The sequence below is a fragment of the Melioribacter sp. genome (genome assembly GCF_049325435.1).
Classification (GTDB): domain Bacteria; phylum Bacteroidota; class Ignavibacteria; order Ignavibacteriales; family Melioribacteraceae; genus Melioribacter; species Melioribacter roseus.
Genome location: NZ_JBMOLD010000015.1, coordinates 115343 through 172605 on the forward strand (window position 1 = coordinate 115343; position 57263 = coordinate 172605).

Annotated in this window: 57 protein-coding genes (2 of these 57 running past the window's edge); 28 read left to right on the top strand and 29 right to left on the bottom strand. The window is 42.2% G+C overall.

Annotation, left to right across the window (positions count from 1 at the left end; translation table 11 throughout):
* The 4 genes from pepF to ACOYVE_RS12455 all read right to left on the bottom strand — a co-directional run.
* A protein-coding gene (pepF, locus tag ACOYVE_RS12440) for an oligoendopeptidase F (protein WP_014856110.1) crosses the window boundary here: on the bottom strand, positions 1-1632 show its 5' portion. Its footprint begins 249 nt before the window's first position; 1632 of the gene's 1881 nt are visible here — the first part of the coding sequence; its start codon is at positions 1630-1632; its stop codon lies off the left edge, out of view.
* Between the two features lie 28 nt (positions 1633-1660).
* Entirely contained in the window at positions 1661-3634 is a 1974-nt protein-coding gene (locus ACOYVE_RS12445) for an OPT family oligopeptide transporter (RefSeq protein WP_014856111.1), read from the bottom strand.
* Positions 3635-3673: 39 nt separating this feature from the next.
* On the bottom strand, positions 3674-4486 hold the full coding sequence (locus ACOYVE_RS12450) for a hypothetical protein (RefSeq protein ID WP_014856112.1): 813 nt from the start codon (positions 4484-4486) through the stop codon (positions 3674-3676).
* Positions 4487-4559: 73 nt separating this feature from the next.
* Entirely contained in the window at positions 4560-4742 is a 183-nt protein-coding gene (locus tag ACOYVE_RS12455; protein ID WP_041355988.1) for a hypothetical protein, read from the bottom strand.
* Between the two features lie 64 nt (positions 4743-4806).
* Between ACOYVE_RS12455 and ACOYVE_RS12460 the strand changes: the two genes are divergently transcribed.
* Positions 4807-5391 carry a D-sedoheptulose-7-phosphate isomerase gene (locus ACOYVE_RS12460; protein WP_014856113.1) on the top strand — a complete coding sequence of 195 codons (585 nt, stop codon included), beginning with the start codon at positions 4807-4809 and terminating at the stop codon, positions 5389-5391.
* 7 nt (positions 5392-5398) lie between these two features.
* Here ACOYVE_RS12460 and ACOYVE_RS12465 read toward each other — a convergent pair whose 3' ends face one another.
* A complete protein-coding gene (locus ACOYVE_RS12465) occupies positions 5399-6673 on the bottom strand; it encodes a toxin-antitoxin system YwqK family antitoxin (protein ID WP_157867342.1) in 1275 nt (424 codons plus the stop codon).
* Between the two features lie 60 nt (positions 6674-6733).
* Here ACOYVE_RS12465 and ACOYVE_RS12470 point away from each other — a divergent pair, with 60 nt between their 5' ends.
* On the top strand, positions 6734-7132 hold the full coding sequence (locus ACOYVE_RS12470) for an acyl-CoA thioesterase (protein ID WP_014856115.1): 399 nt from the start codon (positions 6734-6736) through the stop codon (positions 7130-7132).
* Here ACOYVE_RS12470 and ACOYVE_RS12475 read toward each other — a convergent pair.
* From ACOYVE_RS12475 to ACOYVE_RS12505, 7 genes are read right to left on the bottom strand one after another with little or no spacing between them, the layout of a single operon-like run.
* Positions 7115-8554 (bottom strand): class I adenylate-forming enzyme family protein, encoded by a 1440-nt coding sequence (locus ACOYVE_RS12475; RefSeq protein ID WP_014856116.1) that lies wholly within the window; start codon positions 8552-8554, stop codon positions 7115-7117. The two genes, ACOYVE_RS12470 and ACOYVE_RS12475, sit on opposite strands and share 18 nt — an antisense overlap.
* Positions 8538-9614 carry an enolase C-terminal domain-like protein gene (locus ACOYVE_RS12480; RefSeq protein WP_422882257.1) on the bottom strand — a complete coding sequence of 359 codons (1077 nt, stop codon included), beginning with the start codon at positions 9612-9614 and terminating at the stop codon, positions 8538-8540. The genes ACOYVE_RS12475 and ACOYVE_RS12480 overlap by 17 nt, the downstream gene beginning before the upstream one ends.
* Positions 9611-10504: a 1,4-dihydroxy-2-naphthoate polyprenyltransferase gene (locus tag ACOYVE_RS12485; protein WP_041355990.1), complete on the bottom strand. Its 894-nt coding sequence runs from the start codon at positions 10502-10504 to the stop codon at positions 9611-9613. Before ACOYVE_RS12485 ends, ACOYVE_RS12480 begins: the two co-directional genes overlap by 4 nt.
* 2 nt (positions 10505-10506) lie before the next feature.
* Entirely contained in the window at positions 10507-11340 is an 834-nt protein-coding gene (gene menB, locus ACOYVE_RS12490) for a 1,4-dihydroxy-2-naphthoyl-CoA synthase (protein WP_422882259.1), read from the bottom strand.
* A complete protein-coding gene (menH, locus tag ACOYVE_RS12495) occupies positions 11337-12170 on the bottom strand; it encodes a 2-succinyl-6-hydroxy-2,4-cyclohexadiene-1-carboxylate synthase (RefSeq protein ID WP_014856120.1) in 834 nt (277 codons plus the stop codon). The genes menB and menH overlap by 4 nt, the downstream gene beginning before the upstream one ends.
* Complete coding sequence (menD, locus tag ACOYVE_RS12500) at positions 12139-13881, bottom strand: 2-succinyl-5-enolpyruvyl-6-hydroxy-3-cyclohexene-1-carboxylic-acid synthase (RefSeq protein ID WP_422882261.1); 1743 nt, start codon at positions 13879-13881, stop codon at positions 12139-12141. Before menD ends, menH begins: the two co-directional genes overlap by 32 nt.
* Before the next feature lie 35 nt (positions 13882-13916).
* On the bottom strand, positions 13917-15251 hold the full coding sequence (locus tag ACOYVE_RS12505; protein ID WP_014856122.1) for an isochorismate synthase: 1335 nt from the start codon (positions 15249-15251) through the stop codon (positions 13917-13919).
* A 196-nt stretch (positions 15252-15447) separates the two neighbouring features.
* Here ACOYVE_RS12505 and ACOYVE_RS12510 point away from each other — a divergent pair, with 196 nt between their 5' ends.
* The gene (locus ACOYVE_RS12510) at positions 15448-15873 is read left to right on the top strand and encodes a MarR family winged helix-turn-helix transcriptional regulator (RefSeq protein WP_014856123.1); all 426 of its coding nucleotides are present in this window, start codon (positions 15448-15450) and stop codon (positions 15871-15873) included.
* On the opposite strand, the gene prmA is transcribed toward ACOYVE_RS12510, so the two are convergent.
* Genes prmA through purM form a run of 4 tightly spaced genes read right to left on the bottom strand, consistent with a single transcriptional unit; the run spans position 15862 to position 20497 of the window.
* Positions 15862-16713, bottom strand: coding sequence for a 50S ribosomal protein L11 methyltransferase (gene prmA, locus ACOYVE_RS12515; protein WP_014856124.1), 852 nt, complete (start codon positions 16711-16713; stop codon positions 15862-15864). The genes ACOYVE_RS12510 and prmA overlap by 12 nt on opposite strands.
* The gene (dacB, locus tag ACOYVE_RS12520; RefSeq protein ID WP_014856125.1) at positions 16710-18119 is read right to left on the bottom strand and encodes a D-alanyl-D-alanine carboxypeptidase/D-alanyl-D-alanine endopeptidase; all 1410 of its coding nucleotides are present in this window, start codon (positions 18117-18119) and stop codon (positions 16710-16712) included. The genes prmA and dacB overlap by 4 nt, the downstream gene beginning before the upstream one ends.
* Before the next feature lie 8 nt (positions 18120-18127).
* Positions 18128-19486 carry a TatD family hydrolase gene (locus ACOYVE_RS12525; RefSeq protein ID WP_014856126.1) on the bottom strand — a complete coding sequence of 453 codons (1359 nt, stop codon included), beginning with the start codon at positions 19484-19486 and terminating at the stop codon, positions 18128-18130.
* Positions 19487-19501: 15 nt separating this feature from the next.
* A complete protein-coding gene (gene purM / locus ACOYVE_RS12530) occupies positions 19502-20497 on the bottom strand; it encodes a phosphoribosylformylglycinamidine cyclo-ligase (RefSeq protein ID WP_014856127.1) in 996 nt (331 codons plus the stop codon).
* Between the two features lie 172 nt (positions 20498-20669).
* Here purM and hrcA point away from each other — a divergent pair, with 172 nt between their 5' ends.
* Genes hrcA through coaD form a run of 8 tightly spaced genes read left to right on the top strand, consistent with a single transcriptional unit; the run spans position 20670 to position 26644 of the window.
* Positions 20670-21719 (top strand): heat-inducible transcriptional repressor HrcA, encoded by a 1050-nt coding sequence (gene hrcA, locus ACOYVE_RS12535; RefSeq protein WP_041356414.1) that lies wholly within the window; start codon positions 20670-20672, stop codon positions 21717-21719.
* Between the two features lie 2 nt (positions 21720-21721).
* On the top strand, positions 21722-22351 hold the full coding sequence (grpE, locus tag ACOYVE_RS12540) for a nucleotide exchange factor GrpE (RefSeq protein WP_157867344.1): 630 nt from the start codon (positions 21722-21724) through the stop codon (positions 22349-22351).
* A gap of 2 nt (positions 22352-22353) precedes the next feature.
* Positions 22354-23472, top strand: coding sequence for a molecular chaperone DnaJ (gene dnaJ / locus ACOYVE_RS12545; RefSeq protein WP_014856130.1), 1119 nt, complete (start codon positions 22354-22356; stop codon positions 23470-23472).
* Between the two features lie 48 nt (positions 23473-23520).
* Positions 23521-24036: a ComEA family DNA-binding protein gene (locus ACOYVE_RS12550; protein WP_014856131.1), complete on the top strand. Its 516-nt coding sequence runs from the start codon at positions 23521-23523 to the stop codon at positions 24034-24036.
* Between the two features lie 20 nt (positions 24037-24056).
* Positions 24057-24614: a hypothetical protein gene (locus ACOYVE_RS12555; protein ID WP_014856132.1), complete on the top strand. Its 558-nt coding sequence runs from the start codon at positions 24057-24059 to the stop codon at positions 24612-24614.
* Positions 24615-24632: 18 nt separating this feature from the next.
* Complete coding sequence (locus ACOYVE_RS12560) at positions 24633-25559, top strand: hypothetical protein (protein WP_014856133.1); 927 nt, start codon at positions 24633-24635, stop codon at positions 25557-25559.
* A gap of 2 nt (positions 25560-25561) precedes the next feature.
* A complete protein-coding gene (gene rsmD, locus ACOYVE_RS12565; RefSeq protein WP_014856134.1) occupies positions 25562-26110 on the top strand; it encodes a 16S rRNA (guanine(966)-N(2))-methyltransferase RsmD in 549 nt (182 codons plus the stop codon).
* A gap of 54 nt (positions 26111-26164) precedes the next feature.
* A complete protein-coding gene (gene coaD, locus ACOYVE_RS12570) occupies positions 26165-26644 on the top strand; it encodes a pantetheine-phosphate adenylyltransferase (protein ID WP_014856135.1) in 480 nt (159 codons plus the stop codon).
* Here coaD and ACOYVE_RS12575 read toward each other — a convergent pair whose 3' ends face one another.
* Together ACOYVE_RS12575 and ACOYVE_RS12580 are read right to left on the bottom strand one after the other, a co-directional pair.
* Positions 26645-28762, bottom strand: coding sequence for a sodium:solute symporter family protein (locus ACOYVE_RS12575; RefSeq protein ID WP_157867348.1), 2118 nt, complete (start codon positions 28760-28762; stop codon positions 26645-26647).
* Between the two features lie 7 nt (positions 28763-28769).
* The gene (locus ACOYVE_RS12580) at positions 28770-28985 is read right to left on the bottom strand and encodes a hypothetical protein (protein ID WP_081489541.1); all 216 of its coding nucleotides are present in this window, start codon (positions 28983-28985) and stop codon (positions 28770-28772) included.
* Between the two features lie 202 nt (positions 28986-29187).
* Between ACOYVE_RS12580 and ACOYVE_RS12585 the strand changes: the two genes are divergently transcribed.
* From ACOYVE_RS12585 to ACOYVE_RS12610, 6 genes are all read left to right on the top strand, one after another.
* Positions 29188-31260, top strand: a complete 2073-nt coding sequence (locus ACOYVE_RS12585) for a peptidylprolyl isomerase (RefSeq protein WP_422882265.1) — start codon at positions 29188-29190, stop codon at positions 31258-31260.
* Positions 31261-31333: 73 nt separating this feature from the next.
* A complete protein-coding gene (locus ACOYVE_RS12590; RefSeq protein WP_157867350.1) occupies positions 31334-32035 on the top strand; it encodes a hypothetical protein in 702 nt (233 codons plus the stop codon).
* A 62-nt stretch (positions 32036-32097) separates the two neighbouring features.
* Positions 32098-32646 (top strand): shikimate kinase, encoded by a 549-nt coding sequence (locus tag ACOYVE_RS12595; protein ID WP_014856140.1) that lies wholly within the window; start codon positions 32098-32100, stop codon positions 32644-32646.
* Positions 32627-33724, top strand: coding sequence for a 3-dehydroquinate synthase (gene aroB, locus ACOYVE_RS12600; protein WP_422882268.1), 1098 nt, complete (start codon positions 32627-32629; stop codon positions 33722-33724). The genes ACOYVE_RS12595 and aroB overlap by 20 nt, the downstream gene beginning before the upstream one ends.
* A 6-nt stretch (positions 33725-33730) precedes the next feature.
* Positions 33731-35389, top strand: coding sequence for a glycoside hydrolase family 10 protein (locus ACOYVE_RS12605; protein WP_422882270.1), 1659 nt, complete (start codon positions 33731-33733; stop codon positions 35387-35389).
* Between the two features lie 12 nt (positions 35390-35401).
* Entirely contained in the window at positions 35402-35962 is a 561-nt protein-coding gene (locus tag ACOYVE_RS12610) for a DUF192 domain-containing protein (RefSeq protein ID WP_014856143.1), read from the top strand.
* 40 nt (positions 35963-36002) lie between these two features.
* Here ACOYVE_RS12610 and ACOYVE_RS12615 read toward each other — a convergent pair whose 3' ends face one another.
* The gene (locus ACOYVE_RS12615; protein WP_422882272.1) at positions 36003-36617 is read right to left on the bottom strand and encodes an L-threonylcarbamoyladenylate synthase; all 615 of its coding nucleotides are present in this window, start codon (positions 36615-36617) and stop codon (positions 36003-36005) included.
* A gap of 154 nt (positions 36618-36771) precedes the next feature.
* Here ACOYVE_RS12615 and ACOYVE_RS12620 point away from each other — a divergent pair, with 154 nt between their 5' ends.
* Entirely contained in the window at positions 36772-37929 is a 1158-nt protein-coding gene (locus tag ACOYVE_RS12620; protein ID WP_014856145.1) for an MFS transporter, read from the top strand.
* Here the strand turns inward: ACOYVE_RS12620 and ACOYVE_RS12625 are convergent.
* From ACOYVE_RS12625 to ACOYVE_RS12665, 9 genes are all read right to left on the bottom strand, one after another.
* Positions 37926-38372: a SoxR reducing system RseC family protein gene (locus tag ACOYVE_RS12625; RefSeq protein ID WP_014856146.1), complete on the bottom strand. Its 447-nt coding sequence runs from the start codon at positions 38370-38372 to the stop codon at positions 37926-37928. The two genes, ACOYVE_RS12620 and ACOYVE_RS12625, sit on opposite strands and share 4 nt — an antisense overlap.
* 1 nt (position 38373) lies before the next feature.
* On the bottom strand, positions 38374-39198 hold the full coding sequence (locus tag ACOYVE_RS12630) for an RnfABCDGE type electron transport complex subunit B (RefSeq protein ID WP_014856147.1): 825 nt from the start codon (positions 39196-39198) through the stop codon (positions 38374-38376).
* Positions 39198-40163 carry an FAD:protein FMN transferase gene (locus tag ACOYVE_RS12635; protein ID WP_422882275.1) on the bottom strand — a complete coding sequence of 322 codons (966 nt, stop codon included), beginning with the start codon at positions 40161-40163 and terminating at the stop codon, positions 39198-39200. Before ACOYVE_RS12635 ends, ACOYVE_RS12630 begins: the two co-directional genes overlap by 1 nt.
* A gap of 1 nt (position 40164) precedes the next feature.
* On the bottom strand, positions 40165-40737 hold the full coding sequence (gene rsxA / locus ACOYVE_RS12640; RefSeq protein ID WP_014856149.1) for an electron transport complex subunit RsxA: 573 nt from the start codon (positions 40735-40737) through the stop codon (positions 40165-40167).
* Positions 40737-41411: an electron transport complex subunit RsxE gene (rsxE, locus tag ACOYVE_RS12645; protein WP_422882277.1), complete on the bottom strand. Its 675-nt coding sequence runs from the start codon at positions 41409-41411 to the stop codon at positions 40737-40739. Before rsxE ends, rsxA begins: the two co-directional genes overlap by 1 nt.
* Positions 41408-41971: an FMN-binding protein gene (locus ACOYVE_RS12650; RefSeq protein WP_014856151.1), complete on the bottom strand. Its 564-nt coding sequence runs from the start codon at positions 41969-41971 to the stop codon at positions 41408-41410. Before ACOYVE_RS12650 ends, rsxE begins: the two co-directional genes overlap by 4 nt.
* Entirely contained in the window at positions 41968-42942 is a 975-nt protein-coding gene (locus ACOYVE_RS12655) for an RnfABCDGE type electron transport complex subunit D (protein WP_014856152.1), read from the bottom strand. Before ACOYVE_RS12655 ends, ACOYVE_RS12650 begins: the two co-directional genes overlap by 4 nt.
* Before the next feature lie 13 nt (positions 42943-42955).
* Complete coding sequence (gene rsxC, locus ACOYVE_RS12660; protein WP_014856153.1) at positions 42956-44275, bottom strand: electron transport complex subunit RsxC; 1320 nt, start codon at positions 44273-44275, stop codon at positions 42956-42958.
* Positions 44276-44460: 185 nt separating this feature from the next.
* Entirely contained in the window at positions 44461-45366 is a 906-nt protein-coding gene (locus tag ACOYVE_RS12665) for a metallophosphoesterase family protein (RefSeq protein WP_014856154.1), read from the bottom strand.
* Between the two features lie 239 nt (positions 45367-45605).
* On the opposite strand from ACOYVE_RS12665, the gene ACOYVE_RS12670 reads away from it, so the two are divergent.
* The 8 genes from ACOYVE_RS12670 to ACOYVE_RS12705 are packed head-to-tail and all read left to right on the top strand — an operon-like array spanning position 45606 to position 53766.
* A complete protein-coding gene (locus ACOYVE_RS12670; protein WP_014856155.1) occupies positions 45606-46613 on the top strand; it encodes a CDP-glycerol glycerophosphotransferase family protein in 1008 nt (335 codons plus the stop codon).
* Positions 46610-47416 (top strand): cytidylyltransferase domain-containing protein, encoded by an 807-nt coding sequence (locus tag ACOYVE_RS12675; protein ID WP_422882280.1) that lies wholly within the window; start codon positions 46610-46612, stop codon positions 47414-47416. Before ACOYVE_RS12670 ends, ACOYVE_RS12675 begins: the two co-directional genes overlap by 4 nt.
* Positions 47417-47419: 3 nt before the next feature.
* Positions 47420-48757, top strand: coding sequence for an aminotransferase class III-fold pyridoxal phosphate-dependent enzyme (locus tag ACOYVE_RS12680; protein WP_422882282.1), 1338 nt, complete (start codon positions 47420-47422; stop codon positions 48755-48757).
* 7 nt (positions 48758-48764) lie between these two features.
* Complete coding sequence (locus tag ACOYVE_RS12685; RefSeq protein ID WP_014856158.1) at positions 48765-49568, top strand: SDR family oxidoreductase; 804 nt, start codon at positions 48765-48767, stop codon at positions 49566-49568.
* 30 nt (positions 49569-49598) lie between these two features.
* Positions 49599-50138, top strand: coding sequence for a KdsC family phosphatase (locus ACOYVE_RS12690; RefSeq protein WP_422882283.1), 540 nt, complete (start codon positions 49599-49601; stop codon positions 50136-50138).
* On the top strand, positions 50135-51004 hold the full coding sequence (locus ACOYVE_RS12695) for an N-acetylneuraminate synthase family protein (RefSeq protein WP_014856160.1): 870 nt from the start codon (positions 50135-50137) through the stop codon (positions 51002-51004). Before ACOYVE_RS12690 ends, ACOYVE_RS12695 begins: the two co-directional genes overlap by 4 nt.
* On the top strand, positions 51004-52947 hold the full coding sequence (locus ACOYVE_RS12700) for a glycoside hydrolase family 97 protein (protein ID WP_014856161.1): 1944 nt from the start codon (positions 51004-51006) through the stop codon (positions 52945-52947). Before ACOYVE_RS12695 ends, ACOYVE_RS12700 begins: the two co-directional genes overlap by 1 nt.
* Positions 52948-52962: 15 nt before the next feature.
* Positions 52963-53766, top strand: coding sequence for a sterol desaturase family protein (locus ACOYVE_RS12705; RefSeq protein ID WP_014856162.1), 804 nt, complete (start codon positions 52963-52965; stop codon positions 53764-53766).
* 26 nt (positions 53767-53792) lie between these two features.
* Here ACOYVE_RS12705 and ACOYVE_RS12710 read toward each other — a convergent pair whose 3' ends face one another.
* Positions 53793-55364 (bottom strand): DUF4139 domain-containing protein, encoded by a 1572-nt coding sequence (locus ACOYVE_RS12710; RefSeq protein ID WP_014856163.1) that lies wholly within the window; start codon positions 55362-55364, stop codon positions 53793-53795.
* A 136-nt stretch (positions 55365-55500) separates the two neighbouring features.
* Here ACOYVE_RS12710 and ACOYVE_RS12715 point away from each other — a divergent pair, with 136 nt between their 5' ends.
* Together ACOYVE_RS12715 and ACOYVE_RS12720 are read left to right on the top strand one after the other, a co-directional pair.
* A complete protein-coding gene (locus tag ACOYVE_RS12715; protein WP_014856164.1) occupies positions 55501-57015 on the top strand; it encodes a two-component system sensor histidine kinase NtrB in 1515 nt (504 codons plus the stop codon).
* A gap of 4 nt (positions 57016-57019) precedes the next feature.
* Positions 57020-57263, top strand: the 5' portion of a protein-coding gene (locus tag ACOYVE_RS12720) for a sigma-54-dependent transcriptional regulator (RefSeq protein ID WP_014856165.1). 1133 nt of this gene lie beyond the right edge of the window; only the first 244 of its 1377 coding nucleotides appear in the window; the start codon lies at positions 57020-57022; its stop codon lies beyond the right edge, outside the window.

Below are 57263 nucleotides of genomic sequence, written 5' to 3' on the forward strand. Positions count from 1 at the left end.
ATAAGTGTAGTGGACAAAATGGGGAATGTATGCCCATTCGTATGCGACGTACGGATCAACTACGCATACTCCTTTGTCGTCGCCGTAATATTTTTTGACTATATCGTAATAAATATTACTCAAATCGTCGCCGGTAAGAGGCTCGCCGTTTTCCACTCGTTTGTGGATTTCCCATTCGAACTCGGCAAATGAAGTCTGTCTGAAAATAGTAGTTCTTAACAAATCGAGATAAGAACCCAGCAGATAGAGTTTCTCTTCGTCGGATTTGACGTTGCTTACCATATAATTATTGAGCAATGTCTCGTTTATTGTCGAAGCAATCTCGGCAACAAATATCGAATATTGAGCGTTTACGAACGGCTGGTGTTTGTTTGAAAAATAGCTGTGCATTGTATGACCCAATTCGTGAGCAAGAGTCGAAACCGATTCGTAATCGTCCGTCCAGTTCATCAGTATGTACGGATGAAAATCGTAAGCCGCTCCGGAAGAATAAGCGCCGCTCCGTTTTCCTTTGTTCGGTATGAAATCGATCCATCTTTCCTCGAATGCTTTTTTGACTGTGTTGACGTATTCCTCGCCGAGCGGTTTGAAAACGTCGAGTAATAATTTTTGACCTTCTTCCACGTCGTATTTGAATTCAACCGATTTAACCAGCGGAGTGTAAAGATCGTAATAATGAAGAGTATCGACTCCGAGCATTCTTCTTTTGAGTTCGAGGAATCGATGAAGCGTCGGAAGATTTTTATGAATCTGTTCGATCAGAGTTTCGTATACGGAGACGGGAATATTGTTGACGTTGAGAGAACTTTCCAGAACGGAATTGTATTTTCTGTTCTTAGCGTAGAAATAATCGGCTTTTAACTTGCCGACCAAATTTGCGCCGATTGTATTTCGGAATTTCTTGTAATTTTCGAATGTCGACTGCATCACCAGTTGACGGTCTGCGCGGTTTTCGACAGTTCTATATTTCGTATAGTTAGCCGAAGTTAATTCGACTTCCTCGCCGGTCGAAAGTATAACTACGGCATTCGGTTTTTCGGCGTTGTCGAATATGCTGTATACTTCGCCGGGAGTCGAAGTCATCAAACCCGCGCTTGCCAAAATTGCTTCCTCGTTTTCGGAAAGCGTATGATCTTCGAGACGTAGTATGTCCATCAAGTAGAATCGGAATTCGTCCAATTCCTTTTTCTCATATAGAAAGCGTTCTATTTTTTCCCGTCCCACTTTCAAAATTTCGGGATTGACAAATGAAGTGACTTCGGAAAATTTGGTGCCGAGCGTAGTGGCTTTTTGATTCAGCGCCTGGTTCGAACTTATTCTGAGGTCTTCATCCGCAACGCGGAATGCATAATCCGAAAGTTTATAATAATCTTTCAGCAGGTCGAAATAAGTTCTAAGAGCGCTGTATAGAACGTCCGCGCTTTTTCCGAGAGCGCCTTTATACTGCGAGAATTTTTCGATTTCAGTTTCTAACCGGTCGTGTTCTTTCTCCCAATCTTCGACGCTTTTATAGAGTATGGAATTATCCCATTTGTATTTATCGGGCGCTTCGTTTCTTTCGAGCGTCTGCGATTTACCGTTTTGGAGCATAGCAAATACCATTATTAGTGTTAGAAAAACTTTGGCTTTCATAATAGTAATCCGTATTTAATTTTCAAAATTATTCGCCTTTTCGAGCTCTGAGCGAATCCCAGATCATATAGACGCTTATTAAAGAAAACATAATGATTGCGAGCAATTCGGCGGCGTGCGATTCCTGCCAATCATGATTAACCCAGTTATATCCGATATATCGGAGTATTGCGCTAAGAACCCCAAAGAGAGCGCCTCCTGCAATAAATCCGGAAGCGATCAGAGTTCCTCTTTCGCGACGGGAGTTGTTTAGTTGTTCGTCTTTACTGCGAGTCGATACAAAATGCGCAATTAAACCTCCCACGAGAAGCGGAGTGTTCAATTCAAGCGGAATATACATGCCGAGCGCAAAAGGAAGAGCGGGAATTTTTATCATTGTAAGAATGAGCGCCAGAAGGGCTCCCGCCAGATAAAGCAGCCACGGCGCAGGTTGATTTGACATCAACGGTTTGATTACAGCAGCCATAGCGTTTGCCTGCGGCGCTACGAGCGCGTTTTCTCCCGTGAATCCGTAAGTTTCGTTCAATACCATTATGATCCATGCTACCGTGGCGGCGGAAAAAATAGTGCCTACGAATTTCCACTTTTCCTGTTTGTACGGCGACGAGCCGAGCCAGTAACCGATTTTAAGGTCAGTTATGAAAGCTCCAGCCTGCGACAGGGCTGTGCATACTACGCCGCCTATTATTAATGCCGAGACCATTCCCGCCGGACCGGTAAGTCCGACCGAAACAAGCACTACGGATGAAAGTATCAAAGTCATTAATGTCATACCCGAAACGGGATTGGTTCCCACGATTGCAATAGCAGTCGCTGCCACGGTTGTGAAAAGAAATGATATGATTAAAACAATTAATAGTCCGATAAGCGCATGGAACAGGTTGTTTACAACTCCGAAAAAGAAGAAAATGAATATTAAAATGGTGGTAATAAAAAGTCCGACGAAAATAATCTTCATCGGTAAATCTCTTTGAGTTCGCTCGCTGTTCTCGTTAACTTTTTTTCCGAAGAGTTCCTGGAATCCGAGAGAGAAAGCTTTTTTAATAATTCCCGATGAGCGAATGATTCCGATAAATCCCGCCATGGCAATACCGCCGATGCCGATATGGCGCACATAATTTCTGAAAATTTGTTCGGCTGACATATCCTTAATCAATAAACTTATATTTGCGCCGACTGGAGTGGTGATATAATCGCCGAAGTATGCTATTACCGGAATTATAACAAACCACGAAAGAAAAGAACCCGCCGTAATTAAAGCCGAATATTTCAATCCGATAATGTATCCGAGTCCGAGGATGGCGGAACTTACGCTTAGTCTGAATTCGAGTTTGATTTTATCTGCAATCGACTGTCCGACGGGAATTACTTTGGTAGTAAACAGTTCGCTCCACCAGCCGAAAGTAGCCACGACGAAATCGTAAATGCCTCCTATTAAACCGGCAACCACCAGCACAATGGCGTGTTTGCCGCCTTTTTCGCCCGCTACCAGAACCTCGGTCGTTGCGGTGGCTTCGGGAAAGGGGAATTTACCGTGCATTTCCGAAACGAAATATTTTCTGAAAGGAATAAGAAACAGAATACCGAGAAAACCGCCCAAGGCTGATGCCAGAAAAATTTTGTAAAATTCGGCTTCCAGTTCAAGTATATAGAGAGCGGGAATAGTAAATATTGCCCCGGCTACAATTGTGCCCGATGTCGCGCCGATCGATTGAATGATCACATTCTGTCCCAGAGCGCCTTTCTTTCTCAATGCCGCTGAAAGACCGACCGCAAGTATAGCAATAGGAATTGCCGCTTCGAAAACCTGTCCGATTTTTAATCCCAGATAAGCCGCCGCTGCGGTAAAAATAATCGCCATTATTATTCCGGTAATGACCGAGTAGGGAGTTACTTCCGGATATTCTTTGTCCGAAAGCATAACCGGAATATATTTTTCGCCGGGTTTTAATTCCCTGTAGGCGTTTGACGGGAGTCCGTTTGTGTTTGGAGTCTCGTTCATACATTACTCCTGTTTTTATTAGGATTGTATTTATGTAAGTTAATAACCGTCGTTCAACTTGCTGTAGTCGAGTTCCGATCCCAGAGCGCTGTGAGGAATAAGATAAACTATGAACATCAGTAACGCTGCCCCGATCACCCATCTTTCCGGTCTCGGAGATTTTTTCAATTTCAGATATGCAATAATCCAGCCGAACATTGCAACGAGAGTCTTATTGTCTGTTAAATCGTATCCGAACGGAAAGCCGGTCCAGAATTCTCCGAAAGCGTAATATTGCATAAGAGGTCCGAGAATAAAACCGCCCGCAAACAAAAGAATTATTGTAGTTAGCGTATAAAATTTCAAATTCCCGTTTTTAACAAAACCTTCCATGCCCGCCCGCGCGCCGAATAACATAGCCGTAAACATGATGATCACGTGAGGAATCAATATGCTTGCAGGCACATCGCCTTTGAAACGAATTACAACCGTTTTGTCCGGGGGGAGATAAATCGATTCATTTTTATTGTGGAGTGCAATATAATATTCGAGTTTGCCCGCCGGAGGCTGCTTGGGCAGATAAGCTGTCAGAATCGAATCGCCTGTCATCTCAACTTTATTGTATTCTTTATCGAACTTATACCTGCGCCAGAAAAGCGCGCCCGTTATCCCGCCTCCTTTTGTATCGATTGAAATTCGATAATCGCTAGACGAGCTGTGGCTTCTGAGCAATTTGTATTCAATTGTTCTGCCGGCAAATTCAATTTTGTTTTTGTAAGGATAGGTGGGGCCGGTCATTCGTTGATAGACCGCCGACGATACCGTTATTAAAAAAGCAATAATCCAGAAAAGTAGTTTTTTCGATTTTGTCATAACGTTTTTGTAATGATAAATTAAACTTATGAAATCCGTCAGATTTAACCAAAGGAACCGACTCGTTTATCAATCATTTCCCGGCCAGACATTTATTGTTTTTATTGTTGTACCTCTTGAAATGTTTGCACCAGACAGCGAGATCTTTTCTGCAAGCTCCTATTGCTTCGGGATTTGTAAAATCGGCAAATTTACACGTGTAATCGCAGAAAAGGGGAAATTCCTTAATGTCGATTTTATTTTTCTTTTTACCCATTGTATCTTCCCGATAATTAAAAGTTTGTTATTTTTGGAAACAATAATAACAGGAAATATACAGAATGTTCAACAGAAATCAATTTTTACGGAATTCCTTGCAGGAAAGCGCCGATACCAAATTAAAAATTGAACAAAAATGCACCGAAGACATTCTTAAAGCCGCCGACATGATAAAAGAAGCTTATAGAAAAGGCAGGAAAGTATTGTTATGCGGAAACGGAGGCAGCGCCGCCGACAGTCAGCATATTGCAACAGAATTGATGGTACGGCTCAGTCATCATATCGAAAGACCGGCTTTGCCCGCAATTGCTTTGACGACAGATTCTTCGAATTTGACGGCGGGCGGAAACGATATCGGATTCGAAAATATATTTGCGCGTAACGTCGAAGGCCTCGGCAGCGAGGGAGATATTCTTATTGCAATTTCAACGAGCGGCAATTCAGTTAATGTTATTAAAGCCGTAGACATGGCAAAGAAAAAAGGAATGAAATCGATCGGTCTGCTCGGAGGAAGCGGCGGCAAATTAAAATCGCTGGTCGATAACGCGATTGTCGTTCCGTCTGAAAACGTTCAGAGGATTCAGGAAGGACATATTACAATCGCACACATAATCTGCGAAATAGTTGAAAACGAATTATTCGGATAAAGCAACGTTATTCGATTAGCTCGCCTTCTTTAAAAGACAGTTCGCCAATAAGATTGCCTTCGGGATCGTAAGTGAAAACTTTGCCGTTAATCAGGTTGTCTTTATAGGTAATGAAGTCTGCAAGCGTACCGTCCGGGTGATAATATTTGGAAATGCCCTGCCGCAATCCGTCCTTGAAATGTTCCTCGGCTTTTATATTTCCGTTTTTGTAGAAAGTTTTTACGTCGCCGGAGAGTTTGTCGTTTTTATAAAACATAACGCTTTTTAATTCCCCGGTGGAATAAAATGTTTTAGCTTCGCCTTCGCGAATTCCGTTAACATAATTAATCTCGGCTGTTTTAACGCCGTCTTCATCGAATAAGATTGCAATGCCGTTTTTCATGCCGAAGATGAAATTAACTACTTCTTTCAGAATACCGTCGTCGTAATAAAACCGCGCTTCGCCTTCCGGCTGGCCGGAGTTATAGTCGATTTCTTCTTTGATGAATCCTGAATCGTAATAGCGTAGAATTTTACCGTCGAGGTTGCCTTCTTTGAAATTGAGAATAGCTCTCAAAGCTCCGTTGTCGTAATATTCCGAAAAACTTTCTTCGACTTTGTCGAACTTGCCGCCTACGTCGTATCTTTCCCGTTTTACAATCTGTCCGCTGTCATAAGTGTCGATTACTTTAATAGAGCCGTCTGGATAATAAAAATACGAATTGCCGTCGAGCCGGTCGTTTTTATAGTTAGCTTCGAGCGCCACTACTCCGAAGTCGTAATAAACGCGGCTGACTCCTTCCAGTTTGTCGTCCACATAATTTCTTTCTACTTCGAGTTGCCCGTTTTCGTAAAATATTTTTGATACGCCGTTCAGCTTACCGTTTTTGTAGCTCCAGATTCCCTGAACCGCGCCGCTTTTGTAATAAGTTTTACTGAATCCTTCCAATTTATCGTTTACATAATTTGGCTCCGCCCACAATTCGCCTGTTTCGTAATACCATCGCGAAACGCCTTCCAGTTTGCCGTTGACGTAATTCCATTCCATGCTCTTCGTACCGTCTTCGAAATACCAGACGGAAATTCCTTCTTCGAGACCGTTTTTGAAATTCCATTCTTTCCAGAGCTGACCGCTCTCATAATATTCACGGTAGACGCCTTCTTTTTTCCCGTCGACGTAATAACCTTCGGCTTTGATCCGTCCGTTTTCGTAGAATTCTTTTCTGAGTTCCGGTTTAGATTGTGCGTATAATATTACCGGAATAAAGAAGAAGAATGTTATTTTTATTAATTTGTACTTCATAATCGGAGTCAAATTTGTCGGGACAAATATAAAGCTAATAAAATTAAATGGGTAATAAGTATGCACACAATTAAACGGACAATACGCTTTTACGATTCGGACCCAGCTGGAGTATTATTCTTCGGGAATTTGTTCAGATATTTGCATGCCGCATACGAGGACTTTTTAATAAAGAACAATTTAAAGAAATATTTTACGAGCGAGAAAATTCTTCTGCCGGTAATTCATTCCGAAGCCGATTTTCATAAACCGTTAAAGCCGTTCGATACGGTAACCATAAACGTAAGAGTATCGGGCGTAAAAGAATCTTCCTACGAAATAAACTATGAAGTATATAATAACAGGGAAGAGCTTGCAGCCAAGGGACGTACGGTTCATGTAGTAGTCGACGCCGATTTTAAGAAGATAAAAATTCCGGACGATCTACGGCGCCTTCTGGAGTTACACTTGATTCAATAATTTCGATAACTTTTCCAAATTTATTTTTCCCATTTCGTTTCTGGGGATTTCGGAAAGGAAGTAAAGTTTCTTGGGAATTTTATATGACGCGAGAAGAGATTTTAAGTCGTTTTTAATTTTTGTTCCGGCGATATCATAATCTTTCTTGACGACCACTGCGGCTGAAATCCGGCTGCCCCATTTTTCATCGCGTTCTGCAAATACATAAGCGTCGGAAATATATTCGAGTTTTGTCAATGCTTTTAATACTTCTCCGGAGCTGACGTTAACTCCTCCGGTTATAATTATATCGTCCCGGCGTCCTTCGACGTAAAGAAAGCCTTCGTTGTCGAAAAATCCAATGTCGCCAGTACGAAAATATTCTTCTGAACGATAAATTCTTTCCGGATGAAAAATTCCGACAAAATTGGATGGGGATTTAACGTAAATTTCGCCGCACTCTCCTGCCGGCAGAAATTTGTCGTTTTGCATTACTGCAATTTGACAGCCGGGCATCGGTTTGCCCGACGAATTGATTTTGTCTCGGCGTTTATACACTTCGAGTGCGGTTACCATTGAGCACGTTTCGGTAGACCCGTATACCTTAACGATATTCCATCCGAGTTCTGTCGCTCTGTTTACCAATCCTGCTTCGGCGGGAGCGCCTCCGAGAAAAACAGTTTTTGCAACCGGATTAAAATTCTCGTCGAGCAATGTTTTCAGTTGAGTAGGAACCAACGATAAAAAATCGAAAGTCTCTTCCTGCAATATTTTTTTTATCCGATCGAAAGTAGGATCGGGGAGGAGCTTTATTTGGTGCCGTAGCAGAAGGGCTCGGCATAGTATCATAAAACCGCCGATGTGATACAATGGAAGGGAAGCTAACCAGCGTGATTGTTCTGAAGGATTGAAAAATTCCGAAAATGAGAATACGCTGTTGTAAATAGTATCGAAAGTATGAACAATCCCTTTCGGTTTGCCGCCGCTGCCCGAAGTCAAAATAATCACGGCATGCCGCGACGAATCGAAGCGCGCCGCCGTATATTCTTTATCCGGATTATTTTGAAACAGAAACTCCGCTTCGACAGAAGGAATATCTTTATCTAATCCGACCGGATTGCTGTCGTAGATCAGTATATCGGGTTTGATATTCTTTAATAATTCCGCCGATTCGTTTTCGGTAAGCCGGTAATTTATTGGAATAACGACCGCGCCGGAGATCCATATAGCGTTTACAAGCAGAAAAAAATTCAATTGATTTTTTGCCAACACCGCCGCTTTCGAACCTTCTTTTATGTCAAGGGTCTTCAACGACCGGGCGATGTTTGCAACCGTTTCGTAAATTTCCGCGTAGGTATAATAATGTCCGTCGTATTCTACTGCTGCTGAGTCCGGCGAATTTTGAACCGCGGATAAAAGCCAATGATTATCGTTGCCGATCAATTTTATCCTGTTTACGGGTTTCTATAGAATTAAATACTTTTTCGAAATTTTTAACAAATGCGGAATAATCGAATTTAATTTTTCCGTTTTTAGGCGGCAGGGGATCGTAGAACGAAGCTTCGAGCATGTCATACACATCGAGACCGTGAGCGGTATACTCGGGAGCAAAAGAGGAAATAAATGTCAAAACGGATTTGCCAATTGTCGTTTCAAAGGCGGACGAGATAACGATTTGTTTATTTTGCCCGCGGGCATAATCGATTAAATCGATAGTATTAAAAATACCGAAACGAATAGAAGGCTTTACAACGATATGTTTTATGTCGTAATTTTCAAGGATATCCAAGGCGTAGTTAAAACCTGGCAAAGTTTGGTCGAGCGCGACAGGTAAGCCCTGCTCTTTTGCCAATCTCAAGTTGTCATCGAGATTGTCCGCCGGGTCTTCGATGTATTCGATGTTGAAATTTTTTAATAAAGAAAGTCTTTCCACAGCGGTATGGTAATTCCATTTGCCGTTAACGTCGAGGCGAAGAACAATACTGTCGCCGTAGAGAGAATCGACTCTTTTTAATAGTTTCAAATCTTCATCAAAATCTTCTCTTCCCGCTTTAATTTTAATAACGCGGTATCCTTCTATTACTTTTTTCTCAATCCTTTTTAATGCCTCGTCAATGTCTTCCAAATCGATGATGACATTTACATTAATATTGCGCGGGTCCGGAATTATATTAAAAAAATCTTTCCTTTCCTTAAGCAGATAATAAAGGAGCGGTTGTTCCAATCCGTAACGTAGCGAATCGTCAATTTCAATTTTTTTTAAGTATTCCGCTGCGTCGTGTGTCTGCTCGGGAATATTCGGAAGAATTGAGTTCAGAATCTTTATAATATCTTCCGGATCGGCGTCCGGAGATAAACAGACTTCGCCGAAGGAATAATAGCGATCGTCGATATTGAACTTAATTATTAAAAATTCTTTCTTGTTGAAAGAAACGGCGGCGTTTGAAAATTTTTTTTTGAATTTGAGTGCGTATTTAAAGTATTTATCGATACCTATTTTCATAAGAGTATGCCCGCCGCAAATAAAACTCCGTAGAGCGCAGAAAGTTTTGCGGTAAGTTCGAGAGTGCGGTTTAGATCTTTCCCTTTTAACGTGAAAATCATCCGGATTAATTTTATCGACAGCGGCAAACTCAACAGAGGTAAAAACACCGCGATAGTATTTTTATAGGTAAAGTAAACGACAAACAAAACCGCATAAGAGAGAATCATAAAAAAGACGTATTGATATCGAGTGAATTTTTCGCCCATTAATACGGCCAGAGTATTCTTGCCGTTCATTCTGTCTTCTTCTCTGTCGCGATAATTATTAACCACGAGTATATTCGTTATCAATGCTCCTACCGGTACGGAAGCCCAGAATGCAAGCGGAGAAATGCGAGCTGCCTGCACATAGTATGTACCGGTTGTGCCGACGAGTCCGAAAAACAGAAATACTGCAATATCTCCCAAACCGTTATAAGCCAATGGGAGAGGTCCGGCGGTATATGCAATTCCCGCTAAGATCGAAACAATGCCGATAACCAATATCAGCCAGCCGCCCAGATAAACCAGATAAAGACCCATCAAGAAACTGAGTCCGAATGTAAGCGTAACTGCGAGCTTCATTTCGTTAACAGATATTAGTCCTGACGCTACCGCCCGTTGCGGTCCTGTCCTTTCTTTTTTGTCGGCGCCGTGTAAATAATCGTAAAGGTCGTTTGCAAAGTTTGTTCCTATTTGAATCAAGATGGAGCATAAAAGCGCGAAAAGCGCCGCCGCTGGATTAAACATTCCGTCGTATACGGCAATTGAAGTGCCTACAAGAACCGGCACTACCGCGGCAGGCAATGTCTTCGGTCGACTGGCAAGTATCCACGCGTCAAGTTTTGATACGGTTGCAGAATTGCTCATAACTATGGCACCCGTGGGAATTTTGAAAAATCGGGTTTCCTTTTTTCGTTATATGCATTCTTGCCTTCCTGGGCTTCGTCGGTCATATAATAGAGTAGAGTGGCGTTGCCTGCCAATTCCTGAATTCCTGCTTGACCGTCGAGCTCTGCGTTGAATGCCGATTTAAGAAGTCTTATCGCTAGCGGACTTTTCTCTAGTATTTCTTTAGCCCATTGAACTCCTTCCTCTTCGAGCTGTTCGACCGGAACCACTTTGTTTACCAATCCCATCTCGTAAGCTTCGCGGGCGTTATACTGACGGCAAAGGTACCAAATTTCGCGCGCTTTTTTCTGTCCAACTATTCTTGCTAAATAACTGGCTCCGAATCCTCCGTCGAAACTTCCGACTTTCGGCCCGGTCTGTCCGAAGATTGCGTTGTCTGCCGCAATTGTAAGATCGCAAACAACGTGAAGAACATGACCTCCTCCGATTGCATAACCTGCCACCAGCGCGATTACCGGTTTGGGAATACTTCGTATTTGTTTTTGAACGTCGAGTATATTCAAGCGCGGAACGCCGTCGCTTCCGACGTAACCTTTATCTCCGCGAACCGATTGGTCGCCGCCCGAGCAGAAAGCGTATTTCCCGTCTTTGGCGGGTCCTTTTCCTGTAAGTAAAATTACGCCTATCGACGAATCTTCGCGGGCGTCGTTGAAAGCGTCGTATAACTCTTTTGTGGTTTCTGGTCTGAATGCGTTTCTTTTTTCGGGACGATTGATGGTGATCTTGGCAATGCCGTCCATCTTTTCGTAGATGATGTCCTGATAATCTTTGGCTTTTATCCAGTTGAATTTCATGATATTTTTCCGTCGATAATTTTTGATAAAAATGAATTGAGCAAATTTACGAATTCTTCCGGCTTTTCTAAATGTACGTTGTGTCCTGCGCCTTCGACAATTTCGTGTTTCGAGGTTCGTATCATTTTATTCATCCTGCCGGATATTTCTGAGTATTTCCGGTCGCCGCTCCCGCTGATAAGAAGAACGGGGAATTCGATGCTATTAAGTTTAGACCAGTGACTCGGCATTAAACCCGTACTAAATCCCAAAAGGGAATTGGATAAACCGATAGCATTATTTTGCTTTCTTTTGTTCTTTATTTGTTCGAAGTTATCAAGTTTTTTCAGACTTTCAAAGAGGGGCAGACCGAACCAGTAATCCACGAAATTATCGAGTCCGTTGCTTTTGATCTTTTCCGCTAAAAGAAAATCGTATTCAACCCTCTCTTTCTTCTCGTTATAGTCTTCCAGACCTGCCGTCGTACTTTCCAGAATAAGCGAAATCACATTGCCGGGATATTTTAACGAATATGAAAGAGCCGCTCTGCCGCCCATCGAATAGCCGCAGAGTATAAAATTATTATAACCCAGTTCTTTCATTAAAACATCGATATGCCTTACAAGCGCGCTGCATGTATATATGTTCGGGTCGTCGGGAGAATCGGACATTCCGTGTCCTATCAGATCGATGGCTACGGGATAAAATGAAGAATGCAGTCCGTCCATCAGAAATTCCCAGTCGCTCGAGTTGCCCGAAAACCCGTGTATGAAGAGTACGGGGATTCCCGACGAGTTTTTTCTTTTGCCCGTAATATAATTAATATGGACGTTGTCTATTTTCAGCCTCATCAATTAAGAAGTCGATTTTTTTCGCTATCCTTTGCCAGAGTATCGTCCTCATTCTTTTTGATTCGCCGGCATTGGTTTTAATTTCGATTACCGTAAGACGGCGGCGTGAGCCCGAGGCTTTCAAATGTTGGATAAACTTCGATTTGGAATTTGCCGTAAGAAATTTACCGCCGTATGCTTCGACAAATTTACGAAAGTTTAAATTAAGAGGCGTAATAAAATTTTCCATGCAGATTTTTTTATAGCGCGAAATCGGGAGCGATTCGAAAATTCCCCCTCCGTTGTTATTGATCAAAATGACGGTCAAAGGAATTCCGAATTTCATTGAGTTGTGGAGACCGTTTAGGTCGTGAAAGAATGCCAGGTCGCCCGTTATTAATAAAGTCGGCGATTTCGAAACAGCGGATATGCCGAGCGCGGTCGAAGTAATTCCGTCAATGCCGCTTGCTCCTCTGTTGCAATGCAATGTTATCTTGTTGTCGTGTTTCGAAGCAAAAAAATCGCTGTCCCGAATCGGCAGACTGTTCGAAATCATTACGTCGAATTCGCCTTTGAGATTTCCGAATACCGTGTCGGGTATTAATCCCTCGAAAGTTAACTTGCTCTTTTTGAAAAACGATTCTTTTATTTCGCCTGCGGCATTGTTGAATTCGACAATTTTATTGAGCCAGCGATCATCCGGTTTGACTCTCAAAATGTCCAGGGCTTTGACGCAAAAATCGTACGGCTTCATCTTCAGAATTGTTTCGGCGGTCAAAGAAGGGTCGAACCTGTCGCCGTAGAGATTGATCAAAATTTTTTTTGCGGAAGAATCCCTGTAGAAATGAAGAATAATATTCGACGTAGGAGTTCCGCCGAATTGTAAGATGATTTCGGGTTGAAAGAACTCTATGAATTTTTTTGAATGAAGCAGGGAAGTCAGGTTTTCAATTATTATCTCTTTTTTGTGGACTCCGAAACGATACCCGGAGGCGGCGTCGGCAAAAATCGGATAGCCGAGTTTTTTCGACAACCGTGTTACTGCTTTTATAAATTTTGCGTCGTAATTGTTATAACCGAGAATTATCAAACCGCGTTTTAGATTTTTCAGGCTTTTGACAACGTAGTCGAATGTAGTCCTGTTGTATTTTAACGGTTTTGCAACGGGAAGCTTCGTCCCGTATAATTTATCTAATAATGAACCGTCGATTTCGTCCGTGTATGAATCGGGCTCGAAAGGTTTGGCAAACGGGAAATTGATGTGAACTGGACCTCTGTCCTTGTTATATGATATTTCAAACAACTCGTCTGCGGCTTTTATTATAGATAATAATCTTGAGTACTTTACGTCGGGAAGTCCCAAGTCCCTGAATAATCTAATATGATTTCGAAAAATATTGTCCTGATTGATAGTTTGATTTGCTCCGGTATTTCTGAGTTCGGGCGGTCGGTCGGCTGTGCACACAATCAATGGAACGCGCTGATAGTAAGCTTCGATTATCGCCGGATAAATTTCAGCCACCGCCGTGCCGGAAGTTACGACAATAGCGGTCGGATAGCCCGTTTTTTTAGACATACCGAGCGCAAAGAAAGCGGCGGAGCGCTCGTCTACAATCTGAAATGTTTTTATTTTTTTTGAATTTGTAAATGCTAACGTCAGAGGAGTGCTGCGTGAACCCGGCGAAATTGTGGCATGCCGTACGCCTAATTTTTCAAGCCTCTTTACGAACAAATCACTCCAAAGAGTGTTCCGGTTTACAGATATCTTCATGAATAGAATAAATTAAGTATTGGTTTTAGTTTTAGCTCTGTCTCTTTGAATTCTTCTTTGCTGTCCGAGCCGTCGACGATCCCGCATCCTGCAAACAGATATACGAAGTTGTTTCTTAACAGTCCGGAGCGAATCGATACCGTCAGCTCTGCATTCCCTTCCGCATCCTTCCAGCCCAATATACCCGAATAAAGCCCGCGGTCGAAAGTCTCTAATTTTTTAATTAACCCGAGAGCTCGCTCTTTGGGCAAACCGCATACGGCGGGAGTGGGAAAGAGTCTCTTTGTTAAATCGCCGGCTGGAACTTCTTTATTTATAACGGCGGTGACGGGAGTCCATAAATGTTGGATGTTTCTCAATTTCTTTATCCTCGGACGTTCGGGATGTTTAATATCGGAAGCGTAATCTTTTATTCTATCTAATATATAAGAAAGCACTGCATTATGCTCGAATAAATTTTTAGAGTCATTCAATAAAGCTTCGGCAATTTCTTCGTCTTCGTTCTTGTCCTTTCCGCGCTTGGCGGATCCAGCCAGAGCGTCGATCGATAATTTACTCTCTCTTATCGAGATAAATTTTTCGGGCGAAGCTCCGAAAAAAAGAGATCCTTTCCTACGCCATAAATATATATAACAGTCTGGATATCTTTCTTCCAAATTTAATATTATTTGAGAAACTTCCGCTTCTTTTTTTAGGGTCTTTACGAGATATCTTGCCAGAACCACTTTGTCAACGTAACCGCTTTTTATTTGATCGAGCGCCGCGTCTATTTGCATGCGCCAGGTATTATAGTCGACTTGTCCGGAGTTAAGCTCCGTATGTTTTTCATTTCGCTCGACAGCTTCCGTCAGTTCCTTCAATCGACGAGAAAGACGATTTGAAACATCGGGGATATTCAGAAGGCTGTCATTTAAATTTGTCGTCAAAAAGTATTTACTTTCATATTTCATCAGTATAAATTCGGGCACAAACCATTCTTCTGTTTTGAAGTCGCTCCACAAATCCGTTTTCCTGGGAATCGGAAACATTGCTCCTCCAAAGAAGGTGGGTATTCGTATGTCGGCGCTGAATTCGTGTCTTGAAATTTTTTCTGTTTCATTTTCAAATAAATTACCGAATGCAAGGTAGGATTTATTTTCGAAAGGAGTATTAAAGTAAAACCAAGAGCCGGTATCTTTTATTTCTTGAAATAAAGATTTGTAACTGTTACTGTCTATTTCTTCTATGTAAGAATAGACTGTATTATTATACGATCTTATAATGTTTGAAGAATTAATAAATTCTAAAAAATTTTTATTGTTATATATCAAAGTTATGTTTAATTTTCTCATTGAAAAATACTAAAAAAATACTAATTTGGTACTAAAGATATATAAAAAAGGAAAATGAGGTACGAAAAATTAATTTCCTTTTATCAATTAAATTTCATAAGTTATTACTCAGATGAAAAAAGTTCATACTAAAAACTGTTCAGAGGGATGGGGACCTGATTTTATCGTTAGTAATAATTAAACGAAGGAGTAAGTAATGGCATCAGAAAAAACAGAAGCAGCAATGAAGCTGATTGAAAAACTGAACCGTACAGCCGATAAAATAAGAAAGGTCCAGGCAAAATACGTCTTCGAAAAAAAATTAACCGCTCCGCAGTTTGCGGTTCTTGAAATATTGAGCCGTACGGGTCCGGTGCCGTTGAAAAGAATCAGCGACGAAATGATGGTAACCGGCGCCAATATAACCTGCGTTGTCGACAATCTTGAAAAAGAAGGATTCGTGCGACGCGTTCACTCGAAAGAAGACAGAAGGGTTATACTGGGCGAGCTTACGCCCGAAGGTAGGAAAAAAGTCGAAGGTATTTTGCCCGAGTATATGGAAAAACTGGCTTCCCTTACTTCGGGGCTTACCGAAAGCGAACAAAAGCAATTAATCGCTCTTCTGGATAAATTAACGGTCTGAGCGATATACGATCGAAAGCCATTCGCCCATCGATTTTTTATCGACTGGACGAAAACCGACGTTTACATAACGATTGTCTATATCATTCTCATCAGCATTAAGGAGACCGGAAAGAATTGCCAATCCGGTCTTCTTAACTTTCTTTTTGATCTCGTCTGCAATTTCTATCAAAATGTTTTTGTTTATGTTCGCCAGAACAATGTCGAATTGTTCGTCTTCGATATCCGTTATTTCTCCGTGTATTATTTTTACTCTCTCTTCGACGTTGTTGAGAACAATGTTTTCATTCCCGTTCAAATAGCACCATTCGTCGTTGTCGATTCCGAGCGCTCTTTCGGCGCCTAATTTTACGGCGGCAATGGCAAGCACTCCGGTGCCTGTCCCGACGTCGAGCGCCGCCGCGCCGGGTGAAACGTATTTTTCTATCATTTCGATCATCAATCTGGTCGTCTGGTGCTCGCCTGTTCCGAAAGACATTTTCGGATCGATTGTAATAACAATTTGATCGCCTCGAGAATTATACTCTTTGAACGAAGGTTTAATCACTATTTTGTCCGTAACTTCAATTACCCTCACGTTCTTTTCGTATTCTTCGTTCCAGTTTTTGTTTTCTACCTCCGATTCCGATATCTCGTAACTTTCTATTAAATTGTTTCTGACCGCTTCGTCCAAAACTTTTTTGAACTCCTCGATTGAAATTCGATTGGATGCGTCGTAATAAATAATAAGAGAGGTGTCGGTTTCGTTTATCCCTTCGATCGGAAGATCCCACAATAAACCGCTTAGCAATTCGTAATTACGCGGTATAGAAGTTATATTAACCTGTTTATATGTTTTCATTTTGTCCCTTCTTTTATTGACAAAATTTCAATTATCTTTTCCTGATAATTATACGCTTCTTTTCTGCCGTTTATAAAATTTTGAAAAAAAACTGTCACAGCAAGCAAATGATTATTACCGTCGCGTACGAATCCCGATATATTTCCTACTCCGCTTAAGGTTCCGGTCTTGCCGCGGAAGCGCCTTTTTAATTTCGTCCTGTGCTTCAACGTGCCGTCGTAACCGGCAAGGGGAAGCATGTTATAGATTTTTACGAAAATGTCGGGTTCGTTATAAAATAAATATCTCCACAGTTTGGAGACCGTTTCGGTATTTATCAAATTGTAAAACGATAAACCCGATCCGTCCACTATTCTGTAGAGTCGATCGTCTGCACCGATTAACGACATCAAACTGTCAATTAATTCGATTCCTTTTTCGGTGGTGTAAGGAGGTTCGTAGCAGCACGAAGAAATTACTTTTAATACCGCTTCAGCGCAGAGGTTATCGCTTTCCTTGAGCATTCGGGTAAGAACTGTGTCGATGTTTCTTCTGACTTCGTAAAATATATCATCGCACTTCTCGTGCCTTTTGAACCCGGTATTGCCTTCGAAATTTATTCCCTCGTGAGTGAGAAGTTCTGTAAAACGATTTAAAGAAAATTTATTCGGATTGCCGACGCTTACGTTTATGGTATCCGCTGTGAATCGGGAATCAATTTCTCCGTTCAATTTAATAATTAGTGTGTCGTTATTTATAATTCTTTTCGGTTCGATTATGTTTTTCCCGGATTCAACAAAGTTGATATCGTCGACAATTCTGATCAGTCTGCTTTCCGGAATCGTACGGAAAGTAATCTTGCCGTTAGAATTTTCGAGAATTATTGATATTGTATTGCCGTTCAAATTGAAAGCGGAAACATAAGGAGCGAAAGAATAAGGATCGTCGTCCCACATCCATCCTTTTCCCCACTTGCTTGTATCGACCGCCGTTATATCCGCGTAGATATTTCCTTCGATTGAAGTAACGCCTCTGTTTTTGAGTTCGACAATAAATTTCGATAATTCATTTTCCGAAAGAAGAGGATCGGCGGAGCATTTAATGAAAAGATCGCCTTTAAGGACAGAGTCTTCGAAAACGCCGTGAGCGTGGAATTCTGTTGAGAATTCAAAGTCGTCGTTGAAAATCGACGCCGCCGCTGCTGTAAACAATTTGGTAATTGATGCGGGTCTTAAGAGAAGTTTGTTGTTTTTGGCGTATAAGCAATTGTCGTCTGTAAGGTCGTAAATATCGACAGCTGGAATTGTGGAAGTGAAGAAAGGCTCTGCCAATAAGGAATCGAGCTTAAGCCGGATGTCGTTTTCTAATTTCTGAGGATGGAGCGTGGAACAGAATAGAGTTATAAATAAAATTAATTTTATTTTCACTTTGGCTTCTAAAAATATTCTCTTTCTCTGAATTCAACTCCGAGTTCTTCGGCGACGAATTTTTTTGCTCTTTCCGCGTCGACGCCGTTGATGCCCACAATAGACATTACGACTTTAGAATATTTTTTTGCCTTCCGCGCAAAATCGAGCATCTCTGCGTGCATCGAAGGATCGACTCTCATTAATTTGGCATATTGTTCGGGGTCGACGGAATTCAAACTTATCGATACTACGTCTATTAATCCCTCGAGTTCCGGAGTAATATCGCGTTTGTTAATATAATTTCCGTGTCCGTCGGTATTGAGTCGAGTCTTTCCGCCGTTTTCTTTGACATAACAGGCAACTTCCTTTACAACGTCCCATCTGATTGTAGGTTCTCCGTAGCCGCAAAATACAACTTCTTTGTATTGCTTCGGATCGCCGATTTCTTTAATATAAACGCGAGCCTCCGGTTCTTCCGATTTTTTCATCTTCAGATTATAGCCGTTAATTACAGCGTCGCCTTTTCTGTCGCAGAAAATACAGTCGGCATTGCACCTGTTCGTAACGTTGACGTAGAGCGAATTGCCGATTTTATAAGTATAACTAAGCTCCGGTTTTTTTCCGATGCCGAAAAGTTTGTACGCATTATAATTGGTCGTCCTTGCTACGTCTTCAACGGTTATATCGTGGAGTTCGGCAATCTTCTCCGCGATTAATCTGATATAAGAAGGTTCGTTTCTTTTGCCTCTGTGAGGCGCCGGAGTCATAAACGGCGAGTCGGTTTCGAGAAGCATGTTTTCAACGGAAATCTTTTTGACGATATTTCTGAGTGTGTTTGCCTTGCTGAAAGTAATGTTGCCGGTAAACGAAACGAAATGTCTCAGTTCAATTAACTTTCGAGCTTCTTCCAGGCTTCCCGAAAAACAATGGAACTGGGCTTTCAAAGGAGTGTCTTTATATTTTTCGATTATCTCCATTATGTCGTCCGAAGCTTCGCGGTTGTGTACGATAATGGGAAGCTTCAATTCGAGCGCGAGTTCTATTTGCGCTTCGAAAGCTTTAATTTGTTTCTCCCGGGGAGAAAAATCGTAATAATAATCGAGTCCGATTTCGCCTATAGCCACAATTTTTTCGTGTTTCGATAGGTCTCTCAGCTTGTCGATCAACGAATCTTCCCATTCGTTTGTATCGTGCGGATGAATTCCGACGGATGCATAAATGAAGTCGTATTTATCGGCAAGTTCAATTGCCTGTGCTGCGGAAGCCAGATCGGTTGCCGGAACGAGTATGTAATCTACGCCCGCCTGACGCGCATTTCGGATAACTTCTTCGAGGTCGTCGTTAAAATTAGGATAGAATAAATGAGCGTGAGTATCTATAAACATTTTGATTTCCGATTATTAAACAATTTCTCCGATAATTCGTCCGTGTTCGCCCGCAGTTTTGAGCAAATCGAGAGCTTTGTCGACGTCGTTTTTGTCCAGAATGGCAATGAGCCCTATACCCAGATTGAAAACGTGTCTCATCTCTTCGTCGTCAATTTCGCCGGTTTTTTGAATAAGTTTGAATATCGGCGGAACTTCCCACGAGTTCCAATCGATTTTGATCGTCAACCCTTCGGGAACCACTCTTTTCGTATTGCCGATTATTCCGCCGCCTGTAATGTGCGAAAACGCCGCAACGTTTAAATTTTCTTTCAGAATATTAATCGATTTCAGATACGACTTATGGATTTTAAGAAGTTCGTCGCCGAGGGAGCCTTCGAATTCGTCGAATTTGTCTTCCGGTTTGAACTTATCGAAAAGCGCTTTTCGGGCAAGCGAATATCCGTTTGTGTGCAACCCGGTCGAAGGTAGTCCGATGAGCGCGTCTCCTTTTTTAACGCGGGAACCGTCTATGATTTTTTCCTTTTCTACAATGCCGACGATCGTACCGGATATGTCATATTCGTCCGGCGCGTAGAGGCCGGGCATCTCGGCGGTTTCGCCCCCGATAAGAGCCACTCCGTTTTCTTTGCATGCAATCGAAAATCCTTTGAAGATTTGTTCGGCTTTTTCGGGCTCGAGTTTTCCGAATGCCAGATAATCCATAAAATATTGCGGTTCGGCGCCGCAAACGGCAATGTCGTTTACGCAATGATTTACGAGATCCTGTCCGATTGTATCGTGACGGTTCATTTTGAAAGCGATTTTAATTTTTGTGCCTACGCCGTCGACGCTCGAAACGAGAACGGGATTTTTCCAGCGTTTAAGGTCAATTTGATAAAAAGCGCCGAAATGTCCGATACCGCTTAATACGTTTTCGTTAAACGTCGACTTGGCATATCCTTTTATTTTGTCGACGGTTTTTTCGCCGGCTTCTATATTAACCCCGGCGTCCTTGTAGTTAACTGCCACGTTAAAATCCCCGATAAATTTTATCTGCAAATATAAGCATTAAAAATGGAAACTTTCCTGTGTCTCAGTTTGTAACACGCAACGCTTGATTAAAGTTTTCATCTAATCCTGTATAATTCTGTTAATTTTTGGTATTTTTGCAGGTGCGATTTCAGATTATATGGTAAAAGTTATGTCAGATTATCAGTTAAAGGACAGGGAAAAGGCAATACTAAGGTTTGTGATTCATCAGTTCATATTGACCGCAAATCCGGTCGGCTCGAGGAATATTTCAAAAAAATATAATATCGGGCTGTCGCCGGCTACGATACGAAATATTATGGCTGACCTCGAAGAATTGGGATACCTGGACCATCCGCATACGTCTGCCGGACGGGTTCCGACAGACAAAGGGTATCGCGTTTACGTCGATTCGCTGATGGAACCGCCGTATCTCGACAGGAAAACGAAAGAGGTTATCGACGCCAATCTGAACGCGCATCCTTCTTATGAAACGGACGACCTGCTTAAAATTACGACCAGCATTTTGAGTAATCTTACCGATCAGCTGGCAATGGTAACCTATCCTAAAATTGAACAGGCAAAACTCGAAAGAATTCAGATTGTCCGTTTGTCGTCAACAAGAATTTTAGTGGTTGTTACCATTCAATCCGGTTTGATAAGAACCATAACCCTGGAGCTCGACGCCGAAATTGAAGAGGAAAATATTGAAACCGTTCAACTCTTTCTGAACGAAAGACTCTCCGGATTAAAGTTTTCCGAGATACGTTCTACTATTGCCGAAAGAATTAAAGATATCGACGAAACAAAATATAAGCCGATTGTCCGTGTTTTTCTCGATTCGGTTGATCGAATTTTTACTGACATCAGCAGCGACAAAGTAGTTGTAAAAGGCGCTAAGAATATACTTAAGCAGCCGGAGTTTGCCGATCACGAACAGTTTCAAAGCGTAATCGAGCTGATTGAAAACAAAGACATCATTATACATGTTCTCGATAAGAAGCGGCAAACCCAAAAAGACGACCTGGTTATTTCGATCGGAAAAGAAAACCAGGACGAAAAACTGAGCGAATACAGCATGATAACGAAAGAATATAAAATAGGAGACCTTGAGGGCACCGTTGGAATTATGGGTCCCAAAAGGATGAATTATTCTAAAATAATCGCAGCCGTGGTTTATATTGCAAATCAATTAACCGAGGAGTTAACAAAACAGAGATGACTATGAAAAAGAAAGCTCAAAAAAAGAGTAAGGAAGAGGTTAAAATAAATCAGGAACAGGAACTCAATAAAGCCGATCAAAATCAGAGTCCGGAAGAATCCGAAAATAAAGAAAGCGAAAAGGAGAAGGATATTATTAAAGAATTAAATGAGAAATTAGAGAAACTGGAAAAAGAAAATTCTGAATTAAAGGATACTCTTTTAAGAAAAGTAGCGGAATTCGAAAATTATAAAAGACGCACCGAACAAGACCAGCTCAATATTATTAAATACGCCGCCGAACCTTTCATAAAGAATATTTTGGCGGTCTACGACGATCTGGAACGTTCTTTGGGTCACATGAACGAAAACAATAATTACGAAGCGATGAAAAAAGGTTTGGAGCTGGTTTTCGATAAATTCACCAAAACACTCGAGGCTCAGGGAGTTAAAAAAATAGAAGCCAAAGGCCAACCTTTCGATTTCGAAATGCACGAAGCTTTAATGCAGCAGCCTGTCGAAGGCTTGCCCCCTCACACTGTAGTGGACGTAGTTGAACCGGGCTATATGTATAAAGACAAAGTGATTCGTCATGCCAAGGTGATTGTAAGCGCCGAAACTCCCGAAAATCAAAATAACGAGGAAGGACAATAAATATGGCTAAGAGAGATTATTACGAAGTCCTGGGTGTGAGCAGGGACGCTTCGCAGGATGAAATTAAGAAGGCGTACCGGAAATTGGCGATGCAATATCATCCCGACCGTAATCCGGGAAATAAGGAAGCCGAAGAAAAATTCAAAGAAGCCGCCGAAGCTTACGAAGTTTTGAGCAATGCCGAAAAAAGAGCCAAATACGACCGTTTCGGACACGGCGGATTGAAAGGCGGACAGGACTTTCACGGATTTGACAACGTCAACGATATCTTCAGTCATTTTTCCGATATTTTCGGCGGCGCTTTCGGCGGTTCTTCTATCTTCGATGATTTCTTCGGCGGTACGTCTTCAAGAAGGTCGCAAAGACGCAGTACGGGAACTCCAGGATCCGACATAAAAATAAATTTAAAATTGACGCTCGAAGAAATTGCAAGAGGCACAACCAAAAAAATCAAACTGAAGAAATATATCAAATGCGATGCATGCGGCGGTTCCGGCGCAAAAGCCGGCACGGGACATAAGACCTGTACTGTATGCAACGGAAGCGGAGAAATTCGCCAGGTTTCCAAATCGATCTTCGGACAGTTCGTAAACATAACCACCTGTAATAATTGCGGCGGCTCAGGTAAAATTGTAGCCGAACCGTGCGTCAAATGCTCCGGCGACGGTCGTGTTTACGGCGAAACTACTATAAAAGTTAATGTTCCGGCGGGAGTGCACGAAGGCAGCTATATGACTCTGCGCGGAGAAGGAAACGCCGGCAAAAACGGCGGTCCGGCAGGCGATATAATAGTTGTTTTTCAGGAACAACCGCACGAATATTTTACGCGCGAAGGCGACGATGTTATTTACGAACTTACAATCAGTTTTCCGGAAGCTGTGCTCGGAACCGAAGTGGAAGTTCCAACCTTGACGGGTAGAGCCAAACTTAAAATTGAACCGGGAATACAACCGGGAAAATTTCTGCGTATGAGAGAAAAAGGAATTCAGCACCTCAACAGCCATGGAGCAGGCGATCAATTAGTACGCATTAACATACACGTACCTAAAAAAGTAAATGCAAAAGAAAAAGAACTCCTGAAAGAACTGTTGAATATGCCGAATATTAAAGTGGATAATTAATATTTGTATATTATTAGATTATAACTTAAATTTAAACGCAACAGTTAGTTGAGGTGCGACATCGGACTAATCTACAATTTTACGCGTAAACTCGGATTTACACAGTCGGAAATCCGGGTTATTTTCTACCTGATTTTTTTTCTTATCGTCGGGGGCGTATTCAATTATTTTCTCAGAACTCACGGCAGTAAGGTCTTTCTTTACAATTACAAGCAAGACGACAGCTTATTTTTAAGCAGCGTTGAATTGGACGACCTGGTTCACGAATCAAAAATAATCGAAAATAATGTTGATATTAAACCGGAACTTTTAGATTTTAGGGAGACAAAAATTCGGGTTAATAACAATAATACGGCAGAATCCGAGATTATACCCGTTAACGTTAATAATGCGGGAATTGACGAACTTATAAAACTGCCGGGCATCGGAATCAAGACGGCCGAAGCCATTATCCAATACCGGAGTAAATACGGCAAATTTAATAAGATTGAAGATTTGCTGAATGTAAAAGGTATTGGCAGTTCAAAACTCGAGACGATAAAAGACAAAATTATTGTAAAATAAGAAGATTTATCGGAGGAATAATGTCTTACAAGTCTGAACCATGGTACATCCATGCAATTCTCTACGCGATTATAGCTGTGCTGGTCTTTGTATTAATAAAAGTAGCATATCTCGATCCGAAGGCAGTTCTCGAACAGGAGCAATTCTATAAAAAAGAATCGCGACTTAGAATGTCGAATCTGAGATCCGCTGAAAGACTGTGGCACGAAAAGTACAACCGTTACACCGATTCGATTGACAGCCTTATGGCATTTCTGAAAAACGACCCTTCGGTTAAAGAAGCAATTGAAGGCGTCGATTCGATTACGGGCAGACCCACAAATCCGTTCCTCAATTTAAGCGACGGAAATCTTGTATGGGATTCAATAACTCATTCGCCGAAATCGGGCAAACCTTATTTGCTGCAGGTCGATACTTCCGTATCAATCGATACTATTATTGACCGCAGAGGAAGAATTATTAATATCGATACCATAAGAATTATCGGTCAAAGATATTATATCGAATGCCCCGACGGTTACGGCACAATCGGAGATCTCAGAAGCGACGCTCTGCAAAATACCGCTTCATGGGAATAATTTAAGTATTGAGTCGTTGTGTTTCAAAATCATGTAGGCATAAATTTAACTGAATCAAAGCTGCAGTTAGTTGAAATAAGCTATAAAAACAATTCGTTCTTTCTGGAGAATATCGATCAGACGGCGCTCGGTCGACCATTTAGAGTTTCTTCCGACGACGATGAAAACTGGCAAAAAAAAACTCTCGATATTCTCCAGGATGCTTTTAATAAACTTCCCGTAAAAACAAATCTTACTTCCAGGTTTTCTTCTTTTACCCTTTCGAACTCCTTTTTTACGGTCTTCGAGATTCCGTACGAACATTCGCTTACCAGAAGAGATCTGATGGAGCATATCAAATGGGAAGTTTCGGTTCTGTTTCCGGAAACGAAGCCCGAGGACTTTCTTGTTCAGTATATTGAAGTCGATAAATCGGATATCCGCAAGGAAAACAGGTTGATTGTTTTTTTATTGAAGAGGAAATTGGCAAACCTGATCAAACAATTTTGTCTCCGCAACGGACTTACTTTGAAATATATCGACAACGCCCACCTGTCGTCGCTTGCGTTTTTTTATCTTTCGAAAAATAAATTTATTGATAAAATTACATTCAGCTTTTATATCGAACAGGATTATTCTTCGTTTATGGCGCTCGAAGGCGTCACTCCCTTTTATTTCAAAAAATATGACAATCAAAGCGACTTGATTACATCGGTCGAAAATACAATCGGTAAACTTTCGGAATACGGGGTCGACTACGGCAAAGTCGACAATTTTGTCATCAGCGGACAAAGCCTCACGGACGAGTTCATCAATAAATTCGGCGAAAAATTTCCCAAGAAAATTATTAAGGTCAATCCCTTCGAGTATTTCAAAACCACCGAACAGGTAACGAAGAATCCGCTCTACCTTTCGCAGCGCAATTCATTTACCGCAGCCACGGGAATTGCAATAAGGATTGTTTGAATATGAGAATTATATCCGGAAAATTCAAAGGCAGAACGATTAAATTTCCCAAATCGAAATTGGTAAGACCGACTACGGACAAAGTTAAGGAATCGATTTTTAATTACCTGAACAACATAATCGACTTCGAAGATATAAAAGTGTGCGATATATATGCAGGATCCGGCTCGCTGGGGCTCGAAGCTCTGAGCCGGGGCGCGGGATTGACGCACTTCGTTGAAAAAGATTTTTTTGTTTCGAAAACGCTCAGGGAAAACATAGAAGCTTTGGGAGTGGAAGATAATACGCGAATCTATCGTATGGAAGCTCTCAGATTTTCTAGTCAAACCGTTCACGAAGTTTACGATTTGATATTAGCCGACCCTCCATTTTTCAAGGACGACATCCATAAAGTTGTTAAAAAAATAATCGCGAACGGATTTTTGTCGGAAGCCGGCATTATGATCATAGAGCGTTCGATTCAGACATACGAAAAAGACAAAACGGAATTCGAACGCGAACCGATAAAAAAACTGGGCGACAGTTTGATTTATCAGTTTGATTTTCGATGACTGGCATTTTTTTATTATTATTGAATTATCGATTTTAGATTGGATGGAATCAAAATGGCAAAAGTAATTTATCCCGGAACTTTCGACCCCGTTACAAACGGACATATCGATATAGTGGAAAGAGCGAGCGAACTTTTCGACGAGGTGGTGGTAACGGTTGCCAATAATCCGATGAAAACGGCTCTGTTTTCGGTCGAGGAACGATTGGAAATGCTGCGTGAAAGCTTGAAAGATATTAAAAATGTCGAAGTGGATTCTTTTAACGGATTGGTCGTGGAGCATGCAAAACAGGTGGGGGCTATCGGCATAATCAGAGGTTTGAGAGCCGTGAGCGATTTTGAGTATGAATTTCAGATGGCTTTGATGAACCGCAAACTCGCCGGGGATATTACCACTATTTTATTGATGCCTCATGATAAATACACTTATTTGAATTCCACTATAGTTAGGAATCTTGCTCAGTTTCACGGGAACGTATCGGATTTTGTCCCTGCGATAGTCGAGAAAAAATTGAAAGAAAAATTCGGCTATTAATCACATTTCTTTTTCGCCGTAAAGGATTCTTCCTTCAATAAACAAACCCGATTCAAGATGGCGTTTTCGGATGTAAACTATACCGTCTTCATTGTGAGGCTCTCCGTACACCGTATGAACGGATTTCAAGCCGCCCAAATATTTCCTTGCGTCGCATAAATATACAAGATCGCCGGGATGAGCTTCCATTTTATGCATGTCTTTTTCAGAAAAATTGATTATGTCTTCATTGTCGTCCGTAATCAATTTCCAATGTACAAAAGCTTTCTCTCCTTCGCGCTCGTTAAGTTTGCTGCCTTTGAAAAATTCCTTGGCTTTGTGAATCGACCAGATTGTCAATCCTGTCGTTTGAGCTTCGGGATCGTATTTCACGTAATGAGTGGTTATTAATGCAACGAAGAACGACATAATAAGCGATAACGAGAAAAGAACTTCCACAGAAGCAAAATCGAGGCGCAACAAAGTAACGAGAACGTCTGTCAAGACCATTGCAACGCTGAAGGCAATCATGCCGTACATGATTAGATTGTGGCGTTTGTTTTTATAAATTTTTGTTGACAATTTTTTGAGTTGACGCTGAAATACAGTAACCAGAACCGCAAGAGCTCCGCAGACAATCAAATTGTAGAGAGCGCTCATGTAAGTATAAGGATGAACCGGATCGAAAGGTGTGCCGTGCGCAATAGGACGTATCAATTCATACGGGAAACGATTGCCCAACAGCATTAACGATATGCCTCCGATGACTGTAGTTACCAGTCCTGCGGGCGTATACTTTTTCCAGAAAGCGCCCAGAAAAATTGCAATCATCAAAGGCGGAGTTAGCGTAGCGTGGAAAAACGCATGCGCCTGATAAATCGTGGGATACGAAACAAATCCATAGACAGCCAGGACGCCCAGGAATGTAAACGCTACCGTCGAAAGTCTCGCTACGAGCATCGCTTTCTTTTCGTCGAGACGCTTACCCCTGTCGAGTTTCTTCAGCCAGATTCTGAGCGGCTTGTCAACGTCGTTTACATAAATTGCAGAAGCGGCGTTAACCAAAGTGCTTACGGTCGACATCAATGCCGCCGCAATTGCAGCTACTACGAATCCGAATACGCCGGGACCGGTCAATATATTGGCAACCACTACAAAAATCGTGTCGGGATTGGTATTCGGCGGCAGTATATCGGGATTCATTTCCGAGATTGCTTTGGCTACCCATCCGCCTCCGCCGACAACCACGGCGGAAATAGGCAGCATGAACAATATGTTTGCCGCCGCGGCTTTTCTGCCTTCGTGTACGTTTTTTGTAGCCATGAATCTCATTATCAATCCCATATTCATAAACAGGAATCCTACCGAACCGGCAATTGCGTCTTCCCAGAAAATTCCCACGGAATTGAATTCCGCCGGCGAGTTATAACCGGCAAAGGGAAGTTTCCAGCTCGTAGGCAATAAATTCCAGAAGGCGTCCCATCCGCCGACGTATGAAATACCGAGGAAGAAGACGAGCAAACCCGCAAAAACCAGCATCATTCCCTGAACCAGGTCGGTAAATATAACAGCCGTTTGTCCGCCGAAAGTTATGTAAGCCCCCGTAATGACCGCGGTAACCCAAATCAATCCCATTAATGTAATATGAAAGTTTATTCCGAAAATCGACATCGATTCGGGCATGAGGGGCAAAATTGCTTTGCCCATAGTAAGGAAACCGATGCCGACATAACCCGTTAAATAGAGAAGTTGAAGTATTGTAACCAGAAATCTTGCGGCGGGAGAAAATCTTCTTTCGAAATATTCGGGTATCGATCTGATTTTTGAATAGACAATTATCGGCAGCCATCCGAACATAAAAAGCGGTACGAAGAACCAGTCGTTTATATACGACATCGACGAAGAAAAACCGTATTTGAAACCCATTGCGGAATATTTGATAAAACTATGGCTGCTTATACCCGTTGCCACAATCGACATTGCAATAAGCCACCAGCTGAAACGCCTTCCGCCGAAGAAAAAGTCGTTTGTGTCTTTATTGTACTTGGCAAAATAGGTGCCGAAAAGGAGCATTGCAATCATATAAACGACCAGAACTATCCAGTCGGTTTGAGTTCCGATATTTGTCATAGTATTCATAATTTTCTCATAAATATAGTGCGGCAATTATTAGAAAGGCATGAAGAGCCATAAAATAGAAGTATCCGAATATTAAGGCTTTCCACCAGAAACGGTGGCGTTTTTGTCTCATATCGAGAGCTTTGGATTTTCGGATAATTATTAAACCCATTAAAAAGAAAATCCCGCCTCCAGCATATAGATAGATAAAAGGCAGCCAGGTGTTCATAAAATCGAGTTTCATATCCAAAACCTTTTTAAAATCGTCTATCAAGTTAGGACGCTCGGAAATTAATCGCAAATTAATTTTGGTTTTCCAGTTCGATTTTGAATTCTGCGAAGACAATAAAATGATTGCATTTAAGCTGGTGTGTATCTAAATTAAGCTTCTAAAATTAATTTTTTTCTAAAAACGGAGGTTGTCTTATATGGCTATGATGGCACGGATGAGGAGTTTAGCTCCGTGGTTCATACTAATGGTTGGCGGTATGTTTGTTCTGTTTATGGTAATTTCGGATTCGCGTGTCCTTGAGTTTTTGGGACAGCAATCGCAGAATGTAGGCTCGATTAACGGGGAAAGCATTTCCTACCAGGAATTTTCCAATATGGTCGAAAGAGCCCGTCAAAATCAGGAACAGGCTACCGGTCAGTCAATAGATGAAAACCAGATGGATTTTTTCAGAGACCAGGTGTGGGATGCTCTGGTTACTCAAAAATTAATCGACGAAAAAATTAAAGAATTTGGAATAGTTGTCACAGACGACGAAGTAAGGGACGCTCTCTTAGGCCCGAATCCGCCTGCTGAACTGAGACAACAATTTACCGATTCGACGGGAAATTTCAACAGGCAGTTGTACGAACAGGCCATGAGAGACCCGCGTAATAAAGAAATTGTCCTCTATTATGAAGATTTAATCAGAGAACAACTCAAACAACGCAAACTTCAGGAATATCTTTTTGCTTCGGTGATTGTAAGCGAGCAGGAAATTAAAGACGCTTTCGTTAAACAAAACATTAAAATGAAAGCCGATTATATTCAGTTGAATCCGAATATTATTCCCGATAAAGACGTTAATGTAACGGACGAAGAACTAAGAGAATATTACGAGAGCAATAAAAAAGATTTCAAAGTTGAACCGGCGCGGAAAATTAAATACGTTCTGTTCCGGAGAGTTCCTTCGAAGAAGGATTCGCTAGGTATTAAAAGCAATCTCGAAGCAATTGTCGCTAAATTGAAAGACGATACCGCTTCCTTCAAATCTTATGTGGAAATCTACTCGGACGTACCCTTCTCCAAAGATACCGTTTCGTTAACCGCAATTCCCGCGGAAGCACAAGACCTGATTTATAACGGCAATGTAGGGGATATTATCGGGCCGGTTGCAACAAGCCAGGGATATATTGTCTATCGTATTGTGGGTAAAGTTAGCGGCAACAATCCGGTAGTAAGAGCTTCGCATATACTGGTGCGTTCGTCGGCAAATGACGGCGAAGATTTGAAAAAGGCAAACGAAATTTATAATCAGTTGATAAACGGCGCCGATTTTGAAAGTCTGGCAAAAGAAAAATCTCAAGACCCCGGCAGCGCTTCCAGCGGCGGCGATCTGGGCTGGTTTGGCAAAGGACAAATGGTTAAAGAATTCGAAGACGCCTGCTTTAACGGACAGGTCGGCGTAGTTCAAAAACCCGTTAAGACCAATTACGGTTACCACATTATTAAAGTGACCGGCAAAACAAATACGGAATATGTAATCGAAAAAATAGTAAACCGCATTCAGATGTCGGCCTCTTCGTTGGACGATTTATACCAAAGCGCGTCGGATTTTTCCTACATTGCAAAAGAAAACGGTTTCGAATCGGAAGCTGAATTGATGAACTATAACGTGGTCGAAACTCCGCCTTTCTATGAAGGAAGCCAATTCATACCCGGACTCGGCGGCAACAGAGCCCTTGTTAAGTGGGCGTTCGAAAACAGCGTAGGCGAAATAAGCGATGTCTTCAAAGTGCCCGCAGGTTATGTGGTCGCGATGGTTTCCGACAAAATAAAAGCGGGATTTAAAGAATTCGACGAAGTTAAAGACATTGTTCGCAATCGCGTCTTACGCGAAAAGAAATTCGAGAAAGCTATGTCGATTGCAGAACAAATCCGCGTCCGCCTGGGCGACAACGGCGACCCCGAAGTCGCTATGGAAGTATGGGGTGGAATTCGTATCGACTCTACGGGAGAATTTACCGCGGCGTCAACAATTCCGAGATTGGGACAGGAATTTGCTTTTACCGAATATTGTCTCAAAGGCGAACTGAACAAATGGTCGAACCCTGTTAAAGGCAACAACGGAGTTTATCTTATTAAAGTAAGATACAGGACCAAATTTGTGCCCGAAACATATCAACTCCAAAAAACCGGGTTGGCAACGCAACTTCTCAACAGAAAGAAAAATACTCTTTTGAGTCAATGGATTCAAAAACTCAAAGACGAAGCCGACATAGTCGATAACCGTCATCTCTTCTATAGATAATTTAAACGAGGGGCAATCGCCCCTCTTTTTTTATCCTTTCTATTTTTTCCTCAATGATTTATCTTTAATCCCGATGAAACGATTGTTAATCATATACTTATTGTCGGTTGCGTCGCTTAACGCCCAGCTTTCGGAGATATCGCTTACGGGTAATTATACGACAACTTCAAAATTGTTTTTGCACCCCGAGGCTTCGAACCCGGACATAAAATATATTTATGAAGAGTTGAACGACATTTACAGTATAACGGCGGAAATACGTTATGGCATATCGGAATCGATCGAAACGGCTCTGGCATTCGAAACAATACGCAAAACAATAGCCAGAGACGATTTCAATCTCAACGGCGCTGCAATATCGATTGAAGAAGGTTATAAATTATACCCGATTGATCTCAGCGTCTATTACCGGCTTCCGTTTTCGTCGGATAAATTTAAGTTTTTTATGGGCGGCGGTGTTGGCGTTTATATCGGTAAGATGATAAGGAATGTGGTTAATGTTTCGACGGAAAATGCCGGTTTCAATATCGATTTCGGCATTCAGGCTTCGTTGGGTATCGATTATTATATTAACGATAAGATTGCGCTGCGCGGTCATATTCGTTTCCGCGATCCCGAAATAAAACTGAAAAGCAAATATACGGACGTATTTGTGAACTATGAAGGGAGAATCTATTTGATCTATCCCGATGAGTATACGACCAAAGTAAACATCGACGGCATTACATTCGGCATCGGTATTGTCGTAAACCTTGTAGGAATTATGCCGTTCTGATTAATTAACTATTTCTCGTAAGTTGCTTATATTTCGAGCCAATAAAAAAAGTAATCGGAAGAATGATTATTTATCTGACAGGCTTCATGACGAGCGGCAAAAGTACTGTGGGTCCCATTTTGGCCAATGTCCTGGGACTCGACTTTTACGACCTGGACGAAGAGATAGTAAAACGGGAAGGGATGTCGATTGTCGATATATTCGAACAAAAAGGCGAAAGTTATTTCAGGAAAGTTGAAACGCGGCTCCTGAAAGAAATATCGAATAACGACGATGTGATAATATCGCTTGGCGGGGGAACGATTACCATCGATGAAAATCTTAAATTCATGAAAGAAAACGGTTTTATTGTTTACCTCAAAGTTGACAACGAAACTCTTTATAGAAGATTGAAAAACAAAACCGACAGACCGTTGTTCAAAGACCTAGTGATGAATGAAAACGGCAAAGAAGAATTTATTAAAAGGATTAATAACTTGCTCGATAAACGAAGTCGTTACTACGAGCAGGCGGATCTGACAATCGAATGCGACTCGCGTCCGGTAGGTCTTACTGTCGACAGAATAGCTCAAAGTATTCAGAGGAAAATAAATGAAAAAAATAAACATTAACGCTCCTTCCCGGAATTACGACGTTTTTATCGGGAACAATGTAATTAATAAGTATTCATCCAAAATTAACTCGCTTGCAGGTTACAATGATTCGATTATCATCGTCGATTCGAATGTGTACAGGCTGCACAAAGAAAAAATAGAAAGTATGATTAAAGGTCTGAAAGGCAACGTCGTTGTATATAAATTCAAAGCGGATGAAAAAAATAAATCTTTAGATAGTCTGAAAAAAATATTCGATTTAATGCTGCGCAAAAATCTCGGAAGGAGTTCGTTCTTAATCGCCTTAGGAGGAGGCATAACGGGTGACTTGGGCGGATTTGCGGCGTCGGTTTACGCCAGAGGAATCGGCTATATCCATATTCCCACGACTCTGCTAGCCATGGTCGACAGCGCAATCGGAGGTAAAACCGGAATAAACTACGGTCATACGAAAAATATTATCGGCGCTTTTTATCAACCGGAATCAGTCTTGATTGATACGGAATTTATTAAAACGCTTCCGCGCGACGAACTGCTTTGCGGTCTCGGCGAAGTAATCAAATACGGCTTGTTGATCGGAGACGATTTCTTTGATTATGTTGCAAAAAACTATAGAAAGGCATTTGACTATAATTACTCGTTTCTCAATAAAGTTATTCGCGAGTCGGTTTCTTTAAAAGGCAGCATTGTTGAAAAAGACGAAAATGAAAAAAGCGGACTACGAAAAATTCTGAACCTGGGACATACGTTCGCTCATGCAATCGAAGTCGAACAAAATCATAAAATCAAACACGGTCAGGCGGTAATTGCGGGCATTGCATGCGCTTTGCACCTTTCGAATAAATTGGGGATGATGAACGATGAATATCTCGAAAAGTACCTGTCTTTGATAATCGAATTCAGAAACGAAATTAAATTAAAGCAATATAATCCGGAAACGCTCTATAAAATTATGTTCCGCGACAAAAAAAATAAAAAAGGCTCGATTAATTTTGTGTTGCTGGAAAAAGCGGGCAAACTTATTATCGACGCCGAAGCCGATAAACGAGACGCGCTTTATGCAATTAATAACGGTCTTCAATATTTTTGCGAATAATCGGAAATGAAAAAAATTCTGATAATATTTTTAATCGTAGTAGGAATCGTTCCGGCAGAAACCAAAAGAGAAACGCGCGCAGTATGGGTGGCAACGAATCATCGTCTCGACTGGCCTCCGCCGACTTTTGATATCGACATCCAAAAAAAGGCATTGATTGAAATTTTCGATTCGGTTAAAGCCAAAAAATTAAATACGGTTTACTTCCAGGTCAGAAGCAACGGAACGGTTATGTTCAATTCTTCATACGACCCTCCAAGCCCTTACGTATCGCCCGGATTTGACGTCCTTGCTTTTGCAACGGAAGAAGCTCATAAGAGAGGGCTCGAACTTCACGCCTGGATAAACGCCGTTCAGGTTTTTGCGTCGAATTCTTTGACGGTCGATTCGAATCATATCGCCGTTCGAAAACCCGAATGGATATTAAGGCACAAAGACGAAAACGGAGTGTCGCTGTGGCTCGATATAGGACGACCGGAAGTAAGAAATTATCTCAAGAATCTGGTAACGGAATTAATTGAAAGGTACGACGTCGACGGCATACAGCTCGATTATATCAGATATCCCGGAAATAATATAGACGACGATTACTCTTATGCCAATTACGGCGGCAATGAAAATCGCGACGAATGGCGTAGAAACAATGTGACGGAATTGATCGAGTCGATTTATAAAAACGTGAAATCGGTAAAGCCGTACGTAAAAGTAGGAGCAACGCCGATCGGCATCTACAGAAACCTGAAAGGAATGTACGGCTGGGAAGGATATTCCCAGGTTTATCAGGATTCGCGTGAATGGCTGCGCAGAGGAATTCTCGATTATATTGCCCCGCAAGTCTATTGGTCTTTCGAAGATCAGACCGCATTTGATAAAATTGCGCGCGAGTGGGTCGAAAATTCTTTCGGTAAAAACGTGATAGTCGGTATAGCCGCTTATAAACCAGAAGTAAAAGCCGTAATAAATAAAATGGTCGAATTCTCCCAAAAGATAGGCGCGGACGGAATCGCTTTCTTCAGATATTCGAATATTAAGGAAATCCGGATCGCTTCCTTCGCTAATATTTCCATACCACAGCGGCTGCAAGACGCGGAAACTGTTAATGACTTTCGGCTTTCTACTTTTACAGCCGAATACTCGGAGAAATACAACTCGATAGAATTGAATTGGCAAAAGAATACCGGAAATTCGTCGGATGAAAGATATTACGCTCTTTATTGCCTGCCCGATTCGAATTCTGAGTTGAGTAACGAATATTTAATTGATATAATTCCTGCCGCGGAAAACTCCTGGAATTTGGAAATAAACCGATTGAAATTTCCAAAGTGTTATTTCGCAATTACTTCTTTGAACAAATACTGGCAGGAGAGCAATCGGGACTTCCATCTGCCGTATATAGATTTCTTCGAAGATTTTAGGGATATCCTGTCTTACGACTCCAAACCGGCGCTCGTAAAAGGCAGCGGAGGCGAAGTAAAATTATTAATTTTCGGCGAGGATAAAGAAACAATCGAAGTTGAATATAAATCGGAACAAGAATACGTGCTTAAAGAATATACGTTGGAGACGGGTAAGAACATCATTGTTGAAAAAGATGCTCCGGCGGAATTGAAATATGTTATTATCACATTCAAAAAATCCAATAAAAAGAACGAACTGAAATTTTAAAACGAGTTTTATATGGGAAAAAACAAATCAAAAAAGAGTAAAAATCAAAACAAAATGATTAAGATTGTAGCCGCCTTGGCCGCGGTCGTTTTTTTGATCTATCTGTTAAATTTACCCGGACTTTTTATGAAAAAAGAAAAAGGCAACGAGGAATTGAACGCGGCGTTGAAAAACAAAACTGCTTTTTCTTTCGTGAAAGAAGGAGAGCTTTCTTTCGTTAATAATAAAGACGAGCAGATTGTTAAGATCGACGTGGAAATAGCCGACGACGATATTCAACGCGCCACCGGTTTGATGTATCGAGAATATATGGCTGAAAATCAGGGCATGCTTTTCATCTTTCCGCACGAAAGTCCGCAATCTTTCTGGATGAAGAACACTATACTGCCGCTCGATATAATATTTGTAGACGCCGGCGGGAATATCGTTAAAATTCATAAGTACACCACTCCATATTCCGAAACGTCGTATCAGTCGGGCAAACCCGCAAAATACGTCGTGGAAGTTAACGCCGGCTTTGCGGATAAATACGGAATCCGGGAAGGCGATCGAATTGTCTGGCGTAGATTATAAATGAACTGTCCCGATCGTTCGACCGGGACAGTTAAAATCGTTACATAACGAACATGCTTATGTCGCCGGCGCCTTCGCGAATGATTTCCGGTTCTTCTTCGCTCAGGTCGATTATACTCGAAGGTTTTCCTTCGAGAGCGCCGACCGACAGCATTAAGTCGATTTGATTGTTGAATATCAATCGTATTTCTTCGGGATCGTATAAAATTTCTCCTTTTCTGTTAGTAACGCTTGTGCTTATAATAGGATTGCCCAACTCCTTTGCCAGCATCAAAGCAACTTTATTGTCGGGAATTCTAATACCTACTGTTTTTCGTTTAGTCCATAATTTTTTAGGCACTTCTCTCGCCGCCGGCAGTACGAATGTATACGGACCGGGCAGCAATTTTTTCATTGCTTTGTAGGCATAGTCCGACACCTTGGCGTATTTGGAAATATCTTTCAGGTCGGGACAAATGAAACTGAAGAGTTTGGTTCCAGAGTCCTGTTTTATGGTATAAATTCGTTCGAGGGCTTCATGGTTGAAAATATCGCAGCCGATACCGTAAACAGTATCGGTGGGATAAATAATCACACCTCCGCTGCGTAATACGTCGACGGCTTTGTTGATGAATCTTTGCTGGGGCGTAATGGGATGCAATTCATAAAATTCCATTTGTCCTCCTTTTATCTGTTTGGATAGGATTGATGCGGTTGATTTTACGACGTCATTTCAACAAGCTTTAACTTACACTATAATGTTAGAAGTTATTTTCAAATTGTCAACAAAAAAAGATAAATTTCGATTCGAATTTTAAGAGGATGCTGAAATGTTCAGGAAAATACCCAAACCGGTAATTGTTCTGGGCGTAATCAGTTTTTTTACCGATTTTGCCAGCGAAATGCTCTATCCTGTAACGCCGCTCTTTTTGACCGCCGTACTCGGCTCTTCGATGGCTGTGGTGGGACTTATCGAAGGTTTGGCGGAAATCACCGCCGGACTGATGAAAGGATACTTCGGCTTACTTTCGGATAAAACGGGGAAACGTAAAATTTTCGTACAAGTTGGTTACGGGCTTTCCGGCGTAGTTAAATCGCTGCCCGGAATTTTCCCGTATGTTTCTACGGTATTTATTTCCCGTATTGCAGACAGAATAGGCAAAGGAATCAGAACTTCGCCAAGGGATGCGCTGCTCGGAAGTTATTCGAACAAAAATAATTCCGGAGCGGTTTTCGGTTTTCATCGTTCGATGGATACTCTGGGCGCCGTAGCCGGACCTCTGGCGGCAATAATACTTCTTTATTTCTTTCCGGCGAATTATATTCTTGTTTATCTTATAGCATTTATTCCTTCTATGCTGGCTATTGCATTCACGTTTTTCGTAAAAGAAGTCAAAACGCCGCCGGCCGAAAACGGAAGTAGTATAACATTCATGACGTTCTGGAAAACCGCTCCTGCAAATTATAAATACGTGGTCTCGATAATTACTTTGTTTTCTATAGTCAACAGCAGCGATGTGTTCCTGATTCTGCGCTCTCAGGATATTTCAAATTCTGATGCCCTTGCCATTGCGGGATACGTTTTCTTTAATATCGTCTATGCCACGACGTCGTATCCGCTCGGAATGATTTCGGATAAGATAGGCAAGAAATATATTGTCTCTGCGGGTCTGACGGTCTTTTCAATTGTCTATTTGATATTCGCGTTATATCAATCGATTATAATTATCTGGTTGTGTTTTGCTCTTTACGGCATATACTCGGCGTCTACGGAAGGTATAATAAAAGCGTGGGTAAACGATCTGGTAGACCCTTCATTTAAAGGATCGGCTATCGGGCTGTTGAACGGCATGATGAGCCTCGGTGTGTTGAGCGGATCGTTTTTTACGGGATTGCTGTGGGATGCGTACGGATTTCAACTGCCATTCTTGATATCTTCGGCCGTCAGTCTTATCGCGGCTCTAATGCTGTTGGTAAAAAAAATTTAATAGTTTAACTTGGCTCTGGATACCGAAATAATTTTGGGGTTCGGGAAATTGAAAAATTTTTTTGAAGCGAATGAAAAGAATGCGTAGTAAACGCCCGTAATTAATATTGCTATGACGAAGGATGTCAGCTCGTCGCCCGGGAACATAAATTCTAATGAGTAAGCCGCAGTTATACTGATTATAAAAATCAAAACGGGAAGACCGTAAAGAAGGAAAGCCGATTTAAAAATGGTTGATCCGCTGATTGCAATTTTAACTTTGTCGCCCGGAGCGGCTCCAAAAGGATCGTGTGCTACAATTATTTTTTTATCGTCCCCCCGGGGTTTGCAAATTAATCGCGCGGAACATTCTGTGCAGTCGGTTACATCTTCCAGAACGACCTCTGAAAATTTGCCCAACGACCTGGATACTATTCCTTCTTCTATTAATAATTCTTCTTTCATGTCAGTTCAGAGAAACAGTCATTTTATTTTTCTCGATTTTTTTTATTGCGCGTGTCGAACACTTCTCAATCGGAATTTCCCCGGGATTCAATAACTCGTAATTTATGACCGCAAGGTTGTCTATAATTTCAACGGCGCCATTCGAATTTCGGGCGCAAATGCCGCATCCGATACAAGCCGCCGAGCAATTCTCTTTGGAAGTTTTGGGGTCGTCGTGGCTTTTGCAATAGACGAACAAATCTCTCTCAGCCGGATGCATTTCGATTATTCCGCGCGGGCAGGCTTGAGCGCACAGTCCGCAGCCTTTGCAAAGCTCTTCGATTACGACGGGGAGTTTGTCGTTACCGATATAGATTGCATTGAATTTGCAAGCCTCTACACAATCGCCGCCGCCGAGGCAACCGTAGCTGCATTTTTTATCGCCTCCGGCTACAATGTCCGTCAAAGCGCACTTCGAAGGTCCTTTGTAGTGAACGTCTTTATTTTTAGCTTTGCCGTCGCCGCCGCCGCAAAGGATACGCGGTAAAAGTTTTATTGCGTTGACGCCGTCGCCGCCTGTAAGTTTTGCAATTTCCGCGGCTGCTTCTTCGTCGCATACCGGGCAGGAAGTAGGAGCTAATTTCCCTTCGACTACTTTGACTGCAAAATCGTAACAACCGGCATTGCCGCAGGCGCCGCAGTTTGCATTGGGAAGGAGTTCGCTAACTTTTGCAATTAGAGGATTTTCTTCCACTCTCAATTTCCTGTCGGCAAACGCGAGTCCGCCGGCGAATATGAATCCGAGTCCTCCCATGGTTGCCAAAGCTATTATCAATATCGAGTCCATTATTCCCCCGCGATATATTTATCGAAATTAAGAGATTTGCGGATTGTCCCTGACGAGTCGACAAAAACCGCTTCGGTATTTTCGAGCGAGTTTATCAAATTCAAAGCCTCGTCAATTTCCATTACGAAAAGAGCGGTCGACAGAGCGTCGGCGGTCATAGCGTCAGGCGCAATTACGGTAACCGATTCATAATGACCAGCAGGTTTGCCCGTCACGGGATTGAAAATATGCGTAATCCTTTTACCGTTCGAATCGATATATTTTTCATAGTCGCCCGAAGTCGCCACCCCGAAGCCGTCGACTTTTATGACCGCGAGAAAATCGTTCGGATTTCGCGGATGCTGTATTCCGACTTTCCAATCTTTCCCTCTGGCAAAAATTTCGCCGCCCACGTTAATCAGATATTCTTTAACGCCGTAATTTGATAGCAGATTTGCAATCCTGTCGGCGGCGTAGCCGGGGATACAGGAATTGAAATTTATTTTGACGCCGGCAGGTTTGACGAGTATATTCGGTTCGCGCAGAGTAATATGTTTCCATCCGGAATTCGAAAGAGCATTTTGAATTTCTCCTTCGGAAGGAATGCGATAATTGTCTTCGTCGTTATCGAAACCGTAGAGCAACCCGAGGTTTGCAACGGCGGGATCAAACGCTCCGCCGGTTAACTTCCACAATTCGTCGCATCTTCTCATAACGTGAAATATTTCACGGTCAATAAGAATTTCGTCGGCAATTGTATTGTTAATTTTCCACATCGAATTGCCGTCGATGTAAGTTGAAAATAGAGTGTCGAGTCGGCGCGCTTCCTCGAATGAAGCCGTTATTGCTTTGTTTGCAGTTACTTCGTTTACCCCCCGAACCTGTATTTCTATGGCGCTTCCCATTACGATTGAAACGCGCTTGTAAGTTGTGTCCTCGGAACAGGCAGCCGCGAGCAAAATCAATATGACAAGATATTTTTTCATTTCAAATCATTCCCGCAAAACCCATGAATGCCAGAGCAAGTAGCCCGGCGGTAATTAAAGTTATTGGAGCGCCTTTGAATGCTTCGGGTACGTCGGCCATTTCGAGTTCCTCGCGTATTCCAGCCATAATAACCAAAGCCATTGTAAATCCAGCTCCGGCTCCAAGTCCGAAAAAAATGCTCTCCATAAACGAATAATTTCTCATCGACAATAATAAGGCGAGCCCCAATATAGCGCAATTAGTAGTTATTAAAGGCAGGAAAATACCGAGCGATCGATAAATCGGCTGGCTTACCTTCTTGATTACCATTTCTACAAATTGAACAAGAGAAGCGATAACCAATATGAACGAAGGTATCTGAAGAAATTCTAGATTGTAAGGAAGCAATATTTTGAAATAAAGAATCCAGCTTACTACGGCGCTTATAACCATAACGAACGTCGTAGCCATTCCCATCGATATCGAAGACGAAATTTTATTAGAAACTCCGATAAAAGGGCAAATTCCCAGAAAGAGCGAAAGCACAAAATTGTTAACTATAGCCGCCGATATGAAAATAATCAAAAGTTCCATTAAACTTTACCCTCCCCGAGAGTTGCTCTGCTTTCTTTATATTCGGTTATAACCGAATCGATATCGGACTTTTTCTTTTTGTTCACGTAGCCGTTTGCTAATCCCATCATTAATCCGAGAGTAATAAAAGCACCGGCAGGCAAAATCATGATTAACAGAGGTTCGAAGGAGTCCGGTAAAATCCGGTAGGCGAAGACAGTTCCGTTGCCGAATAATTCGCGAACGCTTCCCATTAAAGTAAGGGCAATTAAAAAACCGGCGCCGTTGCCGAGCGCATCGAGCAAAGAACGAAGCGGATTGTTCTTGGAAGCAAAAGCTTCGGCTCTGCCGAGAATCAAACAGTTGACTACAATTAAAGGCACAAAAGGACCGAGCGCTTTGCTCAATTCGGGAAATTTTGCCTTCATTACCAGGTCGGCTATGGTTACAAAAGTAGCGATTATAACAATATACGCCGCTATGCGCACCTGATTGGGAATCCATTTTCTGATTAACGATATCAACAAACTCGAAAAAATCAGCACGAATGTTGTTGCCATAGCCATTGCCACGCCGTTAATTGCGGAGACTGTAACCGCAAGCGTTGGGCACATTCCGAGCGCCTGTTTAAACGTCGGATTGATTTCCCATAATCCTTTGGTAAATTCTTTCCAGTATGAAATTTGTTTTTTCATAGTTTATTCGATTGCTTTTCGATTCTTGCTTTTTCTAACACGTCGTTAATAATTTTGCAAACGGATTTGGAGGAAATGGTCGCTCCTGTAATCGCCTCTATTTCGTTCGGCTTTTCCGGCGCTTTGCCTTTAACCCAATTTACCGACGGTAGAGCGGATAAATTTTTGAATTGATTCCTAAATTCGTCTTCAGTAATTAGGGAGCCGAGTCCGGGCGTTTCGACCTGTTCCAGAATTTCGATTGCCGTAATTTTGGCAAGCGCCGTATCCGTTCCGATCATTAGTCTGATCTTTCCCTGAAAGCCGTTGCCTTCGGCTACAATGGAATAACCGGCAGGAACGCTTTTTTCGTCATAAACTTTATAGACTTCGCCTAAGTCGGTTTCAATTTTCTTATAGCTTTTTGCATTATTATGCACCAGATAAATAGCGGCTTCGGTCTCGGCAATTCTGTTAGCTTCGATATGAGGAGCCGCCCAGTTCGAAACGCCTGATAGAACCGCTCCCGACGCCAAAGCTATTGAAGTAAGCGCGATAATCATTTTAATGCTGTTGTTCATTTTGCCTCCCCGAAAATTTTCGGGTGCGTCAATCTGTTGATAAGCGGCACAAAAGCGTTCATTATTAAAATGCCGTACATTACTCCTTCCGGCAGACCTCCGAAGAGTCGTATTACTACTATTATAAGCGAGATCAATAAACCGTAAATCCACATGCCCGCGGAAGTATAAGGAGAAGTTACCCAATCGGTCGCCATGAAGAATGCGCCCAATAAAAATCCGCCGCTGAAAAGATGAAACAGAGGATTGGGATATTTGATCGGATCAATAAACCAGAAAATTGAACCGAACAGAATCAATCCCAAAATCATAGATAACGGTATTCGCCAATTGACAATTTTAATCCCGATCAAAAATACGCCTCCGATTATAATCGCCAAGGCGGAAGTCTCTCCAATCGAACCGCCTACGTTCCCGATAATCAAAGGTTCGATTCCCGTTATCATTTTGTCGAATTTGAAAGCTGCAAGCGGCGTTGCCGACGTAACCGTGTCGACTGCAAAATTCGGTTTGCTCCATGTCGTCATTGCGACGGGATATGCCGCCTGGAGAAAAGCTCTACCGACGAGAGCCGGATTAAAAATATTAAAACCGAGTCCGCCGAATAATTCTTTCCCGATAATAATTGCGAACGCCGAACCGATGGCGGCGGATGTCAATGAAAAATTCGGAGGTATGATTAAACCGAGAAGCAACCCCGTTAAAAACGCGCTTCCGTCATAAATCGTAATTTCGGATTTCCTGATTATTTTAACGACTATCTCGGATAAAACAGCCGCTGCGCAACTTACGCCGATTACGACCAACTGATATAATCCGAAAAATACCGCAGCCGAAATTAGAGCCGGCAGCAAAGATAAATTTACCAGCCACATTACCTGTTGAGTTGTAAATTTGGAATGAACATGAGGCGAACTGCTCAGTTCCAATCCCGAAATTACATTGACCGTTTGATTTGCCGAATTAGACATTGATTTATCTTATTTAATTTGTCTTTTGTTTTAATAAAGCAGAAGATTTCCGTTTCCCGTATCTGATCCATTGCACAAGGGGAATACCCGCAGGACAATTGTATGTACATGTGCCGCATTCCATACAGGTCTGCAATCCGATATCAATCGCTTCTTCGAATTTGTCGAATCTTGAAAATTTATATAAACGCGTGGGCGCGAGATCGAGCGGACAAACGGACAAACATCTGCCGCAATTCAAACAGTTGCTTTCTTTTATTCCGGGCGCTTCTTTTCCCGTAAGAACCAATATTCCCGAAGTGGCTTTTGTAACGGGGGAATTCAAATCGAATTGCGCAAATCCCATCATCGGTCCGCCCGCTACTATTTTTTTTGCGTTTTCTTTAATGCCTCCGCAGTAATCGATAATGTTTTTTAAAGGCGTTCCGACAGGCACAATAAGATTTTTGGGCTCGACTATTCCGAGTCCGGAGACTGTTAAAAATGCATTTATCTGAGGCTCCCCTTTTACAACGGCGTTGTAAATGGAAACCGCCGTGCCGACATTATGAATAATGCAACCGACGTCAAAAGGCAGTTTGCCGGGAGGAACTTCTCTTCCTGTAACGGCTTTTATCAACATTTTCTCAGCGCCCTGAGGATATTTTGTTTTTAATACTTTAAGAGAAATGTTTTCTTCGTTTCTCAAAACATTTTCCAGTTTTTTAATGGCTTCCGGCTTATTGTCTTCAACGCCGATTATTCCGTAAAGCACGCCTGCAGCTTTCAAGATCAATTTCAGACCTGTAATCACTTCTTCCGTTTTTTCGATAAGGAATCGGTAGTCTCTCGTAAGGTATGGTTCGCACTCGCAAGCGTTAAGAATAACGTAATCGATTTTTTTGTCCGGCGGAGGCGATAATTTTACATAAGTAGGAAATGCCGCCCCGCCCTGTCCGACAATGCCGGCTTGTTTAACTCGTTCTATTATTTTTTCGCGGGCAACTGTGACGGGATTGAGCGGTTCCATCAGATCGTCTTCATCAATATCCGAGCGATTTATTATTACTGCCTCCGACCGTATTCCCGTTAACGTTATTATCGAAGTGGTTTTGTTAATTTTTCCGGTAACAGGAGAATGAATCGGAGCGGATATAAAACCGTCGGGTTCGGCTATCATCTCGCCTTTCCTGACGGCGTCGCCTTTCTTCTTCAATAATAACGCTTGTTTGCCTGCGTGCTGAGAAAGAGGTAAACAAATTTGCTCCGGAAGAGGTAAGAACTCGAAAGGTTTTTCCGAAGTTAGTTCTTTCATCTCTGCCGGATGAACTCCGCCTTTAAAAGTCGTGGTCATCTCCTCCCCGTATTATGAATAGAATAATTAACATAAATTATGCCATAGGGAAATAAAAAAGTTGCAAAATTGAATTGGCATATTGAAGCGGGAATGGTAATCTAAAGCAGTTAAACAGAGTCTATATCTGTTATTATTTCAGGTTAAGAAAATTATCTTCTCTTTTGTAAGAATTACCGTCCGGTCTATAATATTGCCGGCTCCCGAAAGTAATCCGACATTTTTGAGTTTACTTGCGGTAAAACTTCCGGGCTGATATTAAGATTATTCGGATCGATATCGACGAGGAAGAGTGAAGAACCGGCGCCGTCGACCGACGCTCCTGCGTTTAATATTACGATTCCTTTCCGTTCGTAGAGTTTCATGTCGTGACTGTGTCCGTGCATAATAATACGTACGCCGCGCCGTTTGAAAAGCGACAACAATTTCTTCTTGCCCCTCAGTTTCATTGTATGGCTTTCGATACGGCTCCAAATTGATTTTCCCGAACTTTTGCTCTCTTCCGAATTTTTGTAGAAGTGGTGATGTATCAATACGATTTTTTCTTTGCTCTCCATCTCAGCGGCGGACAGCAGCATGTCGATTTCCTCGCGTTCCGATTTACTCACTTTCCCGTTCGATGCAAAAGGATTTTTCAGCTTGGAATAATAATCGACCGAATTGATGCCGATTAAAGCTATATCGTTTAGGATTTTCAAATAAGGAAAACGCTTTCCTTCGTTTACCGTTACGGTCGAGTCGAAAAGACTGCTGAAGTGTTCGCAAAATATTTCCACTTTTAATTCGTAATTTGTTTTTTCGCAGCGGGAAGGAAAATCGATTATATCCGACGCAAGTTCTACCCCGCCGAATATATCGTGATTGCCGATTACAACGGAAACTCTGTCCGAATGAAACAGATCGTATTTTATTAATAGTTCTCTCAAATCGGCAAAATCTCTTTCGTCCGAATTGTCCGATATATCTCCAGTTATTACGATATGGTCGGCCAGATTATTGAGAGCAAATTCAATCAACCTCTCGGTTTTTTCCAAATTCTTTCTTCTGAACTTCCTGTTCAGATGGAGGTCGGATATATGAGCTATTTTCATAAAAAGAATAAATTTATTTGATGTAAATTTAGCGGTCTAATGTTAAGAGAGTTTTACCGTAATGTTAAGTAAAAATTAAGTATTCTTTTTGAAGCCTAAATGGAATTTGACTAAATTCGAGTGGGGAAATAATAAAAATGATGACTTAACAATTTGATAACGGTTATCTAACGTTTTCTTAACAATAAATAAAAAATTTTTTCCCAGTTTTGTATTTTCTCAAATAAAGATAATTCAATATGAAAAAGAAAATACTCTTCATAGGCGGTTCTCTCAATCAAACTACAATGATGCATAAAATATCGAAGTATTTCGAAGATTACGATTGCTATTTCACCCCGTTTTACGACGACGGATATATCGGATGGTTTGCTTCCAAAGGGATACTCGATTTTACGATTCTCGGAGGCAATTTCAAAAAGATGACGCTTGAATACCTCGAAAGCAACAATCTGAAAATCGATTACAAAGGCAAGCGGCACGATTACGATCTGGTCTATACGTGCGCCGATCTGATCGTTCCCAAGAATATCAGAAACAAAAAATTGATCCTCGTTCAGGAAGGCATGACCGACCCCGAAAATTTCGCATTCTATCTTGTAAAATATTTTAATTTCCCTCGTTGGATAGCAAGCACATCCACGATGGGAATGTCGAATCTCTACGATATTTTCTGTGTTGCTTCCGAAGGGTATAAAGAATTATTCGCGCGCAAAGGAGCCGACCCGAATAAAATTTTCGTAACCGGAATACCCAACTTCGACAACGCTAAAGAATTTTTGAACAACGATTTTCCCCATAAGAATTACGTGCTCGTCGCCACTTCCGATACGAGAGAGACCTTTAAATACGAAAACAGAAAAAAGTTTATTAAAAAATGCGTGAAGATTGCAAACGGGCGGCAGTTGATTTTCAAACTTCACCCGAATGAAAATGCGGAAAGGGCGACTCGGGAAATCAATAAATACGCTCCGGGAGCTTTAGTCTATCACAACGCAAACACAAATCATATGATTGCCAATTGCGATGTGCTGATTACAAAATATTCGTCGGTCGTTTATATAGGATTGGCTTTGGGTAAAGAAGTTTATTCGTCGTTCGACATCGAAGAGCTCAAAAAACTTATGCCTATTCAAAATAACGGTACGTCTGCCGAAAGGATCGCAAAGCTGGGGCTCCATTTTCTCGAGTCGCCGAGCAATTCATTGAATGAAATTCATCAGAATTTCGATTTGATTACGGCATGAAAATAGTCGCCGTCATACAGGCTCGAATGACTTCGACGCGCCTACCCGGCAAGGTGATGCTGCCGGTTCTCGGTCAGCCGCTGCTATCGAGAATGATCGAACGCGCGCGAAAATCGGTTATGGCCGATGAAATTGTCGTGGCTACTTCCGATCAAAAAGAAGACGACCCGATAGAGAGATTATGCAAAGAGACAAATGTTGAATGCTTCCGGGGGCATTTAACCGATCTTCTCGACCGGCATTACAAGGCGGGTTTGATATACGGAGCCGACGCGGTCGTTAAAATCCCGTCCGACTGCCCGCTCATCGATCCGGCAATTATCGACAAAGTGCTGAAATGTTTTTCCGACGGTAATTTCGATTACGTAAGCAACCTTCATCCGGCTACATATCCCGACGGAAACGACGTCGAAATAATGTCGATCGAAGCGCTCGAAAAAGCCTGGCGTAATGCCCAAAAAAATTACGAGCGCGAGCATACTACGCCTTATTTTTGGGAAAATCCTCATTTGTTCGAATTAGGCAATGTCGTATGGGAAACGGGACTAAATTATTCGACTACAATGCGCTGGACGATCGACTACGAGGAAGACTATCGCTTTGTCAAAAGAGTATTCGAAGAGCTTTATCCGGTCAAACCGGATTTCGGCTTGAATGATATTCTCGATTTGCTCGAACGAAAACCCGAAATAAAAAAAATAAACGAAAAATATCTAGGCAAATACTGGTACGAAAATCATCTGGACGAACTCAATAACATCGAAGAATATAAATCGGCAATTAATAAAAAGACGGATAAATGAATTATGGCAAACAAAATAAGACTTGACAACGATTATCCGGTTATAACCAAATCGGATGAACTCTACAGCAGGGCGCTCGGATTAATTCCTTCAGTAACGCAAACTTTGGCTAAAGGCCCCACTCAATGGATTAACGGCGTTGCGCCGAAATATTTGGTCAAAGGAAAAGGCTCGCACGTGTGGGACGCCGACGGCAACGAGTATATCGATTTTTTAATGGGAGTCGGTCCATTGTCGTTAGGTTACGCATATCCGCGAGTGGACGAAGCGATTAAAAAGCAATTAGAAGACGGAATTACGTTTTCGATGATGCATCCATTGGAAGTGGAAGTGGCCGAAATGATACGAGACGTTATTCCGAATGCCGAAGCGGTCAGATACAGTAAAACCGGAGCCGACGTAACGAGCGCCGCAGTTAGACTGGCAAGAGCCTATACGGGAAAAAACAAAATTCTCTGTTGCGGTTATCACGGCTGGCACGATTGGTACGTTTCGGTTACGGCGCGCAATTACGGCATACCGGAAGAAGTTCAGAAATTAACTTTTACTTTTGATTACAACAATATCGATTCGCTGAAGAATTCGATCGACGACGATACCGCCGCCGTTATACTCGAACCGGTCGTCTTTCAGGAACCGAAAGATAATTTTCTGCATAAAGTTGCCGATTTGTGCAATGAAAAAGGTATTGTCTTAATCTTCGACGAAATGTGGACGGGTTTTCGCATGGCGTTAGGCGGCGCTCAGGAATATTTCGGCATTACTCCCGACCTGGCGACTTATTCCAAGGCTGTCGCAAACGGAATGCCGATTGCGATACTTACGGGTAAAAAGGAAATAATGAAACTTGCCGACGAGGACATCTTCTTCTACACTACATTCGGCGGCGAAGCGCTTTCGCTTGCAGCGGCTAAAGCCACTATCGAAGAAATGAAAGATAAAAACGTGATCCCGTTTCTCGATAAACAGGGTAGGAAAATCAAAGACGGCTACAACGAAATCGCCTCGAAACTCGGGCTCGATACTACAAAAGCCGTAGGATACAACTGGCGTTCGATGGCTACGTTCGATCCGAAAGGAGGAGACCCGCTTTTGCAAAAATCCTTCATGCAGCAGGAGATGATTAAGCGCGGAGTGCTATGGCAGGGATTTCACAATATCAGTTTTTCGCATACTGACGAAGATATCGACTATACGCTTGGGGCTTTGGAAGAATCCTTGACGCTTCTTAAGAAAGCCATAGAAAACAACAATCTCAAATCGCTTCTCAGAGGCAAACCCGTCGAACCCGTTTTCAGAAAGACGGATAATTTTAATATGAAACCGGCTGCAAAAAAGTGAGAATGTGATGGAATTATTTACGCTCGAAAATAAGGTCGCCGTTGTTACCGGAGCGCTCGGCTTGCTCGGAAGGGAGCATTGCAAAGCGTTATCGTCCGCCGGCGCAACCGTCGTTGTTACGGATATCGACGGAGAAAAAGCCTCGGAATTTGCCCGGGAATTATCAGGCAATTCTATCGGACTCGGAATGGATGTAACAAACCCGGAGTCGATTAAAAAGGCAAGAGATATAATCCTTCAAAAATTCGGGCATATAGATGTGCTGGTGAACAACGCGGCAATCAACGATATGTTCGAAAATCCGAAAGCCGCGGCGGAGGAATCCAAATTCGAAAATTATCCGCTGGCATTATGGCAAAAATCTCTCGACGTTAATCTTACGGGAGTTTTTCTAACTTCGCAGATACTCGGAACGCCGATGGCCGAAAGAGGCAAAGGAAGCATTATAAATATCGCTTCCACATACGGAATCGTTGCGCCGGATCAATCGCTCTATCGCAATAAAGAAGGTGCTCAATCGTTCCACAAACCTCCGGCGTATTCTGTTACAAAAGGCGGCGTTATAATGTTTACCAGATACCTCGCCGCATATTGGGGGCGCAAAGGTGTGCGCGTTAACGCCCTTAGCCCGGGGGGAGTTGAAAATAACCAGGACAATTTCTTTGTCGAAAAATATTCTTCGAAAACGCCGCTCGGAAGAATGGCTAAACGCAACGACTATTGGGGAGCCTTGATCTTCCTTGCCAGCGACGCCTCGGAATATATGACCGGCGCTAATCTGGTGGTCGACGGCGGATGGACCTGCTGGTAAAATATTATTACACTCAATAAGGAATTTAAAATGTCTAAAAAAAAGATTACAAAAAAAGAACTCTATAAAAAAGCCGCAAAAATAAAATTGGTTCTTACGGATGTAGACGGCGTGTTAACCGATACCGGAGTTTATTATTCCGCCCAGGGAGAGTTGATGAAACGTTTTTCCATTCGGGACGGAATGGGCGTAGAACGCTTGAGAACGCTTGTCGACGTCGAAACGGGAATAGTTACCCGCGAAGATACCAACATTGTTAAAACGCGCGCCGTTAAACTTAAGATTGAGGAACTGCACATGGGAGTTCTGGAAAAAGAAAAACTTGTGGATGATATTTTGAAGAGAAAAAATCTTACTAAAGACGAAGTGGCTTTTATCGGCGACGATACCAACGACGTCGGTATTATGAAACTTGTGGGACTTGCCGCGTGTCCTTCGGATGCAACCCGTTTTGCCAAGAAAGTTGCGGACGTTGTTTTGGAGCATCCCGGCGGCTACGGCGCATTCCGCGACCTTGCCGAACTGATTATCGACGCCAAAACGAAAGCCACGAAAAAGGGTAAGAAATGAGAGTAAAGGTAGGTGGAAAATTTATCGGCGAGGGCGAGCCGGTCTATGTCATAGCCGAGATCGGAATTAATCACAACGGGTCGCTCGAACTGGCTAAAAAACTGATCGACGGCGCCGTCTTTGCTGGGTGCGACGCCGTAAAATTTCAGAAACGGACTCCTGAATTATGCGTTCCGAAAGATCAATGGCATCTCGAACGCGATACGCCATGGGGAAGAATTACTTATATAGAATACCGTCATAAAGTCGAATTCGGTTACGACGAATATGCCGAGATAGACAAATATTGTAAATCAAAAGGGATCGATTGGTTCGCCTCTGCATGGGACGAAGAAGCCGTCGATTTCCTCGAGCAATTCGAACCCGTTATGTATAAAGTAGCCTCGGCGTCGCTTACAGACGATAAATTGTTGTCCAGAATTAAATCGACGGGCAAACCGATTATGCTTTCGACGGGCATGTCCACGCTCGAAGAAGTAGACCGCGCAGTCAATTATCTCGGAAAGAAAAACTTACTTATCGCTCAGTCGACTTCGAGTTACCCGTGCAGTCTGGAAGAACTGAACTTACGCGTTATTGATACATACAAAAAAAGATATCCCGAAATTCCGATAGGCTATTCGGGGCACGAAACCGGATTGGCTCCGTCGCTTGCGGCAGTGGCTCTGGGCGCTGTATTCGTAGAACGGCATATTACGCTCGACCGAGCAATGTGGGGAACAGACCAGGCGGCGTCGGTTGAAATCGGCGGAATGTACAGACTTGTAAAAGATATACGCGACATCGAAAAAGCTCTCGGCGACGGCGTTAAAAGAGTTTACGAAAGCGAATTAAAAAGTAAAATAAAACTGCGAAGGAGCGGATAATGAAAAGAATAATTACTTTGGCGTTTTTTTTAATCATCCCTTTTTATCTCGGCGCCGGTCAATATGAAGTTGAATCTCCCTCAAAAAAACTGAGAGTTACAATCAATACGGACGGTCGTCTTACTTATTCGGTTTCTTACGAAAACGAGATGATTATAAACCCTTCGGAAATTTCGTTGATGCTCGACAAAGGAATATTAGGAAAGAATCCGTCGGTAAAAAACAACTCGGTCAAATATGTCAATCGCGAACTTAAACCTGTCGTAAGACAAAAATACGCGGTCATTAAAGACGAATTCAACGAATTGCGTTTGGACTTCGAAAATAATTTTACTCTCTTTGTAAGAGTTTACGACGAAGGTTTCGGTTACAGAATATCGACGTCGTTTGAAGATTCTATTACGGTCAAAGAAGAAATTTTTGAGGCAAATTTTGCAAACGATTTCAACGTCTATTTCCCGCAGGAAGAGAGTTTTATGTCTCACTCGGAACGTCTTTATAAATATCTTCCGTTAAGTGAGATTGACGAAAAAAGTTTTTGCTCGCTTCCCGCTTTGGTCGATCTGAATAACTCAATTAAAGTTGCAATCACCGAAGCCGATCTATACGATTATGCGGGTCTCTATCTAAGAGGCGCCAATTCTACCGTTCTGAAAGGATTGTTCCCTTACTATCCCGCCGAAACGGAAATGAAAAGCGACAGGGACGTTTATGTGACTAAACGTAAAGATTATATAGCGCGAACGAACGGAACGAGAAATTTTCCGTGGAGAGTGTTCGTAGTTACAGATAACGACGGCGCCTTAATCGAAAATACGATGGTCTATAAACTTGCTGAGCCGCACGACCCTCATATTGATTTCTCCTGGGTAAAACCGGGCAAGGTGGCATGGGATTGGTGGAATGCAAACAATATTTATAAAGTCGATTTCAGAGCCGGAATCAATACCGCCACTTACAAATATTATATCGATTTTGCTTCGCAGCACGGAATCGAATATGTAATACTCGACGAAGGCTGGTACAAGTTAGGCAATCTCCTGGAAGAAAGTCCGGATATAAACGTAAAAGAAATAGTCGACTACGCCAAAGAAAAAAACGTCGGAATAATTCTATGGGTAATCTGGAAAACTCTCGACGACCAGTTTGAAGAAGCAATGACTCTTTTTGAAAAGCTCGGCGTAAAGGGAATTAAAGTCGATTTTATGCAAAGGGACGACGCCTGGATGGTGAATTACTATTATAAAGTTGCGCGCGAAGCCGCCAAACGGAAACTGCTCGTCGATTTTCACGGCGCTTATAAACCTACGGGATTGTACAGAACTTATCCGAATGTTCTAACCAGCGAGGGAGTTCTGGGACTCGAACACAATAAATGGAGCGAAGACGTAACTCCCGAACACAATACTACTATTCCGTTTATTAGAATGCTCGCCGGTCCGATGGACTATACTCCCGGTGCGATGAATAACGCCGTTAAAGGTAATTTCAGGGATATCTTTACTCAGCCGATGAGTCAGGGTACGAGATGCCATCAGCTTGCCATGTATATAATTTACGAAAGCCCTCTGCAAATGCTTGCGGACAGTCCTACAAATTATCTGCGCGAAAAAGAGTCGCTCGAATTTCTTTCGATCGTTCCGGCAGTGTGGGACGACACAAAAGTTCTGGATGCTAAGGTGGGCGATTATGTAGTTATGGCAAGAAGATCGGGCAATAAATGGTTTGTGGGAGCTATGACTGATTGGAACGCAAGAACTTTAAAGCTCGAGCTTTCGTTCTTGGATGAAAACAGGAATTACGAAATTACAATTTATCGGGACGGCATTAACGCCGACAGAAACGGAAACGATTATAAGATTGTCAGATCGACTGTGAAAAAGGGCGAAGTGATTGAAATTAATCTGGCACCCGGCGGCGGATGCGCGGCGGTAATCGAATAAAAATAATTGCGAAGTATGGAATTCGAATCGTATGAATTAATATCGTATGCGGTTATCGTTATGACCGCGGTTTTGTTCGTCTTGCTCGAAAGGATATTTCCTTACAATAAAGGGCAGGAAGCGCTGCGCAAAGGATTCTTTGACGATTTGGCGTTCTACACAATCGCGCAAAGCTACATACTCGGTATTTTTATATTTACCGTAATCATAAATGGAATCGATAATGCTACCGGCTTGTCGCGGCTCGGTTTGTTTGCCAATGTACCGATCTGGATTCAGTTAATCTTTTTTACCGTAACGCACGATTTTTATATCTATTGGATGCACAGGTGGCAGCATCGAAATAAATTCTTATGGCGGCTTCACGAAGCGCATCATTCGCCGCAAAAAGTCGATTGGCTTTCGGGATCGAGAAGCCATGCGTTCGAAATCCTTATAAATCAGACCGTGGAGTTTATGCCGATAGTTTTGCTCGGTTCGCCGCCGGAAGTAATTGCGTACAAAGGAGTAATTAGCGCGGTCTGGGGAATGTATATCCATTCGAATCTGAATGTACGGACGGGCAGGTTACAATACGTTATTAACGGACCGGAGATGCACCGTTGGCACCACACTACCGGCAAAGGCAGAAACAGGAATTTTGCAACCAAACTTGCCATATGGGATTGGCTCTTCAATTCGGCTTTCTTGCCAGGCGATAAAGCCGAGCAGTACGGATTAAAAACGTTTTTTCCCGACAACTATTTCAAGCAGTTTCTTTTCGCATTCAGACCCTTTAAGAAAAAGAAAAACAGCCTGCTCGACAGATTGTTTCGCTGAAAATCGGGCAGACTGACTGATTAAGATTACAATCCCGGAATTATTTTGTCGCCGGGGTATTGGACGGAAAAAGTATATCGCGCTGTTTTTGTTTCTTCCGGTTCCAGTTTTACCTTCCACTCGATAATTCCCGTGGAGGGATTAAAACTTGCCCCGCCGCTTTCAATGAGCTCTACTTTAATATCTTCGTTCTTTGACACGGGGATGTTGTCCTGCAACGTAATCTCAACCGGTATTCTTTTCTTGTTATTCAACGATAATTCGTAAGTAAAACTACGCACGACATTTTTACTGAGGAATTTACCTTCTTTATAATCCCTTATTAATTTTCTTTTGGCAATTACAGATTGGTCTCGTCCCGCTGAAATCCGGAGAGTATCCGAGGCGGTATTTGTTTCGATGTAGCTTTTTCCGGCGTACGTGTTTTCGAGATAAATATTGACTTCGCCTTCGAGCAAATCGAATTGTTTCCAGTTAACTAAATCGATAACCAAGAAGGCGTTTTCGTCGTGCTTGGGAACGGCGTAATATTTATAGTAAGCTTCGGCTTCGAAATCGTTTATCAGTACGGAATGCGGTATGCCGTCGGAAGGGATTGTATAGCTTAAGGCGGGCACAAAATCGGTCGTTAATATGTTTTGTTCCTGCCGGAAGGATTGGGTTAAAACGGCATTATTAAGAACGTCTTCCGACGCAATTGCCGCGGTTTCTCTCTTCAATTTCGGCGCAGCTCCGTAATAAACCGGTTGATCGTAAAAATCGATCATCCACGTATTCAGCTCCGGTTTTATGTTGCTTCTTTGCGGATTTCGCGTAGACAGAATTACTTTTACATTTCGCCAATCTATTCCGCTCCGCTGCCGTATATCTGCTTTGTACGAAATCACCGGAGGCTCCCGCAGATTATTAATTCTTATGTCGTAATTGGGACGCCAGCCCGCGTCGTCTGTCATATAAGAGACGTCGATTGACACGGACTGATCCGAAGGCGAGAGGAGCGCGATTTTTAAGTCGTGCTGCGGGCGTGAATCTTTGAGGTGTTCGATTTGCTTCTTCAATTTTTCGATATTGTTTTTTATAGTTTCATTGGCTGCGTCGAGTTTTCGAATGGCGGCTTTAATTTCGGTCAAACGTTCGCCGTAATATCTTCCCAATTTTTTAATATTGTCGATCAAACGGGAGGCGTCGCTTTCTTTTAATTCTTTATTGGCGACTATCAATTCCCATTCGGCTTTCAGGATATCTATCCCGTCGTTATTGTCCTTTAATTTTTCTTCGAGGATTTTCAAAGAATCTTCCAGACTTTTGATCCTTTCGCCGTTAACGTTCTTTTTCAGGAAATTGATTTCTTTTGTAATCGAAAGTATTGACACGTCCCCGTCGATTTTAATATTGACGCTGGCAGGGTCGAAATTCCCGGCAAGTCCTTCCAGGAAAATTTCGTTCTCGCCTTTATTTAATTTCACTGCGGCGGTATGTTTCAATTCCGCTCCGTTGATGTAAACTTTTACTTCCTTAAGATTTGTCTTAGCCGTTTGGGCGGGAAAGAGATTTACGCTGTGGAAAACCGTCAGTAATACAAATAAAATTCGTTTCATTCTTTGCCTCTTATCTGTTGGTTTTTTATACCCGGCTTTTTGACCGCCGGTTCCTCAATAACGTCTTTATATTGAACGGGTCTTTATTTATCTTTGTAAATCGATTTAATGCGTTGAAACGGTCAGAAAGCATGCAATGAAAAAGTTATTAATTGAATTTCTCAAAAAACATTTCAAGGAAATCGCCTCGAATTGGGCTGCCAAACTAAAACAACTTTTCAAAGATAAACTTTCGGATTCTCAAATAGAAACATTTACCGAAAGTTCTTTGCTTACGTTTATCGACGTTCTGGAAGAAGGCGACTATAAAATAGCGGATTTATACCTGATCGAAATATACACGCTCTGCTCGAATCTGAATATGAGTTTAATCGACGTCAGCCAGCTTTTCAGCCAGGGCAGATATGCCATCCTCAATATTATCGAAACCGAACTGACGGGTTATAACGATCCGATAATTCTTCTCGGATTTATCGACGAAATAATCGAGCAGCTTTATGCGCGGTACAGTATGCTTCATCAGGAAGCCAAGATGAACGAACTGAAACACGACCGCGACCGTCTGGCTTCCAAACTCGAATTGAGCCAGCAATACCTTAAAAATATACTTCACACTTCCGATTCGGCCATTATGATGGTGGACGAAAACGAAACGTTCATCGCCTGGAATAAAGGCGCCGAAAGAATTTTCGGATATACAGAAGAAGAAATTATAGGAAAGCCGTCCTCGTTTCTTTTGCCCGAAGGAGAAAAATATCAAAACGAATTGAAGGAAATTCAGGAAGAAGTAAAGGAAGGAGCGACAAAAATTCTCGAAACGGAGAGAAGGACGAAAGACGGCAGAATACTGAGCGTAAAACTGAGCGTGTCGAAATTGCCCGGGAGCAACGGCGGTTACGCCGGCAGGTCGATAATTATTAAAGACTTTACCGAGTTCAAAAAGCTGCAGGCTCAAATCGACCAGTCGGAAAAATTAGCCGTCATTGGTCAACTGGCGGCGGGAGTGGCGCACGAAATCGGCAATCCGCTGGCTTCTATTTCGTCGCTCGTTCAAATTCTACAACGAAAAAGCAACGACCCTTTTTTTACGGAACAATTGTCCAACATCAAGGAAAACATCGACAGAATTTCAAAAATCGTTAGAGAACTCGTCGACTTTTCTAGACCTCCGAGTTACGAAAAATCGATGAGCGACATTACGGATATAATCAAAACCGCATTGGGGATTGTTAAATACGATAAACGCGTTAAAAAAGTAAAATTCGAAACCGACTTGAAAGAATCGCTGCCGAGAATTAATATAGCTACGGATCAGATCCTCCAGGTCTTCGTAAACATATTGATTAACGCTCTCGACGCCATTGAAGGCAACGGTCGCATTACGGTTAAATCCGATTACGACAGAGAATTCATCTACGTCAGTTTCTCGGACGACGGCTGCGGTATGGACGAAAACACCGTCAAACAAATTTTCGACCCGTTCTTTACAACAAAAGAAGTGGGCAAAGGCACCGGACTCGGACTATCAGTCAGTTACGGTATAATCAAACAATACAACGGAGAAATAACCGTCGAAAGTAAGTTGAACGAAGGCAGCACTTTTACGGTTAAAATCCCGATCAAAGAAAACACGAAAAGTAATATGAGGTAAATTTATGGCAGCCAGAATTTTAATTGCAGACGATGAAAAACCGATCAGAGATTCGTTGAAAATGGTTCTCGAAGACGAAGGCTATTCGACCGACGTTGTCGGCGACGGCGAAGAAGCTCTGGAAAAAATTAAATCGGATAAATTCGACATCGTTATTACAGATATAAAAATGCCCAAACTCGACGGCATTCAATTGCTAGAACAAGCGTCGAAAATATCTCCGGAAACTTTTTTTGTGATAATGACTG

What these genes read in the sequence shown, in the direction of transcription:
- ACOYVE_RS12615 (WP_422882272.1), bottom strand. Translation starts at nt 36,617, where the DNA reads ATGGAATTTTATGAATTGCATCCCATTACGCCCCAGCAAAGATTCATC.
- ACOYVE_RS12690 (WP_422882283.1), top strand. Translation starts at nt 49,599, where the DNA reads ATGTCTAAAAAAAAGATTACAAAAAAAGAACTCTATAAAAAAGCCGCA.
- ACOYVE_RS12610 (WP_014856143.1), top strand. Translation starts at nt 35,402, where the DNA reads ATGGGAAAAAACAAATCAAAAAAGAGTAAAAATCAAAACAAAATGATT.
- ACOYVE_RS12605 (WP_422882270.1), top strand. Translation starts at nt 33,731, where the DNA reads ATGAAAAAAATTCTGATAATATTTTTAATCGTAGTAGGAATCGTTCCG.
- grpE (WP_157867344.1), top strand. Translation starts at nt 21,722, where the DNA reads ATGAAAAAGAAAGCTCAAAAAAAGAGTAAGGAAGAGGTTAAAATAAAT.
- ACOYVE_RS12620 (WP_014856145.1), top strand. Translation starts at nt 36,772, where the DNA reads ATGTTCAGGAAAATACCCAAACCGGTAATTGTTCTGGGCGTAATCAGT.
- ACOYVE_RS12675 (WP_422882280.1), top strand. Translation starts at nt 46,610, where the DNA reads ATGAAAATAGTCGCCGTCATACAGGCTCGAATGACTTCGACGCGCCTA.
- ACOYVE_RS12595 (WP_014856140.1), top strand. Translation starts at nt 32,098, where the DNA reads ATGATTATTTATCTGACAGGCTTCATGACGAGCGGCAAAAGTACTGTG.
- ACOYVE_RS12450 (WP_014856112.1), bottom strand. Translation starts at nt 4,486, where the DNA reads ATGACAAAATCGAAAAAACTACTTTTCTGGATTATTGCTTTTTTAATA.
- menH (WP_014856120.1), bottom strand. Translation starts at nt 12,170, where the DNA reads ATGAGGCTGAAAATAGACAACGTCCATATTAATTATATTACGGGCAAA.
- ACOYVE_RS12680 (WP_422882282.1), top strand. Translation starts at nt 47,420, where the DNA reads ATGGCAAACAAAATAAGACTTGACAACGATTATCCGGTTATAACCAAA.
- dnaJ (WP_014856130.1), top strand. Translation starts at nt 22,354, where the DNA reads ATGGCTAAGAGAGATTATTACGAAGTCCTGGGTGTGAGCAGGGACGCT.
- ACOYVE_RS12635 (WP_422882275.1), bottom strand. Translation starts at nt 40,163, where the DNA reads ATGAAAAAATATCTTGTCATATTGATTTTGCTCGCGGCTGCCTGTTCC.
- ACOYVE_RS12650 (WP_014856151.1), bottom strand. Translation starts at nt 41,971, where the DNA reads ATGAACAACAGCATTAAAATGATTATCGCGCTTACTTCAATAGCTTTG.
- ACOYVE_RS12465 (WP_157867342.1), bottom strand. Translation starts at nt 6,673, where the DNA reads ATGAAGTACAAATTAATAAAAATAACATTCTTCTTCTTTATTCCGGTA.
- ACOYVE_RS12455 (WP_041355988.1), bottom strand. Translation starts at nt 4,742, where the DNA reads ATGGGTAAAAAGAAAAATAAAATCGACATTAAGGAATTTCCCCTTTTC.
- ACOYVE_RS12625 (WP_014856146.1), bottom strand. Translation starts at nt 38,372, where the DNA reads ATGAAAGAAGAATTATTAATAGAAGAAGGAATAGTATCCAGGTCGTTG.
- ACOYVE_RS12670 (WP_014856155.1), top strand. Translation starts at nt 45,606, where the DNA reads ATGAAAAAGAAAATACTCTTCATAGGCGGTTCTCTCAATCAAACTACA.
- ACOYVE_RS12460 (WP_014856113.1), top strand. Translation starts at nt 4,807, where the DNA reads ATGTTCAACAGAAATCAATTTTTACGGAATTCCTTGCAGGAAAGCGCC.
- ACOYVE_RS12590 (WP_157867350.1), top strand. Translation starts at nt 31,334, where the DNA reads ATGAAACGATTGTTAATCATATACTTATTGTCGGTTGCGTCGCTTAAC.
- ACOYVE_RS12700 (WP_014856161.1), top strand. Translation starts at nt 51,004, where the DNA reads ATGAAAAGAATAATTACTTTGGCGTTTTTTTTAATCATCCCTTTTTAT.
- ACOYVE_RS12505 (WP_014856122.1), bottom strand. Translation starts at nt 15,251, where the DNA reads ATGAGAAAATTAAACATAACTTTGATATATAACAATAAAAATTTTTTA.
- ACOYVE_RS12585 (WP_422882265.1), top strand. Translation starts at nt 29,188, where the DNA reads ATGAGGAGTTTAGCTCCGTGGTTCATACTAATGGTTGGCGGTATGTTT.
- ACOYVE_RS12630 (WP_014856147.1), bottom strand. Translation starts at nt 39,198, where the DNA reads ATGGACTCGATATTGATAATAGCTTTGGCAACCATGGGAGGACTCGGA.
- coaD (WP_014856135.1), top strand. Translation starts at nt 26,165, where the DNA reads ATGGCAAAAGTAATTTATCCCGGAACTTTCGACCCCGTTACAAACGGA.
- ACOYVE_RS12470 (WP_014856115.1), top strand. Translation starts at nt 6,734, where the DNA reads ATGCACACAATTAAACGGACAATACGCTTTTACGATTCGGACCCAGCT.
- hrcA (WP_041356414.1), top strand. Translation starts at nt 20,670, where the DNA reads ATGTCAGATTATCAGTTAAAGGACAGGGAAAAGGCAATACTAAGGTTT.
- ACOYVE_RS12665 (WP_014856154.1), bottom strand. Translation starts at nt 45,366, where the DNA reads ATGAAAATAGCTCATATATCCGACCTCCATCTGAACAGGAAGTTCAGA.
- rsxC (WP_014856153.1), bottom strand. Translation starts at nt 44,275, where the DNA reads ATGACCACGACTTTTAAAGGCGGAGTTCATCCGGCAGAGATGAAAGAA.
- ACOYVE_RS12445 (WP_014856111.1), bottom strand. Translation starts at nt 3,634, where the DNA reads ATGAACGAGACTCCAAACACAAACGGACTCCCGTCAAACGCCTACAGG.
- menB (WP_422882259.1), bottom strand. Translation starts at nt 11,340, where the DNA reads ATGAAATTCAACTGGATAAAAGCCAAAGATTATCAGGACATCATCTAC.
- ACOYVE_RS12695 (WP_014856160.1), top strand. Translation starts at nt 50,135, where the DNA reads ATGAGAGTAAAGGTAGGTGGAAAATTTATCGGCGAGGGCGAGCCGGTC.
- ACOYVE_RS12705 (WP_014856162.1), top strand. Translation starts at nt 52,963, where the DNA reads ATGGAATTCGAATCGTATGAATTAATATCGTATGCGGTTATCGTTATG.
- aroB (WP_422882268.1), top strand. Translation starts at nt 32,627, where the DNA reads ATGAAAAAAATAAACATTAACGCTCCTTCCCGGAATTACGACGTTTTT.
- ACOYVE_RS12510 (WP_014856123.1), top strand. Translation starts at nt 15,448, where the DNA reads ATGGCATCAGAAAAAACAGAAGCAGCAATGAAGCTGATTGAAAAACTG.
- ACOYVE_RS12485 (WP_041355990.1), bottom strand. Translation starts at nt 10,504, where the DNA reads ATGAGCAATTCTGCAACCGTATCAAAACTTGACGCGTGGATACTTGCC.
- ACOYVE_RS12715 (WP_014856164.1), top strand. Translation starts at nt 55,501, where the DNA reads ATGAAAAAGTTATTAATTGAATTTCTCAAAAAACATTTCAAGGAAATC.
- ACOYVE_RS12525 (WP_014856126.1), bottom strand. Translation starts at nt 19,486, where the DNA reads ATGTTTATAGATACTCACGCTCATTTATTCTATCCTAATTTTAACGAC.
- ACOYVE_RS12710 (WP_014856163.1), bottom strand. Translation starts at nt 55,364, where the DNA reads ATGAAACGAATTTTATTTGTATTACTGACGGTTTTCCACAGCGTAAAT.
- ACOYVE_RS12480 (WP_422882257.1), bottom strand. Translation starts at nt 9,614, where the DNA reads ATGAAAATAGGTATCGATAAATACTTTAAATACGCACTCAAATTCAAA.
- prmA (WP_014856124.1), bottom strand. Translation starts at nt 16,713, where the DNA reads ATGAAAACATATAAACAGGTTAATATAACTTCTATACCGCGTAATTAC.
- ACOYVE_RS12580 (WP_081489541.1), bottom strand. Translation starts at nt 28,985, where the DNA reads ATGAAACTCGATTTTATGAACACCTGGCTGCCTTTTATCTATCTATAT.
- rsxA (WP_014856149.1), bottom strand. Translation starts at nt 40,737, where the DNA reads ATGGAACTTTTGATTATTTTCATATCGGCGGCTATAGTTAACAATTTT.
- ACOYVE_RS12655 (WP_014856152.1), bottom strand. Translation starts at nt 42,942, where the DNA reads ATGTCTAATTCGGCAAATCAAACGGTCAATGTAATTTCGGGATTGGAA.
- ACOYVE_RS12685 (WP_014856158.1), top strand. Translation starts at nt 48,765, where the DNA reads ATGGAATTATTTACGCTCGAAAATAAGGTCGCCGTTGTTACCGGAGCG.
- rsmD (WP_014856134.1), top strand. Translation starts at nt 25,562, where the DNA reads ATGAGAATTATATCCGGAAAATTCAAAGGCAGAACGATTAAATTTCCC.
- ACOYVE_RS12555 (WP_014856132.1), top strand. Translation starts at nt 24,057, where the DNA reads ATGTCTTACAAGTCTGAACCATGGTACATCCATGCAATTCTCTACGCG.
- rsxE (WP_422882277.1), bottom strand. Translation starts at nt 41,411, where the DNA reads ATGAAAAAACAAATTTCATACTGGAAAGAATTTACCAAAGGATTATGG.
- ACOYVE_RS12575 (WP_157867348.1), bottom strand. Translation starts at nt 28,762, where the DNA reads ATGAATACTATGACAAATATCGGAACTCAAACCGACTGGATAGTTCTG.